The sequence below is a fragment of the Neisseria weixii genome (assembly GCF_042658245.1).
In the GTDB taxonomy this organism is placed as follows: Bacteria; Pseudomonadota; Gammaproteobacteria; order Burkholderiales; family Neisseriaceae; genus Neisseria; species Neisseria weixii.
Window position 1 is genome coordinate 57,407 of the sequence record NZ_JBHSPY010000005.1, and the last position, 57,671, is coordinate 115,077.

General features: G+C 48.0%; 44 protein-coding genes, 2 pseudogenes and 1 CRISPR repeat array (2 of these 47 running past the window's edge). Of the genes and pseudogenes, 25 read left to right on the forward strand and 21 right to left on the reverse strand.

Features of this window, described 5'->3' with window-relative positions; all coding sequences use genetic code 11:
* From ACFPVS_RS04625 to ACFPVS_RS04690, 14 genes are all read left to right on the forward strand, one after another.
* Positions 1-909: the 3' portion of an IscS subfamily cysteine desulfurase gene (locus ACFPVS_RS04625; protein WP_096294959.1), read on the forward strand. Its footprint begins 306 nt before the window's first position; only the last 909 of its 1,215 coding nucleotides appear in the window; the start codon falls outside the window, past its left edge; it ends in the stop codon at positions 907-909.
* A gap of 106 nt (positions 910-1,015) precedes the next feature.
* The gene (gene iscU, locus ACFPVS_RS04630) at positions 1,016-1,402 is read left to right on the forward strand and encodes a Fe-S cluster assembly scaffold IscU (RefSeq protein ID WP_096294958.1); all 387 of its coding nucleotides are present in this window, start codon (positions 1,016-1,018) and stop codon (positions 1,400-1,402) included.
* A gap of 48 nt (positions 1,403-1,450) precedes the next feature.
* Complete coding sequence (locus tag ACFPVS_RS04635; protein WP_378595446.1) at positions 1,451-1,579, forward strand: hypothetical protein; 129 nt, start codon at positions 1,451-1,453, stop codon at positions 1,577-1,579.
* Positions 1,580-1,613: 34 nt separating this feature from the next.
* A complete protein-coding gene (gene iscA, locus ACFPVS_RS04640) occupies positions 1,614-1,934 on the forward strand; it encodes an iron-sulfur cluster assembly protein IscA (RefSeq protein ID WP_096294957.1) in 321 nt (106 codons plus the stop codon).
* Positions 1,935-2,046: 112 nt separating this feature from the next.
* Positions 2,047-2,469: a hypothetical protein gene (locus ACFPVS_RS04645; RefSeq protein ID WP_378595447.1), complete on the forward strand. Its 423-nt coding sequence runs from the start codon at positions 2,047-2,049 to the stop codon at positions 2,467-2,469.
* Positions 2,470-2,478: 9 nt separating this feature from the next.
* Entirely contained in the window at positions 2,479-2,979 is a 501-nt protein-coding gene (gene hscB, locus ACFPVS_RS04650; RefSeq protein WP_096294955.1) for a Fe-S protein assembly co-chaperone HscB, read from the forward strand.
* Between the two features lie 102 nt (positions 2,980-3,081).
* Positions 3,082-3,798 carry a DUF6973 domain-containing protein gene (locus ACFPVS_RS04655; protein WP_096294954.1) on the forward strand — a complete coding sequence of 239 codons (717 nt, stop codon included), beginning with the start codon at positions 3,082-3,084 and terminating at the stop codon, positions 3,796-3,798.
* Between the two features lie 222 nt (positions 3,799-4,020).
* Positions 4,021-5,025: a porphobilinogen synthase gene (hemB, locus tag ACFPVS_RS04660; protein WP_378595448.1), complete on the forward strand. Its 1,005-nt coding sequence runs from the start codon at positions 4,021-4,023 to the stop codon at positions 5,023-5,025.
* A 427-nt stretch (positions 5,026-5,452) separates the two neighbouring features.
* Positions 5,453-6,868 (forward strand): SLC13 family permease, encoded by a 1,416-nt coding sequence (locus ACFPVS_RS04665; RefSeq protein ID WP_096294953.1) that lies wholly within the window; start codon positions 5,453-5,455, stop codon positions 6,866-6,868.
* Between the two features lie 109 nt (positions 6,869-6,977).
* Positions 6,978-7,487 (forward strand): peptidylprolyl isomerase, encoded by a 510-nt coding sequence (locus ACFPVS_RS04670; protein WP_096294952.1) that lies wholly within the window; start codon positions 6,978-6,980, stop codon positions 7,485-7,487.
* A 181-nt stretch (positions 7,488-7,668) separates the two neighbouring features.
* Entirely contained in the window at positions 7,669-8,496 is an 828-nt protein-coding gene (gene ypfJ, locus ACFPVS_RS04675; RefSeq protein WP_096294951.1) for a KPN_02809 family neutral zinc metallopeptidase, read from the forward strand.
* Positions 8,497-8,606: 110 nt separating this feature from the next.
* Positions 8,607-9,452: a 23S rRNA (adenine(2030)-N(6))-methyltransferase RlmJ gene (locus ACFPVS_RS04680; RefSeq protein WP_096294950.1), complete on the forward strand. Its 846-nt coding sequence runs from the start codon at positions 8,607-8,609 to the stop codon at positions 9,450-9,452.
* Between the two features lie 141 nt (positions 9,453-9,593).
* Complete coding sequence (locus ACFPVS_RS04685) at positions 9,594-9,983, forward strand: hypothetical protein (protein ID WP_096294949.1); 390 nt, start codon at positions 9,594-9,596, stop codon at positions 9,981-9,983.
* A 63-nt stretch (positions 9,984-10,046) separates the two neighbouring features.
* Positions 10,047-11,021, forward strand: coding sequence for a class 1 fructose-bisphosphatase (locus tag ACFPVS_RS04690; protein WP_096294948.1), 975 nt, complete (start codon positions 10,047-10,049; stop codon positions 11,019-11,021).
* 73 nt (positions 11,022-11,094) lie between these two features.
* On the opposite strand, the gene cls is transcribed toward ACFPVS_RS04690, so the two are convergent.
* Positions 11,095-12,588, reverse strand: a complete 1,494-nt coding sequence (cls, locus tag ACFPVS_RS04695; RefSeq protein ID WP_378595449.1) for a cardiolipin synthase — start codon at positions 12,586-12,588, stop codon at positions 11,095-11,097.
* Between the two features lie 222 nt (positions 12,589-12,810).
* Here cls and ptrA point away from each other — a divergent pair, with 222 nt between their 5' ends.
* Entirely contained in the window at positions 12,811-15,753 is a 2,943-nt protein-coding gene (gene ptrA / locus ACFPVS_RS04700) for a pitrilysin (RefSeq protein WP_378595450.1), read from the forward strand.
* 61 nt (positions 15,754-15,814) lie between these two features.
* Here the strand turns inward: ptrA and hemE are convergent, their stop codons facing one another.
* The 10 genes and pseudogenes from hemE to dnaQ all read right to left on the reverse strand — a co-directional run bounded on the left by hemE (position 15,815) and on the right by dnaQ (position 24,499).
* Complete coding sequence (hemE, locus tag ACFPVS_RS04705; RefSeq protein ID WP_096294945.1) at positions 15,815-16,876, reverse strand: uroporphyrinogen decarboxylase; 1,062 nt, start codon at positions 16,874-16,876, stop codon at positions 15,815-15,817.
* Positions 16,877-17,038: 162 nt separating this feature from the next.
* Positions 17,039-18,262: a heme biosynthesis HemY N-terminal domain-containing protein gene (locus ACFPVS_RS04710; RefSeq protein ID WP_096294944.1), complete on the reverse strand. Its 1,224-nt coding sequence runs from the start codon at positions 18,260-18,262 to the stop codon at positions 17,039-17,041.
* Entirely contained in the window at positions 18,259-19,545 is a 1,287-nt protein-coding gene (locus ACFPVS_RS04715; protein ID WP_232507577.1) for a uroporphyrinogen-III C-methyltransferase, read from the reverse strand. Before ACFPVS_RS04715 ends, ACFPVS_RS04710 begins: the two co-directional genes overlap by 4 nt.
* Before the next feature lie 177 nt (positions 19,546-19,722).
* Positions 19,723-20,442, reverse strand: a pseudogene (locus tag ACFPVS_RS04720) (uroporphyrinogen-III synthase); the annotation flags it as partial.
* Between the two features lie 139 nt (positions 20,443-20,581).
* Entirely contained in the window at positions 20,582-21,250 is a 669-nt protein-coding gene (locus ACFPVS_RS04725) for a thermonuclease family protein (protein WP_096294942.1), read from the reverse strand.
* Between the two features lie 74 nt (positions 21,251-21,324).
* Positions 21,325-21,996: a ribose-5-phosphate isomerase RpiA gene (gene rpiA, locus ACFPVS_RS04730; RefSeq protein WP_096294941.1), complete on the reverse strand. Its 672-nt coding sequence runs from the start codon at positions 21,994-21,996 to the stop codon at positions 21,325-21,327.
* Positions 21,997-22,073: 77 nt separating this feature from the next.
* Positions 22,074-22,562 carry a 2-C-methyl-D-erythritol 2,4-cyclodiphosphate synthase gene (gene ispF, locus ACFPVS_RS04735; RefSeq protein WP_096294940.1) on the reverse strand — a complete coding sequence of 163 codons (489 nt, stop codon included), beginning with the start codon at positions 22,560-22,562 and terminating at the stop codon, positions 22,074-22,076.
* 84 nt (positions 22,563-22,646) lie between these two features.
* Positions 22,647-23,027, reverse strand: coding sequence for a hypothetical protein (locus tag ACFPVS_RS04740; protein WP_096294939.1), 381 nt, complete (start codon positions 23,025-23,027; stop codon positions 22,647-22,649).
* Positions 23,028-23,090: 63 nt separating this feature from the next.
* Entirely contained in the window at positions 23,091-23,777 is a 687-nt protein-coding gene (gene ispD / locus ACFPVS_RS04745) for a 2-C-methyl-D-erythritol 4-phosphate cytidylyltransferase (RefSeq protein WP_096294938.1), read from the reverse strand.
* A complete protein-coding gene (gene dnaQ / locus ACFPVS_RS04750; protein ID WP_096294937.1) occupies positions 23,774-24,499 on the reverse strand; it encodes a DNA polymerase III subunit epsilon in 726 nt (241 codons plus the stop codon). The genes ispD and dnaQ overlap by 4 nt, the downstream gene beginning before the upstream one ends.
* A 360-nt stretch (positions 24,500-24,859) precedes the next feature.
* Here dnaQ and ACFPVS_RS04755 point away from each other — a divergent pair, with 360 nt between their 5' ends.
* The 8 genes from ACFPVS_RS04755 to clpP all read left to right on the forward strand — a co-directional run bounded on the left by ACFPVS_RS04755 (position 24,860) and on the right by clpP (position 33,912).
* Positions 24,860-25,336 (forward strand): hypothetical protein, encoded by a 477-nt coding sequence (locus ACFPVS_RS04755; protein WP_096294936.1) that lies wholly within the window; start codon positions 24,860-24,862, stop codon positions 25,334-25,336.
* A 138-nt stretch (positions 25,337-25,474) separates the two neighbouring features.
* Positions 25,475-26,164: a 16S rRNA pseudouridine(516) synthase gene (locus tag ACFPVS_RS04760; RefSeq protein ID WP_096294935.1), complete on the forward strand. Its 690-nt coding sequence runs from the start codon at positions 25,475-25,477 to the stop codon at positions 26,162-26,164.
* 540 nt (positions 26,165-26,704) lie between these two features.
* On the forward strand, positions 26,705-26,902 hold the full coding sequence (locus ACFPVS_RS04765; protein ID WP_096294934.1) for a CsbD family protein: 198 nt from the start codon (positions 26,705-26,707) through the stop codon (positions 26,900-26,902).
* 277 nt (positions 26,903-27,179) lie between these two features.
* Positions 27,180-28,412: a sodium-dependent transporter gene (locus ACFPVS_RS04770; RefSeq protein WP_332457934.1), complete on the forward strand. Its 1,233-nt coding sequence runs from the start codon at positions 27,180-27,182 to the stop codon at positions 28,410-28,412.
* Positions 28,370-28,540, forward strand: a complete 171-nt coding sequence (locus tag ACFPVS_RS04775; protein ID WP_332457933.1) for a hypothetical protein — start codon at positions 28,370-28,372, stop codon at positions 28,538-28,540. The genes ACFPVS_RS04770 and ACFPVS_RS04775 overlap by 43 nt, the downstream gene beginning before the upstream one ends.
* A 262-nt stretch (positions 28,541-28,802) precedes the next feature.
* Positions 28,803-31,127, forward strand: coding sequence for a DNA translocase FtsK (locus ACFPVS_RS04780; RefSeq protein WP_378595455.1), 2,325 nt, complete (start codon positions 28,803-28,805; stop codon positions 31,125-31,127).
* Positions 31,128-31,788: 661 nt separating this feature from the next.
* Positions 31,789-33,099 carry a trigger factor gene (gene tig / locus ACFPVS_RS04785; protein ID WP_096294932.1) on the forward strand — a complete coding sequence of 437 codons (1,311 nt, stop codon included), beginning with the start codon at positions 31,789-31,791 and terminating at the stop codon, positions 33,097-33,099.
* A 183-nt stretch (positions 33,100-33,282) separates the two neighbouring features.
* Positions 33,283-33,912, forward strand: coding sequence for an ATP-dependent Clp endopeptidase proteolytic subunit ClpP (clpP, locus tag ACFPVS_RS04790; RefSeq protein ID WP_096294931.1), 630 nt, complete (start codon positions 33,283-33,285; stop codon positions 33,910-33,912).
* Positions 33,913-33,977: 65 nt separating this feature from the next.
* Here clpP and ACFPVS_RS04795 read toward each other — a convergent pair whose 3' ends face one another.
* The 4 genes from ACFPVS_RS04795 to ACFPVS_RS04810 form a co-directional block, all read right to left on the reverse strand.
* Complete coding sequence (locus ACFPVS_RS04795; RefSeq protein WP_123803932.1) at positions 33,978-36,458, reverse strand: glycogen/starch/alpha-glucan phosphorylase; 2,481 nt, start codon at positions 36,456-36,458, stop codon at positions 33,978-33,980.
* A gap of 275 nt (positions 36,459-36,733) precedes the next feature.
* The gene (glgX, locus tag ACFPVS_RS04800) at positions 36,734-38,728 is read right to left on the reverse strand and encodes a glycogen debranching protein GlgX (protein ID WP_378595451.1); all 1,995 of its coding nucleotides are present in this window, start codon (positions 38,726-38,728) and stop codon (positions 36,734-36,736) included.
* Between the two features lie 150 nt (positions 38,729-38,878).
* Positions 38,879-43,195 carry a 1,4-alpha-glucan branching protein GlgB gene (gene glgB, locus ACFPVS_RS04805; protein ID WP_378595452.1) on the reverse strand — a complete coding sequence of 1,439 codons (4,317 nt, stop codon included), beginning with the start codon at positions 43,193-43,195 and terminating at the stop codon, positions 38,879-38,881.
* A 248-nt stretch (positions 43,196-43,443) separates the two neighbouring features.
* Positions 43,444-43,923: an FKBP-type peptidyl-prolyl cis-trans isomerase gene (locus ACFPVS_RS04810; protein ID WP_096294930.1), complete on the reverse strand. Its 480-nt coding sequence runs from the start codon at positions 43,921-43,923 to the stop codon at positions 43,444-43,446.
* Positions 43,924-44,455: 532 nt separating this feature from the next.
* Between ACFPVS_RS04810 and ACFPVS_RS04815 the strand changes: the two genes are divergently transcribed.
* On the forward strand, positions 44,456-44,761 hold the full coding sequence (locus tag ACFPVS_RS04815; protein WP_096296092.1) for a hypothetical protein: 306 nt from the start codon (positions 44,456-44,458) through the stop codon (positions 44,759-44,761).
* A gap of 157 nt (positions 44,762-44,918) precedes the next feature.
* Complete coding sequence (locus ACFPVS_RS04820) at positions 44,919-46,289, forward strand: FAD-binding oxidoreductase (RefSeq protein ID WP_096294929.1); 1,371 nt, start codon at positions 44,919-44,921, stop codon at positions 46,287-46,289.
* A 573-nt stretch (positions 46,290-46,862) separates the two neighbouring features.
* Here ACFPVS_RS04820 and ACFPVS_RS04825 read toward each other — a convergent pair.
* The 6 genes and pseudogenes from ACFPVS_RS04825 to metF all read right to left on the reverse strand — a co-directional run.
* A pseudogene (locus ACFPVS_RS04825) lies at positions 46,863-49,093 on the reverse strand (DNA internalization-related competence protein ComEC/Rec2).
* A 178-nt stretch (positions 49,094-49,271) separates the two neighbouring features.
* Positions 49,272-50,099: a CRISPR direct-repeat array (repeat unit 36 nt; unit sequence GTTGTAGCTCCCTTTCTCATTTCGCAGTGCTACAAT).
* Between the two features lie 63 nt (positions 50,100-50,162).
* Positions 50,163-50,489, reverse strand: a complete 327-nt coding sequence (cas2, locus tag ACFPVS_RS04830; RefSeq protein ID WP_096294928.1) for a CRISPR-associated endonuclease Cas2 — start codon at positions 50,487-50,489, stop codon at positions 50,163-50,165.
* Positions 50,482-51,396, reverse strand: coding sequence for a type II CRISPR-associated endonuclease Cas1 (gene cas1, locus ACFPVS_RS04835; protein WP_096294927.1), 915 nt, complete (start codon positions 51,394-51,396; stop codon positions 50,482-50,484). Before cas1 ends, cas2 begins: the two co-directional genes overlap by 8 nt.
* Before the next feature lie 77 nt (positions 51,397-51,473).
* Positions 51,474-54,716: a type II CRISPR RNA-guided endonuclease Cas9 gene (gene cas9, locus ACFPVS_RS04840; RefSeq protein WP_378595453.1), complete on the reverse strand. Its 3,243-nt coding sequence runs from the start codon at positions 54,714-54,716 to the stop codon at positions 51,474-51,476.
* A gap of 330 nt (positions 54,717-55,046) precedes the next feature.
* The gene (gene metE / locus ACFPVS_RS04845) at positions 55,047-57,320 is read right to left on the reverse strand and encodes a 5-methyltetrahydropteroyltriglutamate--homocysteine S-methyltransferase (RefSeq protein ID WP_096294926.1); all 2,274 of its coding nucleotides are present in this window, start codon (positions 57,318-57,320) and stop codon (positions 55,047-55,049) included.
* A gap of 61 nt (positions 57,321-57,381) precedes the next feature.
* A protein-coding gene (metF, locus tag ACFPVS_RS04850; RefSeq protein ID WP_096294925.1) for a methylenetetrahydrofolate reductase crosses the window boundary here: on the reverse strand, positions 57,382-57,671 show its 3' end. The gene runs 604 nt beyond the window's last position; only the last 290 of its 894 coding nucleotides appear in the window; its start codon lies beyond the right edge, outside the window — the gene reads right to left on this strand; it ends in the stop codon at positions 57,382-57,384.

A 57,671-nucleotide genomic window follows, 5' to 3' on the forward strand; every position in this document is an offset into this window, starting at 1 on the left:
GAACACAAAGCCGTGCTTGATACCATGCGTGAGTTGGAACGCCAAGGTTTTGAAGTCACTTATTTGGACGTACAGGAAAACGGCTTGGTGAATTTGGACGTTTTGGAATCTGCTATCCGTGAAGATACCATCTTGGTTTCGGTAATGTGGGTTAACAACGAAATCGGCGTCGTTCAAGACATTCCGGCCATCGGCGAAATCTGTCGCGAACGCAAAATCATTTTCCACGTCGATGCTGCCCAAGCCTGCGGTAAAATTCCGGTAGACGTTGAAGCGGCCAAAGTGGATTTGCTGTCTATGTCCGGCCACAAAGTTTATGGTCCTAAAGGTATTGGTGCTTTGTATGTCCGCCGCAAACCGCGTGTCCGCCTGGAAGCGCAAATGCACGGCGGCGGTCACGAACGCGGTTTCCGCAGCGGTACCTTGGCTACCCACCAAATCGTCGGCATGGGTGAAGCCTTCCGTTTGGCCAAAGAAGAACTGGAACGAGACATTGCTCATTATCTGAAATTGCGCGACGTGTTCTTAAAAGGCATTGAAGGCATCGAAGAAGTATACATCAACGGCGATTTGGAACACCGTGTGCCAAACAATCTGAATATCAGCTTCAACTTTGTCGAAGGCGAAAGCCTGATTATGGCGGTGAAAGAATTGGCCGTATCCAGCGGTTCTGCCTGTACTTCCGCTTCACTGGAGCCTTCTTATGTATTGCGCGCATTGGGGCGCAACGACGAATTGGCGCACTCTTCCCTACGCATCACCTTCGGCCGCATGACCACCGAAGAAGAAGTGGCCTACGCTGCCGAGCTGATTAAATCGAAAATCGGCAAATTACGCGAGCTCTCACCATTGTGGGAAATGCATTTGGACGGTATCGACTTGAATACCATCGAATGGGCCGCACATTAATCGTATTACCCCAATATGCCGTCTGAAACACGTTATGCATTAACCTTGCCCACCCGTTCAGACGGCCTCAAAGAACAATCACAGTAAAAGATAAGGAACCCACATCATGGCATACAGCGATAAAGTAATTGACCACTACGAAAACCCACGCAACGTCGGCACTTTCGATAAAAGCGACGATACCGTCGGCACCGGCATGGTCGGCGCACCGGCTTGCGGCGACGTAATGCGTCTGCAAATCAAGGTCAACGATGAAGGCATTATTGAAGATGCCAAATTCAAAACCTACGGCTGCGGTTCTGCCATCGCCTCTTCCAGCCTGATCACCGAATGGGTAAAAGGCAAGAGCTTAGACGATGCTTTGACAATCAAAAACAGCGACATCGCCGAAGAATTGGAATTGCCGCCGGTAAAAATCCACTGCTCGATTTTGGCCGAAGACGCAGTTAAAGCAGCGGTTGCCGATTATCGCAAGAAAAAAGAAACACAATAATCTTTCAGGCGGTTCATCCATCAAAGGCCGTCTGAAAAGGAGTTGGATATGGCGTTTAGCCAAGAAGAAACCGAATCGCTGTTATCGGTTAAAGGGGTCGGCCCTACGGTTATCCGCCGACTGGGGAAAATGCGATTGGACGATACCCAAAACTTGCTGCGGCAGCAGGCCGTCTGAAAATATATGGAAGCAACGGAATAAGGAAGTCAGTATGATTACCATCACAGAAAATGCAGCCAAGCACATCAACAGCTATCTTGAAAAACGCGGCAAAGGTTTAGGCGTCCGTTTAGGCGTTAAAACCAGCGGCTGCTCGGGCATGGCTTACAATCTGGAGTTTGTCGACCAGTCGGAAGAATCGGATGCCGTATTCGAAGCCTTTGGCGCAAAAATATTCGTCGATCCGAAAAGCCTTGTCTACTTAGACGGCACCCAGGTCGATTACACCAAAGAAGGTTTACAGGAAGGTTTCAAATTTGAAAACCCGAATGTCAAAGACTCTTGCGGATGCGGCGAGAGCTTCCATGTGTAAACGACACGCTAACCATCAAAACAATTGTTTAAATTAAAGTATTTATTCGGCATTACTTGCGCTATACTCATTAAATTTTTAAAAACAATATTTATATTACGGGTATAGCGTTATGTTTATCGAATTAAATCAAATACTTTTACAAAGCCGGCATTGTTCGCACGATTACTGGGAAGATTGTGGCCTGTTGGAAGCCGAAGATTGCCTGCGTAGCTTTCAAAGCCAAGACTGGCAAACCCTAGTGCAAAGTCTACCGAACCAACCTGAGTTTTGGCGCCTAAATCTGATTGCAGTTTTACAACAAATTCCGTCGCCGGAAAGCGTTTATATTTTGGCTCAATTGCGCCAAGATGCCCAACCATCAATCGCACGAGAAGCCAAGCGCACCATCGTCAAAATGGCACGAAGTTCCCAACAAGAAAGCGACTATACTGCCGATCTGCAACAATTGGCTGCCGACATTGCTGCTGAGAAAAAACCTTTCCGCTTATTCCACTTTTTACACAGAAAGCAGCCGCACAGCCCGGCTGTATAATTTTTTATCATGAGCCAATATTTCAACCTATTCCAACTGCCTGTCCAATTCAATCTTGATGAACAAAAACTCGAACAAGCCTATCGGGATTTAGCGGTACGTTTTCATCCCGATAAATTTGCCGCCGCGTCCACTTTCGAGCAGAAACAGGCCGTGATGATGTCGGCCACCATCAACGAAGCTTACCAAACCTTAAAAAACCCGCTCGACCGCGCTTCCTATTTATTGAAAATGCAAAACATCGAAGCTGATGCTCCGGAACACACGGCTTTTGCACCTGAATTTTTGATGCAGCAAATGGAATGGCGCGAAACCTTAATGGATGCGCAAATGGAACAAAACCAAACGGCAATTGTGGCTTTAGATAACGAAATTCGAGACGAACAGCAATCATTGTTTGACGCAATCAACAGCGCATTTGCCAAAGAAGATTATGACAACGCTGCCCGATTGGTACGCCACGGTCGTTTTCTGAACAAGCTGCGCAGCGAAATTGCCGCCGCTTTATAGCCCACTGATAGGCAAAATGAGGCCGTCTGAAAATTTTTTTTCAATTTGATGTATTTTTATGTTAAATACTGAAAATAATATCAAGACAATATCATTTTTATCATGACACATACTAAATTATTCATTTTGGCCTTAGGCGGTTTATTACTTACCGGTTGTCAAAGCTACCAAGATAACCAAAGCCGTCGCAGCAAAATTGCCCAATTTTTTATCAGCCACCCCGTTGCCGCACAAGCCATCGGGGTTCAAGATAAAAAATCCAGCAACATCACCAGCAATGCCGTCCGCCTGTCGCAACGCACCGGCTTAGACAACCAAGCTAATGGCGATGGACGCGGCACACAAGTTAATGCCGTGCGCCACACGCTTTGGCAAGCGGCGATTGCATCACAGTTTGACAGCAATATTGCCGAGCGTGCAGGTAATGCCTACTTGAGCGATACTGATTTACGTGAAGGCAAAACCGATTATTACAGCCGCTTGGCTGCCGACCAAGCTGTTGATTTGCGCAACAACCGTATTGGCCGCAGTATCGGCAGCGGCAAACCGAATGCCGACATGAAAACCTTAGCCCACGGCGTTTTATTCTACTACCACAAAGTCGGCTTGTGGACGGCCACTCAAGCCGAAGACCAAGGACGCAAGGTTTGGCGCATCAGCCAAAATAAATTGAGTCAAGCCGAATACAAAAAAGCCCTTGCCAATTTGGCGCCCTTAAATTCAGACGGCATGACCGTAGAAGAACAGCACAAATATTCTTCCGGCGCCTTGCGTGACATCACCAAATCGGTGCAAGCCATCAGCAAGGTTCAAGATTAATCCAAGCCTTCACATTTCAGCGGGAGCCTTCAAAGGCTCCCTTAATTTTTCAGCGGCCGCACTTCTGCCGGCCAGCAAATCGGCGTACACTTAATGCCGTATTTGAAATTGAGCTCTTGAAGTATTGCCAAGCATCGCATGAAGCTGAAGCTGCCGCTCCACTCAAGGCCGTCTGAAACCTCATTGGTTTCGGCAACAGCGTTTTCACAGAAAGGTTAAAACATGAATTTTCCATCTCGTTTTGTTTCTGCAACCCGCATGCGCCGTATGCGTAAAGATGATTTTTCCCGCCGTCTGATGCGTGAGCATACTTTGACGGCCGATAATTTGATTTATCCGGTTTTCGTGCTGGAAGGAGAAGGCGCAGAAGAAAATGTACCCTCTATGCCGGGCGTAAAACGCCAAAGCTTGGATAAATTGTTGTTCACTGCCGAGGAAGCCCTGAAGTTGGGCATTCCGATGTTGGCTTTGTTTCCGGTGGTAACGCAAAACAAAACCGAATTGGCCGAAGAAGCCTATAATCCGGAAGGCTTGGTGCCGACTGTAGTGCGTACCTTACGTGAAAAATTTCCCGAATTGGGCATCATGACCGATGTTGCGCTCGACCCTCACACCATCCACGGTCAAGACGGCTTGACTGATGCCGACGGTTATGTGATGAATGATGAAACCATCGACGTATTGGTGAAACAAGCTTTGTGCCACGCCGATGCCGGCGCACAAGTGGTGGCACCTTCCGACATGATGGATGGCCGCATTCTGGCGATTCGTGAAGCACTCGAAGAAGCCGGCCACATCCATACCCGCATTATGGCCTATTCTGCCAAATACGCTTCTGCGTTTTATGGCCCATTCCGCGATGCAGTTGGCAGCTCGGGTAATTTAGGTAAAGCGGATAAAAAAACCTACCAAATGGATCCGGCCAACACCAACGAAGCCTTGCAGGAAGTTGCCTTGGATTTGCAGGAAGGTGCGGATATGGTGATGGTGAAACCGGGCATGCCTTATCTCGATGTGGTGCGCCGTGTGAAAGAAGAGTTTGGCGTGCCTACCTATGCTTACCAAGTATCCGGCGAATATGCGATGTTGCAAGCTGCAATTCAAAATGGTTGGCTGGATGGCGAAAAAGTCATCTTGGAAAGTTTGCTCGCCTTCAAACGCGCCGGTGCTGATGGCATTTTGACTTACTACGCCATTGAAGCGGCAAAAATGCTGCGCATGAAATAAGCCAAATCTTTATATTTGAATTATCTAGGCCGTCTGAAACATCATCCAGAAACTCTGTTTTATTTTTCAGACGGCCTTTTTTATATCATTAGCATTGCTAACGATTCAACTACCCCATATAGCTTAACTGATCCAATCTTATTTTTAACATTCAAATCTCATTCATGACTGCTTAATTTCAAAAACGTATCCATAAAATAAGCTAAGTTATTGTTTGTTATTAATAAAAAATGAAGCGATTGAAATTGCCGCTAAAAATGCTTTACATTATATATATTTACACTATTTTCAATTACAAATATACTTCTATTCAATTATTACTATTATTTTGTATTTTGAACTCAAGCAATAAAGTTACGTTCTGAATAATAAAATAATCTTTTCGAAATTCTGTCTTTTTCAATTTACTCTCACAAAGGAACGCAGTATGGATTTACATGCAAAAGACAAATCCGAACACGCGGAGAACGTCGAGCTGCTCAGCGCACAAAAGCCGATTACCGACTTTAAAGGCCTGATTATCACTCTGATGGCTGCTGTGCTCTGCTACGGCATTTACCATATTCTGCCTTACGAAACCAATGCCAACAAAGGCTTGGCCTTGCTTCTTTTCGTGGCGATTTTGTGGTTTACCGAAGCAGTACACATTACCATTACTGCGCTGATGGTGCCGGTGGCCGGTGCGATTTTGGCGTTTCCGGAAATGGACATCAAAAAAGCCATGGCCGGTTTTGCCGATCCGACCATCTATATTTTCTTCGGTGGTTTTGCTTTGGCTACCGCCATGCACATGCAGCGCCTTGACCGGAAAATTGCTGTCAGCCTGCTGAGGCTTTCACGCGGTAACATGAAAGCCGCTGTCCTGATGATGTTCGGCGTAACCGCGTTTTTATCGATGTGGATCAGCAACACCGCCACTGCGGCCATGATGTTGCCGTTGGCGATGGGCATGATGGATCACTTGGATAAAGAAAAAGACCGTAAAACCTTCGTTTTCGTGCTGCTCGGTATCGCCTATTGCGCCAGCATCGGTGGTTTGGGTACGGTAGTAGGCTCGCCGCCGAACATGATTGCTGCCAAAGCATTGGATTTGGACTTTGTCGAGTGGATGAAGCTCGGTCTGCCGATGATGCTGTTGATTTTGCCGCTGATGCTGTTGTCTTTATTTATTATTCTGAAACCGAATTTAAACGATCGTGTTGAAGTCAAAGCCGAAGTGATTCCGTGGACTTTACACCGTGTCATCGCCCTGCTGATTTTCTTGGTAACCGCTTGCGCATGGATTTTCAGCTCGAAAATCAAAGCCACATTCGGCATCGCCAATCCGGATACCGTGATTGCCTTGATGGCGGCGATTGCGGTGGTGGTGTTCGGTGTAGCGCAATGGAAAGAAGTTGCCCGCAATACCGACTGGGGCGTATTGATGCTCTTCGGTGGCGGTATCAGCTTGAGCGCATTGCTGCAACAATCCGGCGCGTCATTGGCTTTGGGTCAACAAGTGGCAACCACTTTCTCGGATGCACATCCGTTGGTGGTGATTTTTGTGGTGGCGGCGTTCATTATCTTCCTGACCGAATTTACCAGCAACACTGCTTCTGCCGCGCTGTTGGTACCGATTTTTGCCACCATCGCCGCGCAAATGGGTTTGCCTGAAGAAGTATTGGTATTCGTTATCGGCATCGGCGCATCGTGTGCATTTATGTTGCCGGTGGCCACGCCGCCGAATGCGATTGTGTTCGGTACCGGCTTGATCCGTCAGAAAGAAATGATGAATGTTGGCTTATTACTCAACATCATGTGTATATTCTTAGTTGCCTTGTGGGCATACTTTGTATTGATGTAAGCAATCGCTTATCTTTGATTCAAGGCCGTCTGAAAATAATTCTTTCAGACGGCCTTGAATTTTCTCTGTTACACTCCATTTTCAAAAAATATTTAACGAAAGGAATCCCATGATTATTCTGCATACCAATAAAGGCGACATCAAAATCGAATTGGACTTTGACAAAGCGCCGGTTACCGCGGCCAACTTTGAGCAATACGTTAAAGACGGCTTCTACGACGGCGTGATTTTCCACCGCGTGATTAAAGGTTTTATGATTCAGGGCGGCGGCATGGATGAAAACATGAGCGAGAAAAACACCCGCGAGCCGATTCAAAACGAAGCGGGCAACGGCTTGTCCAACGACAAATACACCGTTGCCATGGCACGCACTTCCGATCCGCACTCCGCCAGCGCACAATTCTTCATCAATACTGCCGACAACGCGTTCCTGAACCACCGTTCTAAAGAAATGCACGGCCGCAATGTGGTGCAAGAATGGGGTTATGCCGTATTCGGCAAAGTAGTTGAAGGCTTTGACGTCGTGGATGCTATTGAAGGCGTAGCCACCAAACGCCACGGCTACCACGATGATGTGCCGGCTGAAGCGGTGATCATCACCAAAGCCGAAACAGTTTAATCGTTTATTCATTGATTTATGCCGTCTGAGCTTTTTTCAGACGGCATTTTTATTATCTGTGTATAAAGCACAAAATCACGCATTAAATTCAAATCATCATCCGCTCATTTTCACGCTAACGGAATTTTCCATTGTCACGTATAATAAGCAGCAAAACCATAACACCATAAGGAATCCACACATGAAATGGCAAGGACGCAGACAGAGCTCAAATGTAGAAGACCGCCGCGGCAGAAGCGGTGGCGGTAAAACGCCCGGCATCATCGGCATCATCGTATTGTTGGTCGGCGCTTATTACGGTGTCGATCTATCCGGTCTGGTCGGCACCCCAAACGCGGGCATGAGCCGGCAATCCACTCTCGACACTAAATTGGAAAGCCAGTTAAACGAACTCTCGCGCGTAGTCTTAGCCGATACCGAGCAGACGTGGAGCAAAGTTTTTGCCCAACACGGCCAACAATACCGCCCCGCCAAAATGGTACTCTACATCGGCGGCACATCCACCGCTTGCGGTACCGGTCAAGCGGCAATGGGGCCTTTCTATTGTCCGGGCGACCAAACCGTTTACTTGGATTTGTCGTTTTATGAAGATATGCGCACCAAATTAGGTGCTTCCGGCGATGCTGCCTTTGCTTACGTGATTGCCCACGAGGTCGGCCACCACGTACAAAACCTGTTGGGTATTTTGCCGCAAGTTACCCAAGCGCAACGTGGTGCGGGCAAAACCCAAGCCAATGCTTTATCGGTGAAACTCGAATTGCAGGCCGACTGCTTCGCCGGTATTTGGGCGCGTGATTCCATCAACCAAAACCTGCTCGACACCAACGACGTGCAAGAAGCCATGCTGGCTGCCGAATCCGTCGGTGATGACCGCCTGCAAAAACAGTCGCAAGGTTATGTCGTGCACGACAGCTTCACCCACGGCTCATCTGCCGAGCGCATGGCGTGGCTGAAACGCGGTATCGACAGCGGCGGCATCAATCAATGCAACACCTTCGCTGCCAATTGATTTTTAGCTTTGGGAAAGGCCGTCTGAATCGTTCAGACGGCCTTTTATCAAAATCCGCCGCATCAAATTTGCTATAATCCTGTCTCTTATTCACTTTTCAGACGGCCACCATGCTCAGCTACCGCCACGCCTTTCATGCCGGCAACCATGCCGATATGCTCAAACATTTCACCCTGTTTCTCGCCTTGGAATATTTCAACCGCAAAGACAAACCCTATTGGTATATCGATACCCACAGCGGCGCCGGTTTATATGATTTAGGCAGCAGCGAAGCACAGAAAGTCGGTGAATACAAGCAAGGTATTACCCTGCTCAACCAAGCGCAAAAGCTGCCCGGCGAGCTGGCCGAATTCAAAGGCCGTCTGAAACATATTCTACCGCAACAAAATCTTTATTGCGGCTCGCCCTGGCTGGCGCAAGCACTCACGCGCGAGAGCGACAAGTTGCGCCTGTTTGAGCTACATCCGAGCGACTTTCAACATTTGCAAAACAATATGCGCGAAGCCCGCTTAGGCCGACGCGGCATCATCAGCCGAAGCGACGGCTACCAAGGTCTGATTGCCCTGCTGCCGCCCCCCGCCCGTCGCGCCGTCGTACTGATTGATCCGCCGTATGAAGAAAAACAGGATTACCAGCGCGTGGCGCAAACGCTGAAAGAAGCGCAAAAACGCTTTGAATCCGGCTGCTACATGGTGTGGTATCCATGCTTGAGCCGCGAAGAAAGCCGTAAATTACCGGAACAATTACAAAAGCTTTCACCGACAAATTATCTGCGGGCCGAATTACACGTTCACACACCACACGCCGACGGCTTCGGTATGCACGGCAGCGGCATGTTCATCATCAATCCGCCCTATCTTTTGGCCGGACAGTTGCAAAACAACCTACCTGCGCTCACCGATATTTTGGCGCAAGACCAAGGGGCGAAATTTATGCTGGATTATCAAATTAAATAAATCCTATAGACTGTAGGCCGTCTGAATGATTCCGATGTCCTAGTCTTTAGATTATCCGCATATTGCCGCCAACCGTTAAAGATAGCATACACCTGCATTTTCCATTACAATTAACTACACCTTTTCAGACGGCCTTATCTCATGCGTCCACGCCTTTATTTACTTGCTTTATCCCTTACCCCGTTCTTGTTAAGCGCCTGCAGCGGTGCGGAAAACGATCCCGTTTCCCAAGCCGTCAACGAGCAAATGCGCAACGGCTTTATCAACGTGGTTTCCGGACAATGCGTCAGCCGCGTGCCGCAAGACCAGCAATTTGTCTCGGCAGAAAAAGTCCGCCAAATCTGCGACTGCACCGCCGGTAAAATGTTCGACAGCGTTTCTACGCAAGATTTAACCGACATGCTCGCAGGAAAAATCAGCCCGGAGCTCACCGACAAACTCAGCAGCGCCGCCATGGCTTGTGCTGAAGAGAGCATTAGCCGGCCTGAAGCTGCCTCAGCCGTGGCTTCGGAAATTACCCCGGCGCAATAAAGCTGAGCGTTAGGCCGTCTGAAACCCAAATTCCATGACTTTTATTAAAGAAAAGAGTGTGACATGACTACTTTAGCGCAATTTTTACCGCAACACCTGCAACAAAACGACGTACCCGCCGAATTGGGCAGCGTGTTGCAATCCGTTGTTTCCGCCTGTGAAGAGATCAGCGATAAAGTCCGCTTGGGCGCATTGGCCGGTGTGTTGGGCATGGCCGGAACGGGCAACGTGCAAGGCGAAGACCAGAAGAAACTTGACGTCATTGCCAACGATGTATTGATTGATGTATTGAAAAGCAATCCGAATGTCGCCGGATTGGCCAGCGAAGAAGAAGACACTTTTGTCGCCTGCAACGATAACGGCGGCTATTTAGTATTGTTCGACCCGCTCGACGGTTCATCCAATATCGATGTCAACATTTCCGTCGGCACCATTTTCTCGATTTTAGCCAAACCCGAAGGCGCGTTGGATACCGAATCTTTCCTGCAAAAAGGCCAGAACCAAGTCGGCAGCGGCTATGTGTTATACGGCCCGCAAACGCAATTGGTGTTCACCTTGAAGCACGGCGTATTCGTGTTCACCCTGAATGAGCAAAACGAATTTGTGTTGACGCAAGAAAATCCGCAAATTCCGGCTGCCACTAAAGAATTTGCCATCAATATGTCGAACCGGCGCCACTGGTTCGCACCCATGCGGCAATACATCGACGAGCTTTTGGCCGGTGAAACCGGCGCGCGCGGCAAAAACTACAATATGCGCTGGGTGGCCAGCATGGTCGCAGAAATTCACCGCATTTTGATGCGCGGCGGCGTGTTTATGTATCCGCAAGACAAACGCGACCCAAGCAAACCGGGTAAATTGCGTCTGATGTATGAAGCCAACCCGTTGAGCCTGATTTTCGCCCAAAGCGGTGGCGCGGCCAGCAATGCGCTGGAGGATATTCTCAGCATCCGACCAACCGGCCTGCACCAACGCGTATCGGTCATCATGGGCAGCCGCGAAGAAGTGGAACACGTTAATGAACTGCACAAAGCTTGATATTTAAGCTGACGATTGAGTTTGAATCACTGAAAACCAAAAGGCCGTCTGAAATTTCAGACGGCCTTTTATATCAAAGAAGCGGACTCATCAGGCGTACCACGTTTTCCACCAAAATCCACCATTTCGAGCGTTGCTGCCATTCGTCGGCAGAAATATATTGACTGTCGGCTAAATAACCTTGTTGCAAACCGTAAATTTTCTGCGTCATACCTTGGTCGTAAATCGCCAAGCTGATTTCCAGATTCAGGAAAAAGCTGCGCATATCCATATTGACCGTGCCGAACAGCGCATAATCGTCATCAACCGTCATGGTTTTGGCATGCAGCAGGCCGCCGTCAAACAAAGCCAGTTTTACCCCCGATTCAAGCAGCATCGGATAATAGGCACGCGAAGCGTAATGCACCATGGTCGAATCAACCTTGGCTGGCACAATCAGAGTCACATCCACGCCGCGCTTAGCAGCTGAAGTTAAGGCCAGCAGCAGCGGTTCGTCCGGCACGAAATACGGCGTGGTTATGGTGATTTGATAAGTAGCCGCATAAATTGCGCTGACAATAGTTTCGTAAATCACATGACTGCTCTGTCCGGGCGCTGATGGGATCACTTGCGCGATGACATTGCCCTGCTTCATTTTCTCGGGTAACATTTGCGGAATGCGGTCTTCATTCTGTTTCAAATATTGCTGAATGCCTTGCAGGTTTTCATCATCCTCTACCGCCAAATCGGCAAAAAACACCACCGCCATTTCCAACACCATCGGCCCCGTACAGCGCATCATCACATCAATCCATTCGCCCACGCCGGAATCTTGTTTGAAATAGCTGGGGTCAACCAAATTGAAGCTGCCGGTGTAACCGATTTTGTTGTCCACCACCAAAATTTTGCGGTGATTGCGTAAATCAGTACGCGTGAACAAGGTTTTGAACAAACCCACCGGCAAGGCACATTCAATTTCTACACCGGCCTGACGCAAACGTCCGACCCAATAGCTGTTTAGAAAATCACTGCTGCCCACACCGTCGGCCAAAATCGCACAATCAACGCCGCGCCGGGCTGCGTTCATCAGCGCTTCCAATAATTTCTCAATCCGCCCTTGCGCATCAATAATATAAAATGCCATCATCGCCGAGGCTTGCGCTTGTTCAATATCGGCAATCATGGTGTCGATGATGGCATCGGTGGTGGAAAGCAAGGTCATGGCGTTGCTTTGCGTCGCCCCCAAGCCGGTGGTGTGCGCCGCCACTTGGCTGATGCCGTGAAGATGCGGTTTCATTTGGCCACTGATGTCGAGATGCACATCATGCAGGTATTTTTCGGCAAATTCGCCGTAAAAGCGCTTCATTTCGTCACTGCGTTTGGCGCGTGCAGTCCCTAAGCGCGGTTCGCCGATTAAAATATAGGCAATGGTGCCAAACACAGGAAACAAAAATAAAATAATCAGCCAGGCAAATGTCGAACCGATGTTTTTTTGTTTGTATAGCACGCGCAGCATACAGGCCAAGGCTGCCGTGGTGTGGATAACGACGAAAATCTCCGTCCAAGTAATATCTTTTAAAAAAGTCATGCTCAAAATCAGGAAAATCAGAATAAGGCCATTATACGCCAAAGCCATGCGTTAACTGCCAACCGAATGCCGTCTGAAAATATATGATTGAGAAAGATTATCAAATTTTTTAAGTTTTGTTATACTGCTTCACTATTTACTGATTCCACCATAAATCTTTATTCAGACGGCATGATATGTTAAAAAAACATCTGAACAAATAGCCCACATTCAGGAGCGATAATGAACCGATTCTTTGGGGTCCGTACTGTTTATACCGCCGTTTTCACTGTGCTTTTAAGCATTTCCCTTCCCCATGCCGCCGCAGAAAATGTTCAGACGGCCTCTGCCACAGTGGCCACCCCTTACCGCTTTATCGGTGAAACCGTCCGCAAAGCGCCGAAAGACAAGGCCGAATACCGTGCGGTAGCGTTAGCCAACGGCATGACTGTATTGCTGATTTCCGACCCTGCTGCCAACCAGTCTATCATGGCCGCTGCGTTGCCAATTGGCTCGAAAGACGACCCCATCACCCAGCAAGGCATGGCGCATTATTTGGAACACATGATTTTTATGGGCTCCAAACACTATCCTGATGTCGACGGGTTGATGACATTCTTACAAAAAAATGGCGGCCGTACCAATGCGTCGACCAATTTCATGCGCACCTCCTATCATTTCCAAGTCAACCATGATGCTTTTGACGAAGCAGTGGCGCGTATGGCCGATGCTTTGGCGTTTCCGATTTTGTCACCCGAATATTCTAAAAAAGAGTTGAATGCCGTTAATGCCGAATTAGTGCGCGCCAAAGCCAGCGATGCAGCTCTGCTGGCCAGTATCGGTGCCAACACGGTCAACCCGGCGCATCCGAGTGCCAAATCCTTACACGGCAGCCGCGAAAGCCTGCGAGATAAATCCGGCAGCAAGCTCCACGATGAATTGCTGAAATTCCACCGCCAATACTATTCTGCCAATCTTTTCAAGGCCGTTTTATATTCTAGGCAGCCGATAGAGCAACTGGCCAAACTTGCGGCTGATACCTTGGGCAAAATGCCGAATAAACAGGTGATTGAACCAAAAATCAATGTGCCGCTTTACCGTGAGCAGGATAAAGCCATTGTACTGCAATACAAGCCGCTTCGACCGGAAAAATCCATCACGCTCACGTTTGGTTATCCGAAAAACGAAGAACAGTTATTCCGCGCAAAAACCGGTGCTTATTTGGCTTATCTCCTCACCAACACCACCGCCGGTACGCTCAGCGATTATCTGATTAAAAACGGCCTATCCGACAGCGGCCTGCTTGCTTTGCCGGCAGACAACAACGGCGGCAATGAAAGTGCGTTTGTGTTGACCTTGGTCCTGACCGAAAAAGGCTGGCAGCAGCGCGACCGTATTATCTCGATGATTTTCCAGCAAATTGAGCTGATTAAGCAATCCGGTATCGACGATGCCTACTATCAGGAAATCCGTGAAAGCCTGAAGCAGTCCTTCCAAACCACGGATGTGCCGAAAAGCGCAGGCTATGCCGCCGCATTGGCCGAAACCATGCTGCGCTATCCGCTGGCCAATATTATTGATGCCGGTTTTGTTGCTGACGGTTTAGATAAAGCCGCAGTCATGGAAAAACTCAACGGCATGACCCCCGACAACATGCGTCTGATGGAAGTTTCAGACGGCCTCAATCCATCGCAACACACCACGCCTTATTTCGGCGCGGTGTACGATATCCGCCCGTTTACAACACAACAAAAAGCCCAATGGCTCGACTTCAGCGGCAATCCGAAATTAGTTTTGCCACAACGCAATCCTTATTTTGCCGATGATTTCTCAGCCAATGCCCAAGGCGTGAAACGTAGTCACCCCAAAGCGCTGCGCAACCAAAAAGGCTTAAAAATCTTCCACATGCCTTCGCAGCATTTTGGCGACAATCCCGAAGTTACCATCACCATGATGTTCAGCATCATGCCCAATCAACCCGACCTCAAGCTCGGTGTAGCGGCTCTGGCCTTCGGTTACATGAACGATTTGACGCAAAGCCAACTCAGCTACCAATCGAAAATTGCCGGTATGTCGGTGGGCATTACTCCTACGGAAACCGGTTTTGTGCTCAACAGCGGCGGCTATGCCCAGCATTTAGGCAAACTCACCACCGATTATCTGCGCAATTTCACTCAAACCCCGCTCAACGCCGATCAGCTCGAACAGGCACGCAAACGTTTACTGGATGGTTTGAAAGCCCGGAAAAAAGCCGGCAGTTTGGCGCAGACGGTATCGGCGTTCCATGATTTTGAACGCTATCCTACGTTCGACTGGGACGATCTTTATACCGGTGCCAAAGAAGTGAATTTACAAGACGTTGCCATGGTACGGAACCGTATTCTCAGCAACATCAACGGCCTGCGCGTCTTTTCATTTGGTAATTTTTCCGACAAACAAGCCAAAAGCCTGGTGCGCTATGTGCAAAAAATTGTGCCGAACGCCAATCTTGATGTCTATCGCATCCGCTATCCCGATGTCGGTCAATCCGAGCGCAAACTCAACCATATTGTGAATGTGCCGCATGAAGACAACGCTTTAAGTATCATCTACATGCCCAAAGACTACGAATGGTTGGAAGGCCGCGTACGTGCTTCGTTGCTGACCCGTATTTTGAGCCGTTGGTATTTCGATGATTTACGCACCGATAAGCAGCTCGGCTACAGCATCAGCCAAGGTGTTTATACCATCGGAAAAACAGCAGGTTTGCAGTTTTCCGTGCAAAGCGCTGATGCCACACCAGCCGAAATTATGCGCCACAATCAGCGTTTCTTTGAGGAAAGCTGGCAAAAACTGCAAGACTTGAGCGAGGAAGACGTGGTACGCCAGCGCAACAATATGTTGATTCACTTGCGCCGCAAGCCCGAATCGCTGCTTCAGGAAGCCGGGCGTTATGCCAATGACTTTCTCTATGGCAACTATGAATTCGATACCCGCCAAAAAATCATAGATTTAACGGAAAAGCTCACCAAGCAGGACTTACTCGATTTCTACCGCAAAGCCGTGATGGAACGCGAAGGTTTCGTGTTCGCTTCGCAAGCACTCGGCACCAAAGCGAAAGAAAGCGATGCCGCTCGATTTGAAGGCTATGAACGAGTAACCAGCATTGCCAAATTGCAAAAAGAATTTGAAATCAAAGAATATTAAATTTTGCTTTCAGTAAAATAAAAGGCCGTCTGAAATTCAGACGGCCTTTTCTAAGCTTCAATTATTTGTGGTATTGGCGCGATAATTCATGCACGGTATCAACCAAAATTTTAGCATGTTCCGGATTGGCGTGTTGATTGATGCCGTGACCGAGGTTGAACACATGGCCGCTGCCCTGACCGTAGTCGCCGAGAATACGCGCCACTTCGGAGCGGATGCTTTCCGGCGTACCAAACAAAGCAAAAGGATCAAAGTTGCCTTGTAAAGCAACCTTGTCACCCACTCTGCGGCGCGCTTCACCAATGTTGCAAGTCCAATCCAAGCCCAGCGCACCGGCACCGATAGCCGCCATTTTTTCCAACCACAAGCCACCGCCTTTGGCGAACACAATTACCGGCACTTGACGGCCTTCGTTTTCACGTTTCAAACCGGCCACAATCTGCTGCATGTATTGCAAGCTGAATTCTTCAAAGGCGGCATCGCTCAACACGCCGCCCCACGTATCGAAAATCTGCACCGCTTGAGCACCGGCATCGATTTGCGCATTCAGGTAAGCCGTTACCGCTTGGGCATTGGTGGCCAAAATTTTGTGCAGCAAATCAGGGCGCGAATACATCATGGTTTTGATGGTACGAAATTCCTTGCTGCTGCCGCCCTCCACCATATAGCAGGCCAACGTGAACGGGCTTCCTGAGAAACCGATTAACGGCACTCGGCCGTTTAAGGCCGTGCGGATGGAGGTAACCGCGTCAAACACATATTGCAATTTAGCCATATCCGGCACTTCCAATTTGGCGATGTCGGCTTCATGCTGCAGCGGGCGCTCGAATTTCGGCCCTTCGCCTTCGGCGAAATACAAACCCAAGCCCATGGCATCCGGCACGGTCAGAATGTCAGAAAATAAAATCGCCGCATCCAAGTCAAAGCGCTCCAAAGGCTGAATGGTCACCTCGGTTGCCAGCTCGGTGTTTTTACACAAATCCAAAAAGCTGCCCGCCTGCGCGCGTGTGGCTTTGTATTCCGGCAGATAGCGTCCTGCTTGGCGCATCATCCAAATCGGCGTGTATTCAACAGGTTGCTTTAAAAGAGCACGGAGAAAAGTATCGTTTTGCAATGGAATCATGACAGCTTTCTGAATATAAGGCCGTCTGAAAAGGCGGCCAAGAACAATGAAATATGCGCATTGTGTCATCGCGCATGATGAACGTATTGTAAACACAAAAAGGCCGTCTGAACAGGTTTCATGTGTGTTGAAACGTTTCAGACGGCCTTTAATTGAATGCGCTTAAGCTTTGGCAATCAGGGCGGCCGGTTCTTCCTCTTCCACCACGCTTTCCAACACCAGCTTGCGCTGGGCATCGGCTTTTTGTGGTTGGTTGGTTTCGTCGAACACACGCGCCAAAGCCAAATGGGCACTCAAGCTCGGTTTAATCGCCAAACTGGCTTCCAAGTAGCCTTGCGCCTTGCCCCAAAGCTGCTTGCTGTAAGCCAATTGGCCCAAATACATCAGCAATTGCGCATTATCCGGACGCGCTTTCAGCCAAGAGTCGGCGGTATCGATGGCTTTTTGCTGCTCGCGGTCACTCAAATAGCGCACGCTCCCGACAAAAGGCTCCAACAATTCGACCTGCTGCGTTTGCGGATAGTATTGGCTGACCCATTTCACCGCTTGCTCATACAAGCCCAAACGCTCATATTTTTGCGCAATTTCAATACACATTTCACCGGCTTTCAAATTATCCGGAATGCGCTTCAAGCAGACCTTCAGACCATTTGGATCGGAAGCCAGCGCCAACAGGCGGCGGTATGCCCAAATTTGATATTGTTCCGCTTCGTAATCGTTAATCGCACCGGCTTTTGCCAGCTTTTCTGCTTTATTCAACACGTCCAACGCATTGCCGTGATCAAAAGCGTAACGCAACTGTAAGCGCACCAAGCGGGTCAGGTTCGGGTTGATTTGCGCGGCGGCATTCAGATTCTCTTCAGCAGCCGGATAATCGCGGCGGTTCAACGCAGATTCCGCCAGCAGCAGACAGCGCGACAATTGCTGTTTTTTCGGTAGCAATTCAATGTCTTTCAGATAACGGTCACGCAAATCCAAATTGTCCATCTGGTCGGCTGCGTGTGCGCCGAGCATCAAAGCTAAAGTGCGGTTATCACCCGCTTCTTTGTTGGTCAGCACTTTGGCCGCTTCCAGTTCTGCTTTTTCAAAGCGGCCTTCAAAAAACGCCAAACCCGCGCTGTTTAAGGCATGCACGGCTTGATTTTCTTTGCGCGCCACACCGAAACGCTGCAAACGGCTCGGCACATTCAACACGCCGGCCAAGAATTTCACCAGCAAATACAAAATCACTACCGCCGCAATCAACCCCAGAATAAAGGCATGCAGGTTAATACGCAGCATGGTTTGCTCAACCACCACATACACATTACCGGTATAAATGCCCGATGCCAGCGCCAAGCCCACGGCAGCGGCAAATAAAATCACAATCCAAATGACGCTTTTCATGCCTGTTCCCCTTTTGCTTGCGCCGGTGTTTCTTGAGCGGCTTCGGGTTTGGCAGCAGGTGCGTCCGGCGTGCGCGGCTGTGATGCTTTGTTTTCAGACGGCAATGCAGGTGCTTCAGGCATAGCGGCAGAAGCTGCCGCCGGCGCAGAGGCCTTCGTTTCCACCGCTTCAGAAGCGGCTTTCGGCTCGGCTGCTTCCGGCGTGGCGGCTATGGCGGCTTGCGCACGGCTGCCATCTTGATAAGTGCGGACAGCGGCCAAACTGTTTTTCAGCACATCACCGCCGGTCATGCGGATATCCAAGGCTTTCAACTCGGCCAATTCTTTCAGCCATGATTGGGTGGCCGGTGATTTGTTGTCGAAATATTGTTTCACCGTGGCTTCGACATTGTTCAAATCGCTTTGATACACTTCACCGTTGTGTTGCAGCAAGGCAGTGCGGGCATCCAACAGGCGCAAGCGTAAGTTTTCACGTACAAAATAAATCTGCTCCGGCGACAGCAACATCGAATCGTTGCTCTCCAAATTGCGCACTTCCACCAAGCCTTTCAATGCGCCTAGCGATTTTTCCCAGGCATTTTCCCACCACGAAAGCTGCGGATTTTCCTGTACCTGCTCCACCGCACCCGGTTTCAGTGTGCCATCTACCACCAGCGGCAAACCGGCAACCGCTGCTTCCAAGCGGTCAATACGCAGAGCAGTACCGGAAACATCGACATAAGGCCGGCTTTTCAATTCGGCCAAATCGCTGCTGACGGCTTGCTTAATCGGCAACAACTCCGGGTGGTCGAAACGGCTCAAGCGGCTGTTGACATGTTCCAACACACCTACCGCACCCGGCACGTTGCCCGACAGCATCAATTGTTGCGCAGCCAGATTCAGCATGCTCTCTGCTTCGTCCACCAACCAATTGACGCGGCCTTTGACCAATTCCTGATAGGCTTTTCGGTTTAACTCGATTTGGTCACTGTTGGCTTTTTGCGCATTGGCCAAACGCTCGATTTCGGCTTGAATCGTGGTTTGACGGTTGATGTTGTCTTTCAGCAAAGAAGCGTTTTCAGACTCACCCAATGCGGCTTTGTCGATTTTTTGGGTAAAGGCCAATTCTTGATTTTTCAACACATTCTGACCTTGAACAAACAAGAAACCGCTCGCTCCCAAGCCCAACAAAGCCAGCACCAGCGCACCGGCGGCCAAGCCTTTACCGGATGACTGCTGAATCACCACGGGCGCTGGTGCTTGGGAAGATGACTCGTTTTTCGGTGTATTTTTATTGTCTGACATAGTATTTCCTGTAATTCGATGTTCAGCCGCCGCTGGTGCAGCTGGCTTCGGTTCGGCCGGCGCATTTTCGGTTGCAGCTTTTTCAGACGGCACGGCTTTGCCTTCGGTATCGACCGCAATCACGCGTTTGTCGTCGTTTTTGTTGATTTCAGGTTGTTTGTCTTCGGTTTGGCTCATATCGGCTCCGTTTGAGACATGGGATAAAGCCGCAGCATCGAGTGCGGCGACCAATTGGATGTTTTGGGCGCCGGCCTGCCGTAAAGCCTCGGCTACGCGCTCGTGATGGGTCAAGTATAGCAAGGTTTTCAAGCGTTGCGCCAATGGCGGCGGTACTTGTGCGAACAAGGTTTTCACGCTTTCGGCGGAGGTAATGTATGCCGCTTGCACATTTTTTTCAGAGAAATCTTGCCAATTCAATTCCTTAGGCCGTCTGAAATACACTTCGGCCACTGCCACGCCAAAGCCATGTTTGCGCAAATTTTCGATGAGGGCATCGCGCCCGCCATGACCGCGCACCACCAAAATTTTGGCATTTTGCGGCAGGTTTTGCCAAATCGGCAGCCGCAATACGGCTTCGCTGTCGTTGCCGTCGGCCGGGCTGAAAATTTCGTGCGGGGTAAAACGGCTCAAGGTTCGGCGGCTGGCTTCACCGACGGTAATTTGGACTTTCATGCCGTCTGAAAAATCAACATACGGCGCAGCGGTTTCGATGGCAGTCGGGCTGACCCAAAACACGGCATCGCATTGTTGGAACACTTCTGCCAATCCGGCCAGAGCGGTTTCATCGGGTTCGATTTCGATGGGGCTGAATGCAATGGCATCCTGCCCCAATTGACGGCACACAGCAATGTCTTGTTGCGCCCGCGCCTCGGGGCGCACAATTAATAAAGTGGACATATTCAGACGGCCTCTTTTGTTAGAATCTTGATGAATCGTGAGAAAAGAATCAAATCCAACATACCGATTTATTGCCGATTTCGCAAGTCTCGGCATTCAGACGGCCTGTTTGGCGGTAAGCAAAAAGGCCGTCTGAAAACTACCAGCCAAACCATTTGGGGCCCGTGCTTTGGTTTTGCTCAGTGTTTTGCTGTTTGCGAAAATCCCACGGCGCTTGCGGATTTTTTGCCCGCCACAAGCCTTTGCGGTCGCCTTTGGCTTGTTTTTGTGCGGCGGCGTATTCGGTAAACGCCAGTTTGTTTTGCTGCTTTTTAGCATAGTATTCGTAGTGCCATGCCGCGCCTTCATGCACCATCATCAGGTTCAAATCGGTATTGCCTTTAAACACTTGCGCCACTTCACGTCCGTAGCGGTCAATCTCGAATACTTTGATTTTTACTTTGGCATTACCGGCCACGGCCTTTAACTGGTCGCGCGAACGAGTGCCGTAGGCTTGGTTTATTTCCGGCGCATCAATATGCGCCATGCGGATTTTGTGTTTACGGCCGTTGCCATCGGTGACGTGAATGGTATCGCCATCGGAAATGCTCGTTACGCGGCCGGTATAATTTTTCTTTTGGCTTTGTTTTTGTTTGTCTGTCTGCTCAATGCCGGCCAATTCGTATAAATCGGGCAGCACGCTTTTACAATCGCTCCCCTGTTTGATACGCCCGACAACTTCGCCGCCGACTTTCAGCCAGTCGATTTTATCGCTGCTGTACCCTAAACCACCGGTTACCAAGGCTGCAATGGCCAACCATTTCAACATTTTGTTATTCCATTATTGTAAAGGCCGTCTGAAAAAATGTTTGTACTTTTTCAGACGGCCTGTAAGATGAGTATTTAATCCCGGCCCGGATAAATCACTTTGGTACCTTCTGCCGTACCCAATATCAGCACATCAGCGGCATTGCGCCCGAAAATACCGTTTTCCACCACGCCGACGATTTGGTTGATTTCGTCTTCACGCGTTACCGGACGGTCGATATTCAAACCATGCACGTCAACGATTTGGTTGCCGTGGAAGGTGGTCACACCGAGGCGCAGTTCAGGCTGACCGCCCATGGCCAACAGTTTGCGCGATACCAGTGAGCGGGCATTCGGAATCACTTCCACCGGCAGCGGGAATTTACCCAAGCGCGAAACGTATTTGCTCTCATCGGCGATACAGATAAACTTATCGGCCGCGCTGGCGACGATTTTTTCATCCAAATGTGCCGCACCGCCGCCTTTAATCATTTGCAACATGTGGTTCACTTCGTCGGCACCATCAATATACACCGCCAAATGGTGTACATCGTTGAGCGACAATTCCGGAATGCCGTATTGCGCCAACAATTCGCTGGATTTCTTTGAAGTCGATACCGCGCCTTTGATTTTTTTACCGCTTTTGCCCAAGGCTTCGATAAAGAAATTGACGGTCGAACCGGTGCCGATGCCGATGTATTCGTTTTCCGGCACAAATTCAACGGCTTTTTCCGCCGCAACACGCTTCAATTCGTCTTGTGTCGCCATAACTGCTTCTCCTTTATATAAGGCTGGAATGGATAGTCTGATTCTAACATTTCAGACGGCCTGCCGTCATCGCAGGATTATTCGCTCTCCGCACGCGCCAGCAATACCGCGGCCTGCGCTTCAATCCCTTCCACGCGGCCGAGATAGCCGAGCTTTTCGTTGGTTTTGCCTTTCACGTTGACGCACGAAATATCAATGCCCAAATCTTCGGCGATGTTGGCGCACATGTCGTCGATGTGGGGGCGCAGTTTCGGCTGCTGGGCAATAATGGTGCTGTCCACATTCACCACCCGCCAGCCTTCCGCCCGCACCGCCCGATAAGCCTCGCGCAGCAAAACGCGACTGTCGGCATCCTTGTTTTCCGCCGCCGTATCGGGAAACAGCTTGCCGATGTCGCCCAAAGCCGCCGCCCCCAATATTGCGTCGGTAATCGCGTGCAGCAGCGCATCGGCATCGGAATGGCCGAGCAGGCCTTTTTCAAACGGAATCTTCACACCGCCGAGAATCAAATCGCGCCCTTCGACCAATTGGTGAACGTCATAACCTTGTCCGATACGGATATTCATGTTTGCTTTCCTATTATATAGTTTCGATTTTCAAAGGCCGTCTTAAAGTTTTCAGACGGCTTCAAACTAATAATTAAAATAACGTCAGCATGTAGAGTTCTTGATATTTCTAAATTTCTTAATATCGTCTGACATACTCTTAATACAGCTGCTCGCATTACGATTCTGCTTAATTTCAAGAGGAATAAAACTGCGCGCTTGTTTCTGACGAATATAAAAATCAATCGAAGCATTATTCCAATAATCAGACTTTCGCATATCTAAAGAGTGACGAATTTCCCTTTTCCATTCAGCTACTCTTTTATGCTCCTGCAAAAATAAGGCAAATTCCACCTGCAACCAAATTTCCCAACCCGTGATTTCTGTTTTTTCAATAGTATTTAACCTATCAATAAACTCCTGCCGTTCACAAAATTCAGTCAATACCTCTTTTAAAAATTCAAAGTCTTTTTTAAGCGTATACATTTTCACACCTTAATTTTCACACCTTAATATGTTTTATTATCTTTTTTTAAAACTTTCTTATTATTACTGCACTTCTTCACATAACAACAACCGCACGATAAACTCATCCTGTGGCAAAGTCAGTTTCAAATTGCGCGTATCGCCCGATACCAGCAACGGTTTCACGCCCAACATTTCGACGGCGGAAGCCTCATCGGTTACACGCTCCAAATCCGCAACAGACAATGCCCGCTGCAATAAGGCCGCCTGAAAAAGCTGCGGCGTTTGCGCCTGCCATAATCCGGCGCGGGAAACAGTTTCTATCACCCGGCTGCCTTCACCGGCCCGTTTTAAGGTATCTGCCACCGGCACCGCCAAAATCCCGCCTTGCTCGGCATTGGCCGCCGCCTCAATCAAGCGGCTCAAGGCTTCAGAAGGCAGGCAGCAGCGCGCCGCGTCGTGTACCAGAATATTGTCGGTCTCCGCTGCGATGCCTTGCTGCAACAGGATATTCACACCGTTGCGCACGGTCTCGGCGCGCGTCTCACCGCCTACCTTAAATACGCCGACTTTATCGGAGGCCGTCTGAAAAATATTGTCTTCGGGCGATACGATGACCGCGATAAAATCAATCTTCTGATGCCGTTCGAAAATGCCGACGGTGTGCTGCAACACGGTTTTCCCGTTGATTTCGACATACTGCTTCGGCTTGCCCGCGCCAAAACGCGCGCCGACACCGGCCGTCGGAATCAAAGCGATATTGCGTTTCATGCCTGCTGCTCCGCCGTCGCTGATTTGCGCCAAATGCATTCATCGCCCAAGCCATCTAAATATTGTTCATGCTCCGCCAATTCGGTTTCATCAGCACGCACCACTTTCAGACGGCCGTTACGTGTGGTTTGCACCGGATTAACCGGCGTTTGTCCATCGCAGCTTTCTTCGCCGGCACCGCCCATCAAATCAAATTGCTGGCGGGTCATGGCCAAATAGACATCAGCCAATAACTCGCAGTCAATCAGCGCACCATGCAGCACGCGCTTGCTGCGGTCGACGGAAAACCGGTTGCACAATACGTCCAAACTGTTTTTCTGTCCCGGGAACATTTCGCGCGCCATCGCCAGCGTGTCGGTAACTTGGCAACCCAGTTCGCGCACGTTCGGCAAACCCATTTGGGCAAATTCACGGTTTAAGAAGCCTTCGTCAAACGGCGCATTGTGGGCAATGATTTCCGCATCGCGGATAAAATCGGCAATCTTATTTCCGACAGCCGCAAAAACCGGTGCGTTTTTTTCTTCCAACACTTCTAATGTCAAACCATGCACCTTAACCGCATCTTCGGGAATATCGCGTTCGGGGTGGATATAAAGATGCAGGTAATTGCCGGTCAATTGGCGGTTAATCATCTCAACACCGGCAAACTCAATCATACGGTTGGTCGGGTCGTCGAGAAAACCGGTGGTTTCTGTATCAAATATAATCTGGCGTTTGCTCATGTGTCTGTCCTTTTATCGTTGCCCGAATCATACTAAATCAATGCATGAAAGTATAGTTTGCAAAAGTTTAGTCAGATTTTAATTCATCAAAACACTCAGGCCGTCTGAAAATTTATTTCAGACGGCATCTATATTATTAAACGGCATCTCATCTATAAGAGTGCCGTGAAAGCTGATTTTGATATTTCCTGACTAAACTACTCACATTTTGAAATTTTTTTAAAATTAATTCCAATAAAAATCACAATCTTATGTATTTTTACATTAATAATAACAATTATCATTTGCAAATTAGAAAAAAGTCCGTATAATCCAATCCAACGACACTCAACGCAACGCACAGAAAGAAAGGAGAAGCACATGCCGGAAAGTATTTTTAAGCAAGTCTCTCTCAACATTCTGAGACTGCACCAACACACCATCCGCTCACTTCTGGCCACACAAGGCTGCGGCGATTGTGAAATACACGAGGCCGTATATGTAACTTTAGATGGCAGATATTATGTCGGATTACCGTGTATGCCGTCTGAAAGCCCGTCTGATACCGGAATCCTTCTGATTGAAGACAAAGCTTCACAAGCGCGCTTAAGCTGGGTTGCCCGCGCCCGTGAAATAAAGCAGAAAGACAATTTATACCAGCGTGTCAGCAGCGCCCTACAGCGCCGCTTGGAACGCAACAAAGGTAAGCACAGCCACGCAGCCCCAAGCTGCCTATTGGAGCTTACCCCGCAACAAGGCCGCCTGACCACAGGCAGCAAAGATTTGTCGCTCTCACCGCATGATTTGATGAAAGCACTTTATCCGGCAACACATAAATTAGGAGAATTTGCCTTGTAACAGTTTTGGTAGTGGTTTGTGTTCCTTTTGCGCCCCTTAATTATTTTAAAGGGGCGATTTTTTTGTTGTCCGCATTCTTTCAGATGGTCTGAATTACAGTACAATAGGCCGTCTGAATCTTTATCCCGCACACTATTTATGCAACTTCTCAAATATCTCCAATCGCAAGGCTTAGGCAGCCGTAAACAATGTCAATGGCTGATCGACAATGATTGCGTCGTCATCAACGGCGACATTTGGAACAACGCCAAAAGCATCATCGAGCCTGTCGATGTCAAAACACTCAGCATTGACGGTGATAATGTGATGGTTGTACCCATGCCCTACTTCTATATTCTGCTCAACAAACCCGCCGATTACGAAACTTCGCATAAACCTCAACAATACCCGAGCGTGTTCAGCCTGTTTCCCGACCACATGCGCAATATCGATATGCAGGCAGTTGGACGTTTGGATGCCGATACCACGGGCGTTTTGCTGATTACCAACGACGGTCAGTTCAACCATCGTGTAACATCGCCTAAACATAAGGTAGCGAAAGTTTATCGCGTCACACTCAAACACGCCGCCGGTGACAGCCTGTGTGAAACCCTGAAAAACGGTGTCCTACTGCATGACGATAACGAAACGGTTCACGCCGCCGAAGCTTATTTGGAAGACGCCAATACACTTATCATGGCGATTAACGAAGGCAAATACCACCAGGTCAAACGCATGGTGGCCGCTGCCGGCAACCGGGTCGAACAGCTGCATCGAGATAAATTCGGCGACTGGGACACGCAAAACTTAGCCGCCGGAGAGTGGAAATTTATCCAAATCCATTATTGAATTGCGGCCTGCAAAAAAATTATTACACATTTTGAATTTTTAAACGCAATAAAATCAAATGATTATTTAACTATTTTCAACATTAACAAAATTTAACACAAATATCTATGAACTATTATATAATTCGCCTGTCTGAGTAACACTTGCTTCGAGAGAAGTAAGTAAGTGAGTAAGACGTTTTCCCCGTAATGTGTTTGGCCATCTATACTTTTCCCCTTAGTATAGATGGTTTTTTTATCTTCAATTTATTATCAATCAAAAATCTATTTATGATTAATATTTTCTATAAAAAGAATAGGCTGTAGTCTCGCGCCTGAATCATCGCCCAATCATGATTTTGTCTGTTTTCTTTAAAATTTAATTGTTTAAGTAAATACTATTTAATTCATTTTGGATATTTTTCTAGAAAACAAGGAGATAAAATATTCAATTGTAAAGACGTTGATTTTTCCACTTGCACAGCCAAGTTGATTTAGTTACGATGGTTTCACACGCGACACAAAACGTGTACCCCCTTAAAACGTAACGAAAGGAACTAGTATGAACTGGGATCAAGTAGAAGGTAAGTGGGAACAATTAAAAGGTAAGGCCAAAGTGAAATGGGGTCAGCTGACCGATGATGATTGGGCAGTCGTAGAAGGCCAACGCGATCAGTTGGCAGGCCGCATTCAAGAGCGTTACGGCTACACCAAAGAACAAGTGGAAAAAGAATTGGACGATTGGGTTAATGACCGCTAATCCGATAACTTTTTAAATGAACATTAAAAAAAACCTGCCTATGGCAGGTTTTTTCGTTTTCGTCATTTACTCATTTTCTTAACAACCAGATTCCTATTCAAACCAGTTTTTTCACCTATTTTATTTTCAGACGGCCTCACTTATTCCTGCCTTTCACTATAAAAATTGTATTTTTCAGCACTATTCACTATCAGCCTTTTTAATATTCAGCTAAATTGTATACCTTATCAGGCGTATAATATCGCCCTTTAGTTTTGTTTTTCATAAATATATTAATATGAATTCTTCTCAACCCCGTCAAACTTGGTCAAACCGATTAACCTATATTCTGACTGTTGCCGGTGCTACGGTCGGCTTCGGCGCTACTTGGCGTTTTCCCTATTTGGTCGGTGAAAACGGCGGCGGCGCGTATGTGTTTTTATTTTGCATTGCCATGATTTTAATCGGCATTCCGATGATTTTGGTGGAAAATGTCATCGGTCGGCGCAAAGGGGTCAATGCACTCGATGCCTTTGGCGGCCAACTCAACGGCAAACCCGTACCCAAATTCTGGAAGCTGGCCGGTTGGATGAGCTTACTCGGGGCATTCGGCATCATGGCTTATTATATGCTGCTTGGCGGCTGGGTCATCAGCTATATCGTCAATTTAATCGGCGGCGGCTTGGATGTTTCGCAACCGATTCACGGCGAGGCAACCAAAGCATTTTTTACCGAACACATTGAAAACAGCCCCTGGGTCATCGCGTTTTATACCCTGCTGTTTGTGCTGGCTAACTATTTCATTTTGGTTAAAGGCGTGATTGGCGGTATTGAAAAAGCGGCTAAATACTTAATGCCGCTGCTGTTTTTGTTCCTGATTACCATGGTGGTGCGCAACGTTACCCTACCCGGCGCGATGAAAGGCATCACTTTTTATCTGAAACCTGATTTCAGCAAAATCACCGCACAATTGTTTGTCTATGTTCTGGGGCAAGTATTCTTCGCCTTGAGCTTGGGCTTCGGCGTGATGATTACCTTATCAAGCTATTTGGATAAAAACGAAAATCTGGTTCAGACGGCCGTGATTACTGCCGTCACCAATACTTTAATTGCGGTATTGGCGGGCTTTATGATTTTCCCTTCGCTCTTCAGCTTCGGTGTGGCACCCGATTCCGGCCCGATCCTGGTATTCCAAAGCCTGCCTATTGTGTTTTCCAATATGTGGGCAGACCCTGTTTTTGCAGTGATTTTCTTCTCTCTGCTGCTGATTGCCGCGCTTACCACTTCTTTAACCATTTACGAAGTGTTGATTACTGCTCTGCAGGAAAAAACCAAAATCCGACGTGCCGCGGCAATTACTATTGTCTTAGGCGGTATTTATTGGGCAATATTCCGTCAATTTTGGCTTATGGATCTTGGCGGGACATCTCGATTTTCGGTCGCAATATTTTTGATGCTTTCGACTTTATCAGCGGCAATATTCTGTTTATGCTCACGGCTTTGGGCTCGGCGCTGTTTGTCGGCTTTGTGATGAAGGAGGAAGCGGAAGAAGAATTGCGCCATCAAGGCAACGATACCGCAGTCAATATTTGGTTCAACTATGTCAAATATTTAGTGCCACTGGTAATTCTACTGATTTTTATCAGCAACCTGATTTAAAACAACGACTGAAGGCCGTCTGAAATATTTCAGACGGCCTTTGTGTATATCACGGCAGCGGTTTATTGTATAATTCGACATTACGCACATTACTTTTAGCTACCGTTCCAGACGGTCTCTGCAACAGAATTCTATGGCTACCAAATCTACCAAAACAACCCCGAAACCCAAAGTCAAAGCCAAAACTGAAGCCGCCAAGCCCGCCGTGCGCCGCTCGGCCAAACCGCAGCCTGCTACCCAGCCTAATAAGTTGTCGGAAAGCCTGAAAGCAGCCAAAGCCTTACAAAAAGACGAAGAAAAAAAAGCCCGTCCCGAACATGTGGTCAATCTCATCAATGACACCATGTGGCTTTTGGGCTTGGTAGTGACCATTTATCTGGCGATTTCTTTACTGAGCTTCGACATGAGTGATCCCGCATGGTCGCGCAGCGTGGCCAACAGCGGCAAAGTGCAAAACTTCGGCGGCTTGTTCGGCGCCTATGTGTCGGACATCGGCTATTACCTGTTCGGCCTGTCGTTTTGGTGGTGGATTATTGCCTCAGGCATGTTCCTTTATAAAAACTTCCGTCCGCTGCAAAAACAAGAAAACCATAAACCCTACAATCACGGCGTAGCAGCTTTGGCCCTGTTTTTGCTGCTGGTATGCAGCCCGATTTTGGAACACTTCGCATTCGATGCCGTATTGAACGACTCACTGCCCGTGGGCGCCGGCGGTTTAATCGGTGCATTTGCCGGTTCGGGATTGAGTTGGTTGTTGGGCAAATCCGGCAGCTTATTGATTATGTTTGTTGTGTTGCTGCTGGCGATTTCGTTGCTGGCACAAGTTTCGTGGTTGGAAGTATTGGCCAAAACCGGCCGCAACGCTGAGAAAAACCTACAAAATCTGAAACAGAAAATTGCCGATAAAAAACAGCAAAAAGCCGACGATACCACCGATTTACGAGACACCAAACCGGCTCGCCGCCTGCTGAAAGAAGCCAAAACCATCATTGCCGAGCCTATGCAGAAAATCGAAGGCAGCAGCAGCAACCGCAAAGCCGTGACTGTATCAGTAGTGCCGCCGCCCAAGATCCAAACTTCTTTGTTTGACGAGCATGAAGAGTCACAAACTGTGGGCGAATACCACAAACCCGGCATGAATTTGCTGCGTATGCCGAAAGGTGAACCGGCAGCAGTCAACCCCGATATGCTGCAGCAAACTGCCGAGCGTATCGAATCCAAGCTGGCTGAATTCGGCATTGGCGTGCAAGTGGTGTCGGCTACCGCAGGCCCTGTGATTACCCGTTTCGAAATTGAACCGGCACAAGGCGTGAAAGGCAGCCAGATTGTGGCCTTAGCCAAAGATTTGGCGCGCTCGATGTCGATGCAGGCTGTGCGCGTGGTGGAAACTATTGCCGGTAAAAACACCATGGGCATTGAGTTGCCGAATGAACACCGCCAAGACGTGATGTTGAGCGAGATTTTATCTTCGGAAGTGTTTAACGAAGCCCAATCGAAGCTGACTGTTGCTTTGGGTAAAGACATTTCCGGCAATCCTGTAGTCGGCGACCTCGCCAAAATGCCACATTTATTGGTAGCAGGCATGACCGGTTCGGGCAAGTCGGTCGGCGTCAACGGCATGATTATGTCCATACTTTATAAAGCCACGCCGGATGAAGTCCGCTTCATCATGATCGACCCGAAAATGCTGGAATTAAGTATTTATGACGGCATTCCGCACCTGCTCTGCCCAGTTGTCACCGATATGCGCGAAGCTGGTCAGGCACTGAATTGGTGTGTGGCCGAAATGGAAAAACGCTATCGCCTGCTTTCACATGCCGGCGTGCGCAATTTAGACGGCTTTAATAAAAAAGTAAAAGAGGCCAAAGCAGCAGGCAAGCCGTTGCTGAATCCGTTCAGTCTCAATCCTGATGACCCCGAGCCACTGGAAACACTGCCGCTGATTGTGTTGGTGATTGACGAATTGGCCGATTTGATGATGACCGAACGCAAAGCCGTCGAACAGCAAATCGCCCGTTTGGCGCAAAAAGCGCGTGCCGCGGGCATTCACATGATTGTTGCCACCCAACGCCCAAGCGTCGATGTGGTAACCGGCTTGATTAAAGCCAATATCCCGACACGCATGGCCTTTACCGTGCAAAGCAAAATCGACAGCCGCACCATTCTCGATCAGATGGGTGCGGACGAATTGCTGAAATACGGCGACTCATTATTCCTGCAACCGGGCAGTGCCGAACCGACACGCGTGCAAGGTGCGTTTGTCTCCGATGACGAAGTGCATAAAGTCGTGGCTCATGTTAAAGAACAAGCCCCAACCCACTACATTGAAGGCTTGCTCAGTGGCGAAGCAGCTTTGGAAACGACCAATATCGTCAACCCCAATGCCGACAGCGACGAATTGTTCGACCAAGCCGTTGCTTTTGTGTTAGACAGCAAGAAAACTTCAATTTCTGCTTTGCAACGCCAATTACGCGTCGGTTACAACCGCGCAGCCAATTTAATGGAAGCCTTGGAAAACGCAGGCGTGGTAACGCCTGCCGACATCAGCGGCAGCCGTCGCATTTTGGCGCAAAAAGACCAGCTTTGATTCAAAGTATTGTCAAAGGCCGTATGAAAATGAATTTTCATACGGCCTTTGCTGTCTTCTATCTCGTTTTTTGGTCAAAACAATGATACCTCTTTTAATCTACCTGAGACCTTTGCAAAACTCCCTGAAAAGCCACTACACAAAGAACCGACGTCATTCCCGCGCAGGCGGGAATCCATCTTAAAATTTCAGAAACTTATTTTATTCAATAGTTTGCCATGTTCAAAAATATATTCCTGCCTGCGTGGGAATGACGGCTGCTTTGAATTTTATTAGTGGTTCATGAGATTTTGCAAAGGTCTCTACCTGTGTTTTCATGCTTAGCCATCACCTGCCTGCCGTCACTGCCAATTACATAATGATTATTCTGTACTTGCCCACTGTCGCCTATATGTTAGGAAACGCTATTACCGGAACCATCTATACTAAGTAGTAGCAACGCTGATATTCCAAACAACACCACAGGCCGCCTGAACCGGCTAATTTTCAGACGGCCTTATCGCCTATTATTCAAACATTGTGATATACTAGTTGGCTGAATTTTATCCCTTTTGCACCCAATGGCCGCCTGAGGCTGCCGATTGTCGCTTTGCCGAATTCGAAGGCAAATCACGCAAACAGGTTTCCATCCATCAATCAACAAGATATTTAAGGGCTTACGATGAGCGTAACTGTAGAAACTTTAGAAAACTTGGAACGCAAAGTAATTGTGTCTCTGCCTTGGGCTGAAATCAACGCAGAAACCGACAAACGTTTGAAACAAACCCAACGCCGCGTAAAAATTGACGGCTTCCGTCCGGGCAAAGCCCCATTGAAAATGGTTGCGCAAATGTATGGCGCAAGCACGCAAAACGATGTAATGAACGAATTGGTTCAACGTGCGTTCTACGACATCGCCGTAAGTGAAAACCTGAAAGTGGCCGGCTTCCCGCGTTTCGAGGGTGTTGAAGAACAAGATGATAAAGCAGCTTTCAAAATCGCCGCCGTTTTCGAAGTATTCCCTGAAGTCGTGATTGGCGATTTATCGGCACAAGAAGTTGAAAAAGTAACCGCTGCCGTTGGTGACGAGGAAGTTGAAAAAACTGTTGAAATCCTGCGTAAACAACGCACCTGCTACAACCACATTGAGCGGGAAGCAAAAAATGACGACCGTGTCATCATCGATTTTGAAGGCAAAATCGACGGTGAATTGTTTGAAGGCGGTTCTTCTAAAAACTACGCATTCGTATTGGGCGCGGGTCAAATGCTGCCTGAATTCGAAGCAGGCATTGTGGGCATGAAAGCCGGCGAAAGCAAAGACGTTGAAGTCAACTTCCCTGAAGAATACCACGGTCAAGAAGTGGCCGGTAAAACTGCCGTGTTCACCATTACTTTGAACAACGTTTCTGAGCCGACTTTGCCGGAAGTCGACGCTGAGTTCGCTAAAGCTTTGGGCATTGAAGACGGCGATGTTGCCAAAATGCGTGAAGAAGTAAAGAAAAACGTTAGCCGCGAAGTAGAACGCCGCGTTCAAGACCAAACTAAAGATTCAGTGATGGAAGCTTTGTTGAAAGCCGCTGAATTACAAGTACCTAACGCTTTGGTTAATGAGGAAGCCACCCGCTTGGCCAACGAAATGAAACAAAACTTCGTAAACCAAGGCATGGCTGATGCTGCTAACTTGGACTTGCCAATCGACATGTTCAAAGAGCAAGCCGAGCGCCGCGTATCTTTGGGCTTAATCTTGGCTAAAGTGGTTGAAGAAAACAAACTGGAACCAACTGAAGAGCAAATCAAAGCTGTTGTGGCGAACTTCGCCGAAAGCTACGAAGATCCGCAAGAAGTAATCGATTGGTACTACGGCGACGAAAGCCGTTTGCAAGGCCCGACTTCTTTGGCTGTTGAAAGCAACGTGGTTGACTTCGTATTGGGCAAAGCCAAAGTTACTGAAAAAACCTTGTCATTTGACGAAGTAATGGACGCACAAGCCTAATCTGCCGTTTGAAACATAACATCATCAAAGCACTGAAGCGGCGCAAAGCGCGCTTTGGTGCTTTTATTTATCCAGTACATTAATATTCAAGTTTATTAAATTGAAATGTCGGCCATTTGGCACCATTTGCAGAAAAGATATTTTACTGATTTCCATATCACTTACCTTACAGGAAAAGCCCGCATGACTCCAGACATTCAAAACTATCTCGTTCCCACCGTTATCGAACAAAGCGGCCGTGGCGAACGTGCTTTCGATATTTATTCCCGCCTGCTGAAAGAACGTATTGTGTTTTTGGTCGGCCCCGTAACCGACGAATCGGCCAATTTGGTGGTGGCGCAATTGCTGTTTTTAGAAAGCGAAAATCCAGATAAGGATATTTATTTCTATATCAATTCTCCGGGAGGCTCGGTAACCGCGGGTATGTCGATTTATGACACCATGAATTTCATTAAGCCTAACGTATCAACCCTGTGCTTGGGCCAAGCTGCCAGCATGGGTGCATTTTTGCTTTCCGCCGGTGAAAAAGGCAAGCGCTTTGCCTTGCCGAACAGCCGCATAATGATTCACCAACCGTTGATTCACGGTGGCTTATCCGGCCAAGCATCTGACATTGAAATTCATGCTAAAGAGCTGATTAAGATTAAAGAAAAACTCAACCGGCTGCTGGCCAAACATTGCGATCGCGATTTGGCTGATTTGCAACGCGATACCGACCGCGACAATTACATGTCTGCCGATGAAGCCAAAGAATACGGCTTAATCGATCAGGTATTGGAAAGCCGCAAAGCATTGTTGGCAGAAATCAATTAAAGTCGTTATACATTAAAATAGGCCGTCTGAAAGTTTTTCTTTCAGACGGCCTATTGCATCGCATCTTATTCAGGACGACGTGGCAACTCTTTTTCAGTCAACGGTTTGATATACCAAATATCGCGACAATAATCGGCAATCGAACGGTCTGATGAGAAGAAGCCCATGTTGGCAATGTTAATCAAAGCAGAACGGTTCCAAGCGGCTTTGTCTTTGAAATGCATATCTGCTTTGGCTTGCGTATCAATGTAGCTGCGGAAATCAGCCATCAATTGGTAATGGTCGCCATAAGGCTGTAAAACATCGTTATAGCGGGTCGGCTCTTCCGGTGAGAACGTGCCATGGCTGATTTGATTCACCACACGGCGCAAGTCATGGTCTTGTTCGATGTAACTCAATGGATCGTAACCATTGCGGCGAATTTCTTCCACTTGTTCAACCGTATTACCGAATATGTAGCAGTGTTCTGCACCGACTTTATCCAGAATTTCTACGTTCGCGCCGTCCAAAGTACCCATACAAATCGCACCGTTCAGAGCAAATTTCATGTTACTGGTTCCTGAGGCTTCAGTTCCAGCCAATGAAATCTGTTCGTGTAAGTCGGCAGCAGGAATGATGATTTGTGCCAAGCTCACGCTGTAGTTCGGGATGTACACCACTTTAATCAAATCGCGGATGCGGCTGTCGTTGTTGATGAATTTGGCCACATCGTTAATCAAGCGGATGATTTTCTTCGCCATGTAATAAGCCGAGGCGGCTTTACCGGCAAAGATAAACACACGCGGCTGCCAATCGGCATCCGGATTTTCCAAGATTTTGTTGTAGCGGTCGACAATGTGCATCACATTCAACGCTTGGCGTTTGTACTCGTGGATTCGTTTGATTTGAATGTCGAACAAAGCTTCAGGATTGACTTTGATGTCCAGCTCTTTTTCGATGTAGTCGGCCAAGCGTACTTTTGCAGCTTTTTTTACTTCGGCAAATTCGGCTTGAACTTGTGCATCATCGGCTTTGTCGTTCAATTTCACCAAATTATCCAAATGCAAACGCCAATCTTGTTCGCCCAAATGTTTGTCCAAGAATGCAGTCAATGCCGGATTGGCAATATTAATCCAGCGGCGCGGAGTCACACCGTTGGTAACATTGGTGAAGCGTTCCGGGAAGATTTTGGCGAAGTCGGCAAAAATGGTGTTGACCATCAAATCAGAGTGGATTTTGGCCACGCCGTTGACTTTGTGCGAACCAATCACTGCCAACCAGCCCATGCGCACGCGGCGGCCGTGGGTTTCGTCAATAATCGACACGCGACGTACAAATTCATCATCAAAATTACCAATCGCGCGCAAGGCATTCAGGAAGTAGGCATTGATTTCAAAGATGATGTCCAAGTGGCGCGGCAGCAGACGACCCATCAAATCTACCGACCAAGTTTCCAAAGCTTCGCTCATCAAGGTGTGGTTGGTGTAAGAGAACACTTTGCAGGAAATATTCCATGCTTCAGTCCAAGACAAGCCTTCTTCATCAATCAAAATGCGCATCAATTCAGGAATCGCCAACACCGGATGGGTATCGTTCAAGTGAATTGCTACTTCGTCGGCCAAGTTACGGATATTTGCTAAACGGCATTTATGGCGTGCAATGATGTCTTGCACGGAAGCGGAAACCAAGAAATATTCTTGTTTCAAACGCAATTCGCGGCCGCTTTCGGTCGAATCGTTCGGATACAAAACGCGGGAAATGTTTTCATCACTGTTTTGCGCGCGCACGGCAGATGCATAGTCGCCGCGGTTAAAGTCGGCCAAATCAAACAGATTACCGGCATGTGCAGCCCACAAACGCAATGGATTGGCCACGTCGCCACCATAACCCGGAATAATTTCGTCATAAGCCCAAGCCGAAATTTCTTCGCTCGGATGCCATTCCTTTTTGTCCCCCATATTCAACACTTGGCCGCCAAAGCTGACCGCATATTGTTTGTTCGGACGGGCAAACTGCCATGCCAAATCCTGATCCAGCCACAAATCCGGTTTCTCAACCTGTTGGCCGTCAACGATTTCCTGCTTGAACATACCGTATTGATAGCGGATGCCGTAACCCATGGCCGGAATGCGCAAGGTAGCCAACGAATCCAAGAAACACGCAGCCAATCGGCCCAAACCGCCGTTACCCAAGCCCGGATCTTGTTCTTGCTCGCACACGTCGGAAAATTCTTTGTCCAATTGTTTGAATGCTTCTTCGAATTCTGCGTACACACCTTCGTTAATCAAGGCATTGACAAATGATCGGCCTAACAAGAATTCCATAGAAAGGTAGTAAACCATGCGCTTGCTGTTTTCGATATGGGCGCGACGGGTTTTGAGGAAATCCTCGGCAATCAAGTCACGCGCAGCCAACATGGCGGCATTCAGCCATTGATGCTCGTCGGCATCTTTCGGATCGACACCCAAAATAAAAATCAGTTTGTAAACAATGGATTTTCGGATGGTTTCTGCATCCGGTTTCGGCATAACATAATCGTAGCCTGAGATAGGAAGTTTCGGAGCCATGGCAGCCTTTCTTTTTTCGTGTGTTTCAAAACACGGTAAATGAAATCAGGCCGTCTAAAACGTTTCAGACGACAAAAAACAGGAAAATCGGTTAAATAAAATCCAACAAACAATCCGATAGAAAACTACAAAACAGTTTAAATTTAGGCAGACGGTGTATCTTTCTATAGGCCCATACTCTCAGACAGCCTCAGCCAACATCTAAGAAATCTTGAGCCGAATAGAACCGATATGCGTCGATTTTACCTGAGCTTCTATTAAAACACTATTAAAATCTATGCTTTATTCGCTTTGCGTAAAACCCATATACCCATGTGCGACACTTCGCATTGCCAGGAAAACGGTTCGTAATTAAATTTCTCAGATGGTACGCAAGAAACTTTCCAACTTCCTTGAGGTAGGTTAAATAACTGCGTACTACGCTTGCCGTTAACCAACAACAGCCATTCGTCATCCAGCAAAACCTGCATGGCTTTTACGGTGTGGTCATTCCAGCATTTATCCGTCATTTCAAGGCCGTCTGAATTAAGCCAAGTAACGTGCGTTTTATTCCACCATTCATCTGCATTTAATGATTTGATTTGTTTGCGTATTTCAATCAAATCATGCACGTATTCCTGTAACACGTGCGTTTCAGACGGCCAATCCAGCCATGTCGTGGCATTGTCTTGGCAGTAGCCGTTGTTGTTGCCCCGCTGGCTGTTGCCGAATTCGTCGCCGGAAAGCAACATCGGCGTGCCGGCAGATAAAAAAAGCGATGCCAGCAAAGCTTTGGCGGTGTATTGGCGCGACTGTAATACATACGGATCATCGCTCTCGCCTTCCACACCGTGGTTGTAGCTGAAGTTTTCATTGTGACCGTCGCGGTTTAGCTCGCCGTTGGGTTCGTTGTGTTTTTCGTTGTAGCTCACCAAATCCTGCAAGGTGAAACCATCGTGCGCGGTGATGAAATTGATGCCGGCCGAAGGCAATCGCTCGCTGTGATTAAACATATCGGCAGAGCCCGACAAACGCTCGGAAAATGCGCCGAGATTACCGTTTTCCCAACTCCAAAACGCGCGCATATCATCGCGGAATAAGCCGTTCCATTCGGCAAAAGGTTGTGGAAATTTGCCGACATGGTAACCGTCTTCACCAATGTCCCACGCTTCGGCAATCATTTTACGGCCGGCCAACAGCGGATCTTGAAACAGCATATTGAAGAAGCGGCCATAAGTTTTAAAGTCCGGTTCGCGGCCTAAAATCGTACCCAAATCAAAACGGAAGCCGTCAACATGAAATTCTTCCACCCAATAGCGCAGGCTGTCCATCACCCAGCGGCTGATGTCACGGTTCACCACTTTGAGCGTATTGCCACAGCCCGACCAGTTTTCATATTCATACTGCCCGTCTTGCCAATACCACAACGAATTATCCATGCCGCGTTGACATAAGGTCGGCCCTTCAATGTCTTGTTCGGCAGTGTGATTGTAGACCACATCCAAAATCACTTCGATACCGGCCGCATGCAAAGCTTTGACTGCCTGCCTGAATTCGTCGGCGGCATTGTCGGGATTAGCCGCGTAATCGGGTTCTACCGCAAAATGCGAATAAGTGTTGTAGCCCCAATAGTTCGACAAACCCATTTTCTGCAAATGGTATTCGTCTAAATGCTGATGTATCGGCAGCAACTCAATCGTAGTGATGCCCAATTGTTGCAAATAGGCAATCACGCGTTTATCCGACAATGCTTGATAGGTACCGGCGTATGCCAAATCGGGGAATTGTTTGGTGAGTCCTTTGACATGCGCTTCATAAATCACCGTGTCATTCCAAGCAATATCGGGATGGAGGTCATCACCCCAATCGAAATCTGAAGGCGGCACCACCACGCTTTTGGGTGCAATGGCGGCATTATCACGGCCGTCTGAATGATGGAACCACGCCAGTTCTTTGGCATCGCGGTAGCGCGGTACCCCGTCAACCTGCTTCGAATAAGGATCAATCAACAGCTTTTGCGGATTGAAAAAAGCGCAATATGCGCCATACCCCTGCCCGTACACGCGAAAACCGTAGCGCTGTCCTGCTTTGACACCAGGTACAAAGCCGTAAAACACCGTGCCCGAACGGCAAGGCAGCTCTAAGCGCGTTTCTTTTTCCCCATCAAACAAACACAATTCAACCGATTGTGCGTAATACGAAAATACAGCAAAATTGACCCCGTTTTCCTGCAAAAACACGCCCAAAGGATACGGGCGGCCTGCTTCAATATGCCATGCTTCGGCATTCATATCACTTACCTTATTCCAACTTATTGATTCAAACTGATGATGCGGTGATTAGGCCGTCTGAACCTACCAACATCAATACTGCCATAGTGCATTCAGCCTAAACCGCTGTTTCAGGCGGCCTCTGAAACAGCGGTATCCGATAAAACTTGCTTATTCTTCAACAGAATCGCTTTCAGGCTCTCCTATTTCAAGCATCTCAGGTTTATCGGCGGCTTTATACAAATATACGGTGGCCAACGGTGGAATTTTTACCGACAGCGAATTCGGTTTGCCGTGTGATGCGACTTCTTCACTCGCCACTTCCTTGCCCGCACTCACGCCGCTGCCTTTATAGGCGGTATGGTCGGAATTCATGATTTCATGATACACACCCGCCTGGTTCACGCCGAAGCGGTAAGCATCGTGCACCACCGGTGTGAAGTTGCTGATGACAATGATGGTATTACCTTCGCGGTCGCGGCGTTCAAATACAAAAATCGAATTGTTGCCGTCGTCGGTTACCAGCCATTCAAAGCCTTCCGGCCATTGGTCAAGCTGATACAGCGGTGCATTGGCTTGATAAATGTGGTTCAAATCGCGCACATAATCCTGCATGCCTTTATGCCACCCTCCTTCTTCTTCCAGTAAATGCCAATCCAAGCCTTCGTTGTAATCCCACTCGCGGCCTTGCGCAAATTCATTGCCCATAAACAGTAATTTCTTGCCCGGGAAACCGAACATAAAACCGTAATAAGCGCGTAAGTTGGCAAACTGCTGCCAGCAATCGCCCGGCATACGCCCCAACAGCGAATATTTACCGTGCACCACTTCATCATGCGACAGTGGCAACACGAAGTTTTCGCTGTATTGATACATCATGGCAAAGGTGATTTTATCGTGGTGGTATTTGCGGTTGATCGGGTCTTCCTGCATATAGCGCAAGGTGTCGTTCATCCAGCCCATGTTCCATTTGTAGCTGAAATTCAAACCTTCTTGACGCGTCACATTCGGGAAAGAAGTCGAATCTTCGGCGATTTGTGTCGAATTCGGCACTTCCGTTTTCAACATGGTATTGGTGTCATGCAAAAATGCAATCGCTTCCAAGTTCTCATTGCCGCCGTATCGGTTCGGAATCCACTCGCCTTCTTTGCGCGAATAATCGCGGTTAATCATCGAGGCGATTGCATCCACGCGCAAACCGTCGAAACCGAAACGCTCAATCCAATACAACGCATTGCCTTGTAGGAAGTTTTTCACTTCGTTTCGGCCGAAGTTGTAAATCAGCGTGTTCCAATCCTGATGATAGCCTTCGCGCGGGTCGGCGTGTTCGTATAAAGCCGTACCGTCGAACTTGTTCAAACCGTGGTCGTCCACCGGAAAATGGCCGGCCACCCAGTCGAGAATCACGCAAATGCCCGCATCGTGCGCCGCTTTAATCAAGGCACGCAATTCGTCGGGCGAACCGAAACGGCTGGTCGGCGCATACAGGCCCGTTGCTTGATAACCCCACGAACCGTCAAACGGATATTCCGAAATGGGCAACAGTTCGATGTGGGTAAAGCCCATGTCTTTCACATACGCCACTAATTCGGTTGCCAACTGCTCATACGTCAGCCAAAAATTGTTTTCCGGATTGCGCTTCCACGAACCCAAATGCACTTCATAAATGCTGATCGGCGCATCAATGGCGTTGGCGCGGGCGCGAAACTCCGGTTCGGCCACTTTATCCGGCAAACCGCGCACTACCGAAGCCGTACCCGGGCGTAATTCGGCGCCGAAAGCATATGGGTCGGTTTTTTGGCGTACATTGCCGTGGATATCGCGGATTTCAAAGCGGTATAAATCGTTGAGCTTGATGCCCGGGATAAACATCTCCCAAATACCGTTGTCGCGATGGAAACGCATTACATGGCGGCGGCCGTCCCATTGGTTAAACTCACCAATCACCGACACGCGCTGCGCATTCGGCGCCCACACAGCGAAGCTCACACCCTTCACACCGTCCACTTCGGCAAAGTGCGCGCCCAAGGTTTCATACGGCCGCAAATGCTTGCCTTCCGCCAATAACCATGAATCCATATCCTGCAGGGCTGTACCGAAACGATATACATCTTCTTCGAGGACGGCTTCACCATGTTCGCTGTATTTCACACTCAACGCATAGTCAGGCGCATCTTCCGGCAACACGGCCACGAAGAAGCCTCGTTCATCGATTTTTTCAGACGGTCTGATCAATTTACCGTCGTGGCGGTTGACGATGTCCACACTAAACGCTCCCGGAAACAGCGTACGCACCACTTCATCACCTTCTGCCAAACGGTGTCGGCCCAGATAAGCAAACAAATCATTGTGCGTCGCCAAAAACAGGCTCTCGACCGTGTCGCGTTCGACGGAATCCAGCTCGTGGTAAGTCTTGGTGTGGCTGTTTTTCTTCATGCGTACCTCGTCAATCATGGCAAGTTGTCCGCTCATCAAGCGGTGTTTAGGGAAATCTTCCAGCGTTACCGGCATTTTGCGCGCCCAATTCGGATAACCTTCGGCCACGCCCGGCACATTGAGGTTATCGCTCATACCCAGCAGGTTTTCTAATTGCAGGGCAAGCAGTTTGCACCCGGTTTGTGCAGCATAGCGATGCACCGCGCTCATCAAATCTTCGGTCATTTCAGACGGCATATCGGCATCTTCCGCCAAACAGCGGCTTTGTTTTAATTTAGCAAACAAATCGGCTTTATCGTGTTCGCGCTGTTGCAAGGCCGTCTGAAATGCTTTGCCATCGGCAATCGTACCCAAACGGTGCATCGTGGCCAAATCTTTACCGGTCCAATAGGCAGCCAGCGGTGCCACGTCGTGGGTACTGATGACCGCAATCGCTTGATGCGGATAATCTTGCGGCCACTCGAAACCTTGTGCATTTTGGCTGAAATACACCACTTTATAGGCATACACCTGATAGCGGTAGAGCAATTCCCGTGCCTGATCCGGCACCGTGCCCAAGTCTTCGCCGATAATCACGCATTGATGGCGTTGGCTTTCCAAAGCCAAAATGGCAAACATCGCTTCGGCATCGTAATGCACATACGTGCCGTGATCGGCGGTTTGGCTGCCCACAATCCACCACAGGCGGCACAAAGCCATCACATGATCGATACGCAACACGCCGTATAACCGCATGTTTGCACGCAATAATTGGGCGAATTTTTCATAGCCGCCGTGTTTGAGCATATAAGGATTCAGCGGTGGCAGATTCCAGTTTTGACCGGTCGGCCCCAACGGATCCGGCGGCGCGCCGACCGACATATCCATGCAGTAATCGCGGCGGTTGAGCCAAGTATCCGAGCCGCCGCGCGCCACACCGACAGCCAAATCGCCGTAAATACCCAGCTTCACACCGTATTTTTGTGCAGCTTGGTTCACTTCGGCCAATTGTTGCGCGCACAGCCATTGCAGCCACATATAAAAACGGATTTCGCGTTCGTGTCCTTTGGCAAAATTCCGTACCGCTTCACTCTGCGGATCCTGGTATTCAGACGGCCACGATGTCCAACCAATCTCACCCGGTTGGTTGTAATATTGATCTAAGGCTTCAAACAAGCCGAAACCGCGCAAAGCTTCGCCTTTTTCAGCGGCAAAAGCGGCAAAGGCTTCGCGCTCGCGTTGGGCTTCTTCACACGTTTCTTTTTCAAACGCGTTAAATGCCAATTGCAGCGCATCGCGTTTAAACGCCCAAACGGCGGTATAGGTGACAGTATCGGTCACGCGCAAGGCGGCGATGCGTTGCTGGATATTCGGCTGCTCCAACCACTTTTTGGCTTTTTCGCCATAGTTGAACGCAGCGACCTTGGCAACATCCAAATAAATCGGATTAAGCCATTCACGCGATGACGGACTATACGGGCTGGCATAAGCCGGACGGCTGGTAAACAGCGCATGCAGCGGATTGATGCCGATAAAATCCAATTGCTGTCCGGCCGCAAAAACCATCAAATCGGCCAAATCGGTAAAGTCGCCTATGCCCCAGTTGCGTTCGGAACGCAAGCTGTAAAGATGCGTGGTCAGGCCGTTCATCCTCAGTCCGTCTGAAAGCGCTTTGGGCTGATAAACCGATTTCGGCGCCACAATCAAACGCAGTTTCACCGCCGCACCATCAGTTCCGGCTGACAATACATAATAGCCGGAAGCCAACTCGGGCAAAGCCACCCGCACGTTGCCATTGTCATCATAGGCATTTAAAACCCAGCTTTCACCAGCTTCGTTTTCTAAACGGCATTCTGCGGCTGAATGAAATGTTGCAGGCAAGCCTAGAGTTTGCACTTCCTGCTCGCTTGCAACTAAGGTATCAGCAAACAGGCCGTCTGAAACATCGGTTTGCTGTAAAACTTGAAGGATAGCCTGCAAAACTTCGGGCATGGTTTCGTGGTACACGCCGCCGATGTCGTAAAAACCTAAATCAATGCCGTGTTCGCCGGCTTGTGTTTCTAATAAGTTCATCGCGTAAATCTGCCGTTGCGGTTAAGGGTGTGTGAAGCTAATCTTAATATAGATTGCGCGGCATCAAATATGTAATTCGACGTAGGCCGCCTCTAAAGCGCATTTTTCTCAGCTTGATTTGATTTAAGCCAAAATTTGATAATCTTTTCAATCAGCTGTTTGGATGCACCAATCAGACCAAAGGCCGTCTGAAGGGTTCGACACACAGGTCAAAACTTTTCAGACGGCCTTTATCATCCGTTCACAAATTAGTGTTGGTGACCATGCGGACCATGTACATGGCCGTGTTCGATTTCTTCAGCAGACGCTTCACGGATACCTTCGACTGTCGCTTTAAACAACACTTTCATGCCGGCCAAAGGATGGTTGCCATCAACCACAGCTTTACCGTCAGCCACATCGGTCACGCGGTAAATCAATACTTCGCCAGTTTCTGGATCATCGGCTTCAAACATCATGCCCACTTCAACTTCAACCGGGAACACACCGACATCTTCAATGCGCACCAATTCCGGATCTTGTTCGCCAAACGCATCATCAGGCGACAATGCCACTTCTACGGTCTCACCGACATTTTTGCCGTGTAATGCTTCTTCAACCAATGGGAAAATACCATCATAGCCACCGTGCAGATACACGATCGGCTCTTCGGTTTTATCCAATAATTGGTTGTTGGCATCGTACATTTCATAATGCAGGGATACTACTGAATTTTTAGCAATCGCCATTTTGTCGTCCTTGTTAATTGTTACCACAGTTGATACAAGCTGCATTCTAACACAGAGCCGCTGCTTGAAGTGTGTCATCCTGACTGGCGGCACCGAAGAAAGCCGGCAAGCACCATCTTCCACCACTTGCAAATTAAAACGCCACTTTTTACAAAATTAATAATTAATATTTGTTGTTGTTTTTCCACAACAAAATGGCAAAAACTTCTCAAATTTTAACACTTTGCCAAAATTTTCACGATTTTGTCACAAACACCTTCAAGCAAGATAATAAATAGTTGAATTCAAAAATATTTAATCGGAATTTTATGGGATAATTGTTACAAAATTTCCAAAAATCCGGAACTATTTTGTTATTTTATCAAACTAAGTAATTCATTCTGCGCTCTCTCTCTTAATTTCACGCCGTTGCAATGGCTTATACGGTGGGGCATAATTAAGAAAATTCAGGAATGAATTTCTACTGTAAGAGGCCGCTATGCGGCCGTTTTTTAGTTTTTACTTAAATCGATTTAAAAAAGAAGGTTATAAAATGAAAAATTCATTGTTCGCTGCTGCTTTGTTATCTTTGACTTTGGCTGCTTGTGGTGGTTCTGAGCCGGCTAAAGAAGCTGCTGTTGAAGCCGCTTCTGCTGCTTCTGCTGCTTCTGTTGCTGCCGAAGCTGCTGCTGACGCTGCGGCTTCTGCTGCTACTGAAGCCGCTTCTGCTACTACCGAAGCTACTGTTGAAGCCGCTTCTGAAGCTTCTCAAGCTGCTACTCAAGCCGCTTCTGCTGCTGCTTCTGCAACCGACGCTGCCGCCTCTGCTGCCGAAGCCGCCACTTCTGCTGCTAACTAATATTCTGTTTCAGAATAAAAAGCAGGATACTTCTCTAAAGTATCCTGCTTTTATATTTTTCAGACGACCTTTGATACCTTCTGCCTGTGCCCAGTTTATTTGCAGATTTGCGCTATAATCCTGACTCCTCACAAAACAAACACTCATCAGGCACAGCATGCACTCCCACCTATTCTCCTCGTTTCAATCGTTTCTTCACGTTTCAGAAATTCTCGAACCGGCTCCTTCGTTTATCATCGACCAACGCCGCCGCTTCACATCTACCCCGGATATTATTCTACAACCCCATTCCGTTGAAAGCGTGCAAAAAATCCTGCGCTTTTGTCATGAGAACCACATCACCGTCACGCCTCAAGGCGGTAATACCGGCTTATGCGGCGCGGCAGTTGCCCGCCAAGGCGTGTTGCTCAACCTTTCTAGGCTCGACAAGCTGCGTGAAATCAACCTAGCCGACAACAGCATGACCGTCGAAGCCGGTATGATTTTACAACACGCGCAAGAAGCCGCCGCCAATGCCGGCCGTTTTTTTCCCTTAAGTTTAGCCAGCGAAGGCTCCTGCCAAATCGGTGGCAACATCGCCTGCAATGCCGGCGGGCTGAATGTGTTGCGCTACGGATCCATGCGCGATTTGGTATTAGGCTTGGAAATCGTTTTACCCAACGGCGAATTGGTTTCCCACCTGCAACCTTTGCATAAAAACACCACCGGCTACGACTTGTGCCATTTATTTATCGGCAGCGAAGGTACGCTCGGCGTGATTACGGCCGCCACCTTAAAGCTCTTCGCCCGCCCGCAAACCACCGCCACCGCATGGGTTGGCTTATCCAGCATTGATGAAGCAGTAAGTCTGCTCACCAAAATTCAAAGCCATTTTGCCGAACGCTTATCCAGCTTCGAACTTATCAGCCGCTTTGCCTTAGATTTATCGTCTCAATTCAGTCAATTAACCAAACCGACCGATGCTGATTGGCATATTTTGATGGAACTGACCGATTCCATTCCCGACACCGATTTGGCCGAACAATTGGCCGAATACCTTTACACTCAAGGCTATGAAAACAGCGTGTTGGCACAATCCGAGCAAAAACGTCAAGAATTGTGGATCTTGCGTGAAAACATTTCCGCTTCGCAGCGCAATTTAGGCACCAGCATCAAACACGACATCGCTACCCCGATTGCGAACGTGGCTGATTTTGTGACCGAATGCGCCGCTGCCTTAAAAGCACGTTTTGCTGATATCCAAATCGTTTGCTTCGGCCATTTGGGCGACGGCAGCCTTCATTACAACACCTTCCTGCCCGATATTATGGGCAACGAAGTGTATGAATACGAAGATATTATCAACACCATCGTTTACGAACATATTTTAAAACACCAAGGCACCATCGCTGCCGAACACGGCATTGGCGAAATCAAAAACCATTGGATTCCCCATGTACGCGATGCAGCTGAAATCGCCTTAATGCGCGCCATTAAAGCGCAATTGGATCCGCATGATATTATGAATCCGGGTAAGCTATTGCCCTAACATTTATCAAACCATCAGTCTGAGACCTTTGCAAAACCCCGGATTTGAGTACAGTTCAAAAGTTATAGCAGCACAGAAAGCGCAGACATATCATCAAGACAGGCAAGCTTTCGAGCAGCGCATAACGAAGAAATGTGACAAAGATGGGGATTTTGCAAAGGTCTCGGCCGTCTGAAAAAACATCTTTCAGACGGCCTATTTATTATTGCCCAAAGTTTAAGCAATATTTTTTTCTTATTAAAATTCAAACAACAAAACCAGTTATCCACATGATTCACACATCATCACACACTTTAATCACGGATATCAGCCAAACTTATCCCGTGATGACTATTCCCAAGCCATCTCCAATTCGCAACAAAATGCCGTCTGAAATCATACTTTAAGCTTGACGGATTCAGCGCTTTTTGCATGAAAATCACTTTGCCTATTTTTTAAACAATTCAATTTTTTCTTTAAATTTCAATCCACAAACCTGATTATCCACAGCAGGATTCACACAAAGCAAGGATAACTATACTTTTGTTAAGTTTACGATCAGACTGTCTGAACGCATTTTTCCATGGCATTCACTCAATCAAACGGCTTTTTCTGCCAATAAAACTTTTCCTTTTTCAGACGGCCTTGGAAGACTTCCGCGCCACCGCCCAATTCGAATACCAGTGCACCCGATAAATCCGTACGCAACAATGTCGCCCCATGTGCCGCCACCCTATTTTGCACCGCCTTGGTCGGATGGTCGTAGCTATTGGCATAGCCGCTCGAGGCTACCGCATATTGCGGCGACACCGCATTCAAAAACAAGCCCGCGCTGGCCGTATTACTGCCGTGATGCCCCAAAACCAATACTTGGCTGTAGAGCGCATTACCGTATTTTTGTACCAAATCGACTTCGCCCTTCTGCCCCATATCGCCGGTAAGCAACAACGCCTGCCCGTCGGCCACCACACGCAGCACGCAGCTTTCATCATTGTCATCCTTACCCGAATGCGCTTCAGACGGCCTTAAAAACTCGAAGACCACACCATTCCACACCCATTGCGACTCATCGCAAAACTCGGCTTGCGGATAAAATTCAGGCTGACCGGCCAGCAGCTTTTCGGGTGGTTGCGCACGCTCGACTGCCGTATAGCCGCCGTCGTGATCAATATCATGATGCGACAATACCAGCTTATCCAGCCGCCGGATACCCAACGCATTCAAACTCGGCACAATACCCGCACCCACCGCATGCGCCGTACCGGTATCGAACAGCAAACGTGTTCGCGCGTCTGCATCAACACCGACAGCCCCTGCCCCGCATCCCATACCCAAACTTTCAGACGGCCTTCCGGTAAAGGCTGCAAACGGTAAAACACAAACCCAACCAACACCAAGCAAGCCCAAGGTTTCAATGCCGTGCCGCGCGGCAGCAACAAAACCAAAGCAGCCAAAACCGCCAACACCATCAACGGCCACGGCGCAGCCGCCACCGCAAACTCAGGCGAATATGCCGCCAGCCATACCAAAAACCGCAGCGTGTATTCCCCCAAAGCCGCCGCCAGCCATTGCAGCGGCGCAAACTGCACAGCCGAACCTAGTAAAGCCAACGGCGTCAACACCCAAGAAAACCACGGAATCGCCAGTAAATTCACCAGTGGACTCAACAGCGGCAGCGATGCAAACATATAACCCAGCAACACCACCGATAGCAACGTAGCTGCCCATTGCCCGCGCACAGCCAACCACCATCCGCACTCGTTCAGACGGCCTGCCGACGACCAAATCAGCGCTGCCACCAAGCCGAAAGACAGCCACAAACCTACACCCAATGCCGCCAAAGGATCAAACAGCAGCACCAGCGCCAAAGCCTGGCACCAACCTGCCCACGGCGATAAACCGCTGCCGCGCCACCACGCATAGGCAAACGCTGCCAACATCAACACACTGCGCTGCGTCGGCACACCAAACCCCGCCAAACCCGCATACAATAACGCCCCCAGCACACCGCCCGTCAACACCCACAATCTCGGCCGCTTCGGCACCACAGGCAACATCCGCAGCAACAGTTTCACCAAAAAGCCGAACCACACCGCCACCATCGTCACATGCAGCCCCGAAATACTCACCAAATGCGTCAAGCCCAAAGGCCTAAACGCCTGCCACAATTCCGCCCGCAACGCCGATTGTTCACCAATCCCCAATGCCCGCATCAATCCGATGCCGTCTGAAAACCCATGCCCGTAAAGATTCGCCTGCTGCCAATTACGGCTGATGCGCTCACGCCAAAGCGTCAGATTCAGGCTGTCCGACTCACTCAGCAACACCCTGCCCTTACCCAGCGAACCCATACCACCCACACCATTGGCCAGCGCCCACGCCTCACGGTTCAGCCCGCGTAAATTTACTTCACCAACCACCGGCCGCACCCGCGCCGACACCTGCCAGCGGCTGCCCACCGGCCAATCACGCAGCTGATAATCCGACAATACCAGCCGATATTCGCCGCCATCCTTATCCCAAGCCTTGGCCGCAAACTGCACCCGCCGCTTATCACGGCGAGGCAAATCGTCCACCACCACCGTCAACGCCACATTCTCCACCCGCGCCACCGGCCATTGCTGCACCAAAGCCGACTCCGTACGCCATATTCCATAAGCCATGCTAAACAACACACACAACAACAGCGCCGCCGGTTTCCAACGCCAAGCCGCCAATAAAATCAACCCAAACGCCGCAAGCCAAACCCACAACGGCGGTATGACAGGCAGCAGGAACGACACCAATACCCCGAATACCCAACACGGCAATACATAACGCAACATATATTATTTCTCTTGTAATAGTTTTTTATTATGATAAATTAGAAATAATGGATATGCATAGAAAAAGCCGTCTGAAAAATATTTTTCAGACGGCTTTTATTATTGATTGGTGTTATTTAATTTCTTTCTCATTTCGCAGTGCTACAATAGATACACAAAACGAGACAATTAGAAGGTTGTTGTAGCTCCCTTTCTCATTTCGCAGTGCTACAATGGCTTCGCGCAAAATATCCTTCCAAGATCAGTTGTAGCTCCCTTTCTCATTTCGCAGTGCTACAATAATTAAATGAAGTTTAGCACAAACAAGGAAGTTGTAGCTCCCTTTCTCATTTCGCAGTGCTACAATAATCGGTTTAAACAATTCTTCAGAAAGCCTGTTGTAGCTCCCTTTCTCATTTCGCAGTGCTACAATAGATACCTGATTGCCGTTCCAAATCGGTAAGTTGTAGCTCCCTTTCTCATTTCGCAGTGCTACAATTTGTATTTTTCGGGGTTCTTCGTGCGAACTGTTGTAGCTCCCTTTCTCATTTCGCAGTGCTACAATACCCACATACGTCGCCAGCTTGCGCGCGGCGTTGTAGCTCCCTTTCTCATTTCGCAGTGCTACAATATCGCCTGTCGGAGCGTAGCGAACACTTTTGTTGTAGCTCCCTTTCTCATTTCGCAGTGCTACAATTCAAAGCTGGAAATACAAAGATGATGAGGCGTTGTAGCTCCCTTTCTCATTTCGCAGTGCTACAATATTGGATATTTTCTTACATCAGCATAACTAGTTGTAGCTCCCTTTCTCATTTCGCAGTGCTACAATTTTTTTAACCTTTATTGATAAATTTCAAAGGTTGTAGCTCCCTTTCTCATTTCGCAGTGCTACAATTTCGCAACCGCGCAGCCCAACTTTTTTTTCGTTGTAGCTCCCTTTCTCATTTCGCAGTGCTACAATAATCAGGGTGTGGCTTGTTGCAGCGTAAGGGTTGTAGCTCCCTTTCTCATTTCGCAGTGCTACAATAAACCAAGCGGAAAGACTTATTCAATAAGGTTTTCCGCTTGATTTTTCTAACTTAAAACCTTCTTAAAACAACAATAATTGGTCTGCATTAACCTTTTTTTCTTGTACTTTTAGCTCTCCTAAAAGCAATTTCATACTGGCAAATTGCTTTTCTGTTACTTCCAAACAGCGTACAGAACCTTCTTCAGGCAAATTGGCACACAGCCTATTGTGGTGTTTTTGCAACGAATCCCTACCTTTTACAATTCTGCTGTAAACGGATAATTGCAGCATTTGGTAACCATCTTTGAGCAAAAAATGTCGGAATTGGTTGGCCACTTTTCGCTTGGCTGCCGTCGTCACCGGCAAATCAAAAAAAACGATAATTCTCATAAATTTCGCCTCACTCATATTGATATGCCTTTAATGTTTGTAACTCGGGTAATTTCAAAAAACGAGCATTTTTTTGACTCAAGGCCGTCTGAAACGATGAAATCATTTTATCAATGGCTGCCAATGTGCTGAAACTTTGCTGCTCAATCATCATTTGATGGTGTAACACGCTGATAAGCTGTTGTTTTGCCATTGTGTTTAATTGTTCTCTCAGACGGCCTCTCTCTTTTAATTGAATCACCATTAAATCAGCCAATGGGCGAAGCGGTTCGATAAAATCATCAGCTAAATTAAAAGGATTTAGCTCACTTTTATGAAACAAACCCAATGCAGGCAACCACCCATATAACACTAGGCTGCGCGCCACCGCTGCACGCAATACGGCGTAAGCATAATTTAAATGTGCGTTGATTTCATTGTCTTCTGTGCGGGTAAATCTTTCGCCAAACAAAACCTGAAAATACAATGCTGCAGCTTGTGCCTCTTGATTGCCGTTGTCGCCTGATTTCACTTCAGAAGCCAATATACGCAAGCGTTTAGCGGCAATATCATTACCGGTTTCATCTACACAAAAAGCCTGATTCAAAATTTTTTGTTTCACAATTTTTTGCCAAAGCTGCTTTTTAATCGGTTCGCCCGCATATATTTGCAGCTTCAAGGTTTTGAGTTGGCGGTGATATTGTGAAAACGGCAACCACTGTCCGCAAGGCAAAAATTGTTCATCACAGGTCAGCAAAGTTACGCCATTTTCTGCTAAGGCCGATAGTAGCGGCGCCGTGATCAATGTTCCATGATTTTCCACTACGATGACCGCAATATCTTCTAAAGGAACGGTATAACTTTCTCCTTCTTGCTGGATATTGAGTTGTTTACGCAGCAAAGATAACTTGCTGCTGTTTTGAATGAGTACGCTTCTCCAAGTCATCATAATGTCCTAAAATTATCATTTATCATTAAAGACGAAAAATCCCTGTTTCAGACAGCCTGAAACAGGGAGATAAATTAACGAACCAGTGGACGTTTTTTAGGACGACATGGGGTAATGTCTTTGCCAAGTTCATCTATTTGAAACTTTTGGAACGAAAGAGCAGTTTTTACACCAACACTTTGGAAAATACCATTTTTCCCTTTACTTATATCCATATCATGTATTTTAATGTCAATAGCACCGTTCGCTCTATTCAGACTAACAAAATATCCAAAGAATTCATCTTTCTTAGTTTTTAACTTAATCAAATCATTCGAATATAAACAGAACTTAAAGTCAAACGAATTATCCACAATAACCCACTCTGACTCATCTTTTAAAGCCACAATCGCCCTATCCGGCAAAATCCCCTTAGCAACCTGCCAGCTATAAATAGGCACTAAGAAATATTTATTATCTTTTTCAAATACATCTACTCTGACCATTGTGGCATTATCGGCCACGCCGTTTTCTTCTCGTACAAGCACCCCTGATTTTTGGACTTGCTCGACACGCACAGCCTTAACTTGCTGGGTAGGAAGACCATGTTTATCCAACTTGTAAAATGGCTCTGCAAAGGCTTTCACAGGGTCATTTCCGTAGTTTTCCAAACGCACTTTCAGAGAGTCGTATAATTTAGGCTCGCGGTCACGATTGACCATTTTCTCTAAATCCGAAAGTTTTAATTGCGTTAAAGGTACACGTAAGACACTGATACCTTCAGCTAAACGTTTAGGTGATTTAATGGTTTCTAAGTGTCCCTGTCCGCTCATCTTCCTGTTTGGTGCACGAGAAACAAACAGCGGTGTAACATATTCATGTACTGCCTCAGGCCGTGATGATAATTTATCTGCCAACAAAGCTTTTAGCGCCTCTGACGTATCGGCTATCTCAAATTGAGGGTCGCCTTCCGGACGGCCAAATACACGAATCATTACTTCTTGGCGGAAGAAATCCCAAGGCTGTGGGAAGCTTAATCGTGTGACTTCACCGGTTGTTTTATCAAGCATTTCACCATCAAATGTATTCATCTCACGATAACGCACGTAATTGGTGATTTTCTGCTGCATGGCAACCGTTGAACAAGCCACCACAATGGCATCCACGGCATGATGGCGGTCATTATTAGAACGTACTTTATGCAAGCCCCAGAAGCCGCGTAGAAGATTGGTGATTTGGCCATTAGAAGCAAACACGCGACGCTTACCTTTACCTTTCAACATCATATTATCGGCCACAAATTGACACAGGAATCGGCTCACATAGCGGGTATCATTAAGATTGCGCTCTTTGAAGCCTTCTTCATCAATTTTTTGCAGCAAAATTCTTTGTTTTTTACTGTATGGAAAACGGCAGGTTTGTACACGCGCAACAAACTCCCGCCATTCACGGCTATTTTCTTTACCATTAAAATATTCATATGGCGTTTGATTGCCTTTGTTTTGGTTCTCACTGCCCAATACCAGCACTTTATTATTAAAGCTGTCGTCCCATGTTCGTGAAAATGGCAAAGCATGGTCAATCTCAACATAGCCTTTTCCATTCAGACGGCCTAAATCAATTTCTTTGCCTGAATACAAGCATTGCCCATGCTGCTGCTCATACAAGCGCATTTTCAAAATATCTTTGGCTTTAGGCTCGCCGACAAAATGAGGGAAATATTCTTTAAACTTCGCCACCGCTCTTTCTCTATCACGGCGGTTTTCTTCTTGGCGTTTTTCAATATCTTTGCGGTCTTTATAAGATTTGCCCACTTCACGCGCCGTCTCGATATGAATCCGCATCGGCGATCCATATCGACGCACCACGGCATTAATGATTTTTCGTGCTTGAGACAAAGCGCGCAACACTACCGGATTTAGGATTTGGTCGGCCGGAATCGGCGGCAAATAAATTTCTTCACGCTTTTCTTTTTGCCCATAATGGTCGCCGTAAACCGACTGGCAAGCCTCATCATAACGCAGCCCCTGTTCCATCAATGGCAGAATCTTACGTAACGCTTTAAGCGAAATTTGAATAAATTTCTCAAAATTCAAATGAAGAAGCAGCGCATTTAATTCCGCTTCCGGCAATAAGCCGTTCAGACGGCCTCGAATATCATCATCGGTTTTATATAATGAAAACGCCGTTCCAATTTCGTCTTGCAATTCAGGGCTATAAGCCAAGGGCAATTTCTTATCTTTCAAACCTTCTTTTTCTAAGGCCCGGCTAATGGCATGATAAGCTTTCATTTCCATCAAAGTGCCATTTTCAGCATTGTCTGCACCATAGCGCAAACCCTTGAAATGAGCAGTTTCATTCAGCTCCAATTCCTTACGCACTTGTGCATAAGTCAGCTTGGATTTTTGATAAGCTAAGTCAATCAGTTGGCTGCGTTCGCTATCCGTTAATGCCCGCTCTGTACCCTCTTCCAAAATCCGCAGATTATTCAGCTTAGTCAACCAAACAAAACGCTCGGCGGTGTAGGTATTTTTGGCCGCCTTATATTCAGCAGTTTCAAACGTACAATGCCCCAACATTTCCTGCACCGCATTACCGGAAAGTGCTGGGCGTTGAACCATCAACAAATCTTTAACTGCTTTTTTAAGTCCGTCTGAAACATGAGGATTACCGTATTCTGTTTGCTTTTCAAACAATAAATCCAATTCGGCAAGCAAATCTTTGCGGTTAAAAGTATGAGAATAATCACCGCGTTGATTGCGGATATGACCTGCTTCCTGCTCAAATTTTTTCACCGCCAATTCAGCAGGGGTACGGAATTGTTCATCTTTCAATGCCTCATGATTGGCCTTAACCCCAGAAAGCAATGCACCCAACTCTTTATCGGCACTTTGCTCTTCATTTTTTCGCTGCGATAAATAGCCACGGTGTTTTACTATATGCAACAATACTGCCGCCCATTCTTTAGGCATTAGTTTTCGGTCAAGCGCAGCAACACGCAATTGCCAAGGCATATTCGGCAAATCATTCACCAAACCTTTTTCATCAAAATCTGCTGACGATAAAACACCTTCCCGCTTTAATAAACGGCGCGCACGCAACAAACGATGCGCACGACGACGGATAATGCGCCGCTGGCTTCGCGCTTCTCGACGAACCTTATTCAAAGATTCACCCTCTTTGGCGGTTTCGGCCTTTTCAAATACCCGAACACCGACATCAATTAAGCGTTTTGGCATTTCCTGCTCATCAATCTCAATCACAGCCCAACCAACCGAGGCAATGCCAATATCCAAACCCAAAATATAATTCATCGGTTTCAATTTCGTGGTAATCATCGTTAACCCTTTGTATGGAAATGTTAAATATAAATATATCGCATCTGGGTATTTTTATGCAATTAAATTATTGACAACATTATTTTCCAAACGTAGAATTGATTCCATTGTTGCACTGCGAAATGAGAAACGTTGCTACAATAAGGCCACCGAAAGATATTTATATCTGTGCCGAAATGCACTGTTTATTAAGAATTCATTCTTAATAAACATCATGCCCCTCAAATTTCGGTTTTGAGGGGCTTAACTTTATCTAAAAATACTAAAAGGCCGTCTGAAAGATTCATTCTTTCAGACGGCCTTTATCACTTAATTCAAATCAACTCAAAATCAAGCCAATTCTTTGCGCAGTTTCTCGGTAACGTTCATCATCACTTCCAACTGCTCGATGGTTTCTTTCCAACCGCGGGTTTTCAGACCGCAGTCTGGGTTCACCCACAGGCGTTCAACCGGTACCACTTCGATGGCTTTGCGCAGCAGGTGCTCCACTTCAGCTTCAGTTGGCACGCGTGGGCTGTGGATGTCGTACACGCCCGGGCCGATGTCGTTCGGGTATTTGAATTCGCCAAACGCAGTCAGCAGTTCCATATCTGAGCGTGAAGTTTCGATGGTGATCACATCGGCATCCATGCTGGCAATCGCAGGCAGAATGTCGTTGAACTCAGAGTAGCACATATGAGTGTGGATTTGGGTGCTGTCTTCGCAACCGGTTGAAGACAGGCGGAAGGCTTCACTGGCCCAAGCCAGGTAAGCATCCCAGTCGGCACGTTTCAAAGGCAAACCTTCGCGAATCGCAGGTTCGTCGATTTGAATCACTTTAATGCCGGCTTTTTCCAAATCCAACACTTCATCGTTCAGCGCCAGTGCGATTTGTTTGCACACGGTGCTGCGTGGAATGTCGTTGCGCACGAAAGACCATTGCAGAATGGTTACCGGGCCGGTCAACATGCCTTTCATCGGACGTTTGGTGAGGGTTTGTGCGTAGGTTGACCAAGCCACAGTCATGGCGTTCGGACGGCTTACGTCACCGAAAATCACAGGTGGTTTCACGCAACGTGAACCGTAGCTTTGTACCCAGCCGTATTGAGTGAACGCGAAACCGCTCAACAATTCGCCGAAATATTCCACCATGTCGTTACGCTCGGCTTCGCCGTGTACCAACACGTCCAGATCCAATTTCTCTTGCTCTTCCACCACCAAGGCGATTTCTTTTTTCATCGCAGCTTCGTAGTCGGCGGCAGAGAGTTCGCCCTTTTTAAATGCGGCACGCGCTTGGCGGATTTCGGTGGTTTGCGGGAATGAGCCGATGTTGGTGGTCGGCAGCAGCGGCAGGTTCAGCCATGCTTGTTGCGCTTTGATGCGCTCGGCAAACGGTGATTTGCGCTGGTCGGCATCGGCTGGCAGTGATGCCAAGCGTTGAGCAACGTCGTCGCGGTGGATTTCTTTGCTCGCGGCGCGTGAATCGGCAGCGGCTTGGCTGTCGGCCAATTCGGCGGCAACGGCTTCTCGGCCTTGGTTCAATGCGGTTTTCAACACGCGCAATTCTTGGGTTTTCTGCAAGGTGAAGGCCAACCATGAGAACAAGGCAGGTTTGTTGGCTTTCAGTTTTTCCTCTACCGACAAATCATATGGCGTGTGCAGCAGCGAACATGAGCTGGAAATCCACAAGCGCTCGCCCAATTGGGCTTGCAAAGGCTCAAGCGTGGCCAATACGTTGTTCAAATTAGCGCGCCAAATATTGCGGCCGTCAATCACGCCGGCAGACAATACTTTGTCGTAATCGGCAAATGCATCCAATTGCTCGGGCACGCGCACCAAATCAATGTGCAAACCATCTACAGGTAAGGCTTTCAGACGGCCTGCGTGTTCTGCAACCGAGCCGAAGTAGGTGCTCAACAGGATTTTTGCGTTCACTTGGCTCAAAGTGGCATAAACGTCCTGATAAGCATCCAACCATGCTTGTGGCAGGTCAACCGCCAATGCAGGCTCATCAATTTGAATCCATTCGGCACCGGCTGCCGCCAATTCGGTCAGGATTTCCACGTAAACCGGCAATAATTTAGGCAACAGGCTCAAACGATCGAATTCGGTTGCGCCTTTTTCTTTACCGATCCACAGATAAGTCAGCGGGCCAACGATGGTCGGTTTGGCTTTATAGCCTAAGGCTTGGGCTTCTTTCAATTGCTGAACGTAATGCGCGGCATTGGCTTTGAATTCGGTATCGGCGTGGAATTCCGGCACCAAATAGTGATAGTTGGTGTCAAACCACTTGGTCATTTCGATGGCGAACTGATCTTTATTACCGCGCGCCAATTGGAAATATTGTTCCAAGGTCAGGTTTTGGCTGTCGAAACCGAAACGCGCCGGAATCGAACCGGTAGCCACTTGCAAATCCAAAATGTGGTCGTAAAAAGTGAAATCGGCCACTGCCACGAAATCCGCATCGGCTTGGGTTTGATGTTGCCAGTTTTTCTCACGCAAACCTTTGGCCACGTCCAGCAGCTCTTGTTCGCTCACTTCTTTGCGCCAGTATTTTTCTTGCGCAAATTTCAATTCACGGAATGCGCCGACGCGCGGGAAACCTGAAAAATGTAATGTAGCCATGTGCTCTCTCCTGATTTAAAATGTTCGATATTGATTAAAAAAATAAAGGGTTATTCAATACTTAAGCGGCGTTCGGCAATGGGCGTACACCCAAAGTGTGGCAAATCGCGTAGGTTAATTCGCTGCGGTTGAGCGTGTAAAAGTGAAAATCTTTCACGCCTTCACGCGACAATACTTTCACCATGTCGATGGCAATACTCGCCGCCACCAGATTGCGCGTGCCTTGATCGTCGTCCAAACCGTCATACATACGCGCCAACCAGTTCGGAATCTTCACATTGGTCACTTGCGCCATTTTGCCTAACTGCTTGAAATTGGTGACCGGCAAAATGCCCGGCACGATTTCGGCGT

Coding starts and splice junctions, on each gene's coding strand:
- iscU (WP_096294958.1), top strand. CDS start 1,016: ATGGCATACAGCGATAAAGTAATTGACCACTACGAAAACCCACGCAAC.
- ACFPVS_RS04635 (WP_378595446.1), top strand. CDS start 1,451: ATGGCGTTTAGCCAAGAAGAAACCGAATCGCTGTTATCGGTTAAAGGG.
- iscA (WP_096294957.1), top strand. CDS start 1,614: ATGATTACCATCACAGAAAATGCAGCCAAGCACATCAACAGCTATCTT.
- ACFPVS_RS04645 (WP_378595447.1), top strand. CDS start 2,047: ATGTTTATCGAATTAAATCAAATACTTTTACAAAGCCGGCATTGTTCG.
- hscB (WP_096294955.1), top strand. CDS start 2,479: ATGAGCCAATATTTCAACCTATTCCAACTGCCTGTCCAATTCAATCTT.
- ACFPVS_RS04655 (WP_096294954.1), top strand. CDS start 3,082: ATGACACATACTAAATTATTCATTTTGGCCTTAGGCGGTTTATTACTT.
- hemB (WP_378595448.1), top strand. CDS start 4,021: ATGAATTTTCCATCTCGTTTTGTTTCTGCAACCCGCATGCGCCGTATG.
- ACFPVS_RS04665 (WP_096294953.1), top strand. CDS start 5,453: ATGGATTTACATGCAAAAGACAAATCCGAACACGCGGAGAACGTCGAG.
- ACFPVS_RS04670 (WP_096294952.1), top strand. CDS start 6,978: ATGATTATTCTGCATACCAATAAAGGCGACATCAAAATCGAATTGGAC.
- ypfJ (WP_096294951.1), top strand. CDS start 7,669: ATGAAATGGCAAGGACGCAGACAGAGCTCAAATGTAGAAGACCGCCGC.
- ACFPVS_RS04680 (WP_096294950.1), top strand. CDS start 8,607: ATGCTCAGCTACCGCCACGCCTTTCATGCCGGCAACCATGCCGATATG.
- ACFPVS_RS04685 (WP_096294949.1), top strand. CDS start 9,594: ATGCGTCCACGCCTTTATTTACTTGCTTTATCCCTTACCCCGTTCTTG.
- ACFPVS_RS04690 (WP_096294948.1), top strand. CDS start 10,047: ATGACTACTTTAGCGCAATTTTTACCGCAACACCTGCAACAAAACGAC.
- cls (WP_378595449.1), bottom strand. CDS start 12,588: ATGACTTTTTTAAAAGATATTACTTGGACGGAGATTTTCGTCGTTATC.
- ptrA (WP_378595450.1), top strand. CDS start 12,811: ATGAACCGATTCTTTGGGGTCCGTACTGTTTATACCGCCGTTTTCACT.
- hemE (WP_096294945.1), bottom strand. CDS start 16,876: ATGATTCCATTGCAAAACGATACTTTTCTCCGTGCTCTTTTAAAGCAA.
- ACFPVS_RS04710 (WP_096294944.1), bottom strand. CDS start 18,262: ATGAAAAGCGTCATTTGGATTGTGATTTTATTTGCCGCTGCCGTGGGC.
- ACFPVS_RS04715 (WP_232507577.1), bottom strand. CDS start 19,545: ATGTCAGACAATAAAAATACACCGAAAAACGAGTCATCTTCCCAAGCA.
- ACFPVS_RS04725 (WP_096294942.1), bottom strand. CDS start 21,250: ATGTTGAAATGGTTGGCCATTGCAGCCTTGGTAACCGGTGGTTTAGGG.
- rpiA (WP_096294941.1), bottom strand. CDS start 21,996: ATGGCGACACAAGACGAATTGAAGCGTGTTGCGGCGGAAAAAGCCGTT.
- ispF (WP_096294940.1), bottom strand. CDS start 22,562: ATGAATATCCGTATCGGACAAGGTTATGACGTTCACCAATTGGTCGAA.
- ACFPVS_RS04740 (WP_096294939.1), bottom strand. CDS start 23,027: ATGTATACGCTTAAAAAAGACTTTGAATTTTTAAAAGAGGTATTGACT.
- ispD (WP_096294938.1), bottom strand. CDS start 23,777: ATGAAACGCAATATCGCTTTGATTCCGACGGCCGGTGTCGGCGCGCGT.
- dnaQ (WP_096294937.1), bottom strand. CDS start 24,499: ATGAGCAAACGCCAGATTATATTTGATACAGAAACCACCGGTTTTCTC.
- ACFPVS_RS04755 (WP_096294936.1), top strand. CDS start 24,860: ATGCCGGAAAGTATTTTTAAGCAAGTCTCTCTCAACATTCTGAGACTG.
- ACFPVS_RS04760 (WP_096294935.1), top strand. CDS start 25,475: ATGCAACTTCTCAAATATCTCCAATCGCAAGGCTTAGGCAGCCGTAAA.
- ACFPVS_RS04765 (WP_096294934.1), top strand. CDS start 26,705: ATGAACTGGGATCAAGTAGAAGGTAAGTGGGAACAATTAAAAGGTAAG.
- ACFPVS_RS04770 (WP_332457934.1), top strand. CDS start 27,180: ATGAATTCTTCTCAACCCCGTCAAACTTGGTCAAACCGATTAACCTAT.
- ACFPVS_RS04775 (WP_332457933.1), top strand. CDS start 28,370: ATGCTCACGGCTTTGGGCTCGGCGCTGTTTGTCGGCTTTGTGATGAAG.
- tig (WP_096294932.1), top strand. CDS start 31,789: ATGAGCGTAACTGTAGAAACTTTAGAAAACTTGGAACGCAAAGTAATT.
- clpP (WP_096294931.1), top strand. CDS start 33,283: ATGACTCCAGACATTCAAAACTATCTCGTTCCCACCGTTATCGAACAA.
- ACFPVS_RS04795 (WP_123803932.1), bottom strand. CDS start 36,458: ATGGCTCCGAAACTTCCTATCTCAGGCTACGATTATGTTATGCCGAAA.
- glgX (WP_378595451.1), bottom strand. CDS start 38,728: ATGAATGCCGAAGCATGGCATATTGAAGCAGGCCGCCCGTATCCTTTG.
- glgB (WP_378595452.1), bottom strand. CDS start 43,195: ATGAACTTATTAGAAACACAAGCCGGCGAACACGGCATTGATTTAGGT.
- ACFPVS_RS04810 (WP_096294930.1), bottom strand. CDS start 43,923: ATGGCGATTGCTAAAAATTCAGTAGTATCCCTGCATTATGAAATGTAC.
- ACFPVS_RS04815 (WP_096296092.1), top strand. CDS start 44,456: ATGAAAAATTCATTGTTCGCTGCTGCTTTGTTATCTTTGACTTTGGCT.
- ACFPVS_RS04820 (WP_096294929.1), top strand. CDS start 44,919: ATGCACTCCCACCTATTCTCCTCGTTTCAATCGTTTCTTCACGTTTCA.
- cas2 (WP_096294928.1), bottom strand. CDS start 50,489: ATGAGTGAGGCGAAATTTATGAGAATTATCGTTTTTTTTGATTTGCCG.
- cas1 (WP_096294927.1), bottom strand. CDS start 51,396: ATGACTTGGAGAAGCGTACTCATTCAAAACAGCAGCAAGTTATCTTTG.
- cas9 (WP_378595453.1), bottom strand. CDS start 54,716: ATGATTACCACGAAATTGAAACCGATGAATTATATTTTGGGTTTGGAT.
- metE (WP_096294926.1), bottom strand. CDS start 57,320: ATGGCTACATTACATTTTTCAGGTTTCCCGCGCGTCGGCGCATTCCGT.